The organism is Gordonibacter sp. RACS_AR49 (assembly GCF_030418435.1).
GTDB lineage: Bacteria > Actinomycetota > Coriobacteriia > Coriobacteriales > Eggerthellaceae > Gordonibacter > Gordonibacter urolithinfaciens.
This window is the reverse complement of sequence record NZ_JAIUDM010000001.1, coordinates 1-57,671: the sequence shown is the minus strand read 5'-3', so window position 1 is coordinate 57,671 and position 57,671 is coordinate 1. Positions and strand designations below refer to the sequence as shown.

Here is a 57,671-nt window from a genome sequence, read left to right as displayed (position 1 = left end):
CGCCAACCTCATGAAGGACGGCGACTGCTGGATCCTGGACGCCTCGCAGCTGCACCCGGATCGCTACGACAACCCGGAGTGGAAGCAGCCCGAGGTTGTTATCGTGTGGGGCAACGAGCCTCTCGCGTCCAACCCCGACGGCTTCGTCGGCCACTGGCTGATCGACCTCATGCGCATGGGCACGAAGTTCATCGTCATGGATCCGGCCCTCACGTGGCTCGCCTCGAAGGCCGACATCTGGATCCAGGTTCGCCCCGGCACCGACTGCGCGCTCGCCATGGGCATGCTGCGCGTCATCGTCGACGAGGACCTGTACGATCACGACTTCGTTGACAACTGGTGCTACGGTTTCGACGAGCTCGTCGAGCGCCTGCAGGACTACCCGACCGACAAGGTCGCGGAGATCTGCTGGATCCCCGAGCAGCAGATCTACGATGCTGCCCGCATGTTCGCTGCTGCCAAGCCCGGCGCCATCCAGTGGGGCCTCGCCATCGACATGCAGATCGCTGCCATGGAGGCTTCGTTCGCCATCTCCGACATCACGGCGCTGTGCGGCAACCTCGACGTCCCCGGCGGCAACGTGCTCGTGCGCTACGCCTACAACAGCTCCAAGAAGTACGGCTGCGGCCTCGAGTTCATCTCCCAGGAGATGCTTGACCGCCGTATCGGCACCGACCAGTCCCCGATCCACAAGGCCGGTTACACGCCGTTCATCCCGCCTGACCTCCTGCTCGAGGCCATGGAGACGGGCGTGCCGTATCCGCCTCAGATGATGTGGGTCCATGGCACGAACCCGATCGCCAACATGGGCGGCGACGCCCCGCGCATCTACCGCGCGTGGCAGAACGTGCCCTACACGGTCGTCGTCGACTACTACCTGACCCCGACCGCCGTCGCCTTCGCCGACCTGGTGCTCCCCGTGGCCATGTCCGTCGAGCGCGACTCCTTCCGCTCCTGGTGGCAGCCGCTGCGCACGATGACCGCCGCAGCCGGCCGTTACTACGAGTGCATGATGGACGAAGAGCTGGTGTTCTATCTGGGCAAGCGCTTCAACCCGGACTTCTTCAACCAGTTCGAGACCGTGCGCGACTTCCTGACGTGGATGATCCAGGACGACGGCAACGGCGTTCCCTACACGTTCGAGGACCTCACGCACACGGTGTACGACTACTGGGATTGGAACGAGACGTACCACAAGTACGAGAAGGGCCTGCTCCGCGAGGACGGTCAGCCCGGCTTCGTTACGGCTACCGGTATGTACGAGATCTCCTCTCCGCTGTTCGACGTGTGGGGCTTCGATCCTCTGCCGCACCACATGGAGCCGTTCGAGAGCCCGTACCGTACGCCCGAGCTGTACAAGGAGTACCCGTACATCTACACGTCCGGCCACCGTCACATCGGCCTGTTCCACTCCGAGCATCGCCAGCTGCCGACCATGCGCGAAGTGCACCCCACGGCTATCGCCGACATCTCGCCCGAGATCGCCGAGGAGATCGGCGTCAAGGAAGGCGACTGGGTGTGGTTCGAGAACCGTCGCGGCAAGTGCAAGCAGCAGGCGCACATCGCTCCGGGCCTCATGCCGAACCTCGTCCGTGCCCGCCACGGCTGGTGGTTCCCCGAGCAGGAGGCTGCAGAGCCGAACCTGTACGGCGTGTTCGACTGCAACGGCAACAACCTGACCACGATGGGCGTGTACGGCCCGACGCACTATGGCGCCCCGTACAAGAGCACGCTCTGCAAGTGCTACAAGGTGACGCCTGAAAATGATTGCTCGCCTAGCGAGATTGTGACCAAGGGAGGTGGCTTCGGTGGCTATGACTACACCCGGTTCGAAGGCGACTAACGGTCTGCTGATCGACTACGAATTCTGCACCAACTGCCATACGTGCGAAGTTGCTTGCAAGAAAGTGCATGATCTTCCGATCGGCCAGTACGGCATCAAGACGCTCGAGTACGGCCCCGTGAAGAACATCAACGGCAAGTGGGAGTGGACCTATCTTCCCCTGCCCACGGATCTGTGCGACCTCTGCGCCGACCGTGTGGCCGAGGGCAGGCTTCCGAGCTGCGTGCATCACTGCCAGGCTGGCATCATGTACTACGGCACGCTCGAGGAGCTGTCCGCTAAGTTGGCTGAGAAGCCCAATCAGGTGCTTTTCGCAAAGTAATGTTGGAACGAAGGAGGTAGAGCTATGGCTCGTCAGGAGAAAGGCGGATTCCGTCCGCCTCCGCTGGGGAAAATTCTGTGGAAGTGCACCGAGTGCGGTACCTTTAACGCGGCCGATGCCACGGCGTGCAAGAAGTGCGGCGCCGAGAAGGAGAAGGTTGCCGACAAGTCCATCGAGAGCGCTACGTTCAAGCCTATCGATGACTCCGAGCGCCTGAACCAGGACAAGAAGGCCGTCGAGAAGATTCTCGGCGAGGAGTAGTTAGTTCCAACGGCGAGGGGATCTCTTTCTTGAGATTGGGGTCCCCTCGTTCTTTCCATGGCCGCCAGGCAGGGTCGAAACGTTTTCATGGGGAAATGCTGAAAGAGCAAAAGAAGACGAAGCCTCGATCCGAGTCAACCATCCAAGGCTAGCGCATGAAAGCAGGAACGCCTTCTTTTGCGCGGGATCCGCACTGTCCGACGGCCGCCTATCAGATTCTCCGGCTTAAAACAGCTCATAAGGGCCGGGGAACGTTCCAAGGAGCGGATTATGAGTGCAGCTGCAAAGTCGCCAGGGAAGTTCACCATTTCCCAGGCGATCGACTCCCTCGGAGTCAGCAAGTTTACCATTTCCATTTTCTTCCTCGTTGGCATAGCGATGATGTTCGATGGTTACGACTACATGATCATCTCCTATACCAACACCCAGATCATGCAGGAGTTCTTCGGTCCTGCAGGCAACGACGCCCTCAAGGGCGCCCTGTCGTCCTGGTCGACGATCGGCATCGTGGTGGGCTCGTTCGCAGCCGGCCCGCTGTCCGACAAGTTCGGCCGCCGCAAGATCCTCACCATCGGCACGTTCATGTACGGCCTGCTCACCATCCCGTGCATCTTCGCCCCGAACTACGAGGTCTTCGCGGTCTTCCGCGTGCTCGCCGGCCTGTTCCTGGGCGTGTGCACGCCTATCGTCACCACGCTGTTCACGGAGTTCACCCCCACGAAGCAGCGTTCGTTCTTCATCACGTTCGGCATGGCGTGGATGATCGTCGGTTGGGTTATGGCCGCCCTCGTGGGCACGGTCATGGTCCAGGTTGCCACGTGGCACTGGTGCTACGCCATCGGCGCGCTGCCGGTGATCTACGCGTTCATCTTCGGCAAGTTCACCCCGGAATCGGCCCACTGGTGCGCCGTGCACGGCAAGCTTGACGGCGCGGTGAAGACGCTCGAGCGCATCGAGAAGCGCGCGGGCAAGGAGATCCCCTACGAGCTCAAGCCCGAGAACCTTCTCGTGCCGCCGGTTTCCGCCAAGTCGAGCCCGGCCGAGGTGTGGAAGGGCAAGTACCTGAAGACCACCATCGCGCTGGTTATCATCTACTTCGCCGGCAACTTCAGCATCTACGGCGTGAACGCCTGGCTGCCGGCCCTGATGCTCGAGGCTACGGGCGGCGCCGTTACCGCGTCGTACATGCTGGCCATGGCGCAGAACGCCGCATCCGTTGTGGCAAACTGCACGACCGGCTTCGTCTCCGAGGCCATGGGCCGCAAGCGCAACCTCATCTTCGGCTACGGCCTGTCGGTGGTTGCCTGCCTTATCGTCTCCCAGGTGGTCAAGCTGCCCGCCGAGACGAGCTTCTGGCCGTACCTGATCGCGTTCGTGTTCATGGGCTTCGCCCTGAACTACGCCATCACCGCTGCCCAGCCGATGATGTCCGAGTCCTATCCCACCGAGTTCCGCAACTCCGGTGTTGCGACGATCGTCGCGCTCGGCAAATCCGCCGGCATCCTGTCGCCCATCATCCTGGGCGGCCTGAAGGCTGCGGGTTGGGCGTTCTCTCCGCTGATCGCCCTGCTGGCCGCCCCCATGGCGTTCGGCTTCTTGGCTGGCTTCCTGCTTCCCAAGGGCGCCAAGGGCATGAACATCGACGACATCGCCGATGAGGCTGCCGACGCAAAGGCGTAAGCACTGCTTTACCGCCCCATCCTGAAAAGATGCGAGCGGATTGACGTTCGACCGGCCGACGGGGTTCCTGGAAAGGGGCCTCGTCGGTCGGGTTTGCCAAGGCGGTTCGCGGGTCGCCGCGTCCCCTTAGCGTTGCTGGTCGCGCGCAGGATGCAACCGACCGCGGCGAACCGCCCTGGCAAACCCGACTGACGCACCGGTGCCGGGTAGCTGAATCGATACAAGGGGGTTCGCGATGAGCGCTATCATCTGTCCGTTCTGCGGCAAGGAATCTGCTTCCGAGGACCATTGCACGAAGTGCCGCACGCGCTTCACCAAGGAGATCCGCGCTGCCGCATTCACGGTGGACAACGACCCGCGCAGCGACCGGATAGGCCCCGTGTCCACGAAGACCGCCAAGATATTCTGCTGGATCGTGCTGGGGCTTTTGCTGGCGGCCTTCGTGCTGGCCACCGAGCTCACCGGCAACGGCGTTACCGGTCACTGAGGGCGCGGTGGGGATGGGTCGTCTCGGCGGTCGAGCAGGCGCCCCGCGTTGCGTTTGATCGAAGAGGCGCCCTGGCCAACCTTCCGCGCTTTCAAAACCAGGCGGCGGAGCATCCGGGGGAGTATTGCCTCCGCATCGTCATGCGTTCGCCTGCTCTCTCGAGGCCTTGCGCGAGAGGCGGGAGCTCGGGGGATCCGCGCCGGGGCCGTATCCAAAAGCTCTTCTTAGCCGTATCTCACGGGTTGAAGGGGCTGTATCAAAAGTCCCAGAATGCGATCCCGGCTGGCAGCAAGGGCAGAGCCCTTGCCCTACGCTCGTCCCGGGAGAGACGACGAGGCGAAACTTTTGATACAGCCCCTTTACTTCAACCTGGGGGACGTTCCCCGCTGGCAGCAAGGGCCCTGCCCTTGCTGCCAGCGGGACGGCTCCAAGGCGGGGCTCGAGCTCAAGGCTTTCGAATCGCCGCCATGCGCGCGCTTCGCCGGCTTTATCCCCGCTTTGCCTGCTCGTAGTCCTTGATGTCCTGTTTCGTGATGCCCACGCTCGCTTGGATGCCCCTGATCTCGTTGCCGGAGCGGGTGAAGTCCACGCTCGAGGTGCCGCCCAAGATGGCCAGGCCGATGCCGGCCATCATCATTGCGGCTCCCACGGCCATGTTGCCTACTTCCAGGATGCCGCTCGTCTCCAAGCCCAGCTTCACCGTGACGAGCACGACGATGGCCGCGAGGGCGGCGGCGCACTTGATGAGGTCCTTGCGACGGTTCGCCTTGAGACGTTCGATGTCCTGGTACGCCTTCGCCTTGCGCTGGCTCATGTTTCTGCCCATAACGTGTCCTTTCCCCTGATTAGGATCGCGTGATCCCCGTCGGGGCGGCCTCTGGCGCCAGAGGCCGCCCCGACGGGGAATCGGCAAGCCTGCGGAGGCAGCAAGCCCGCCGATTCCCGCATGGGCGCTCGCTTACGAGGCGGCGGCAGCCGTCTCGGGCGCCTCGACGTCGGCGGAGCTGCCGGAGGCCTTCGCCTTGCGGCCTTCCAGCATCTTCATGTCGCTGTTCCACTTCTTGGAGAACGGCAGCACGTCGGCTGCGGCCACGAGGGACAGCACGCCCATGACCATGAACACGGCCAGGCGGTTGTCGCCGCCCACGGCGCCCTGCACCACGATGTTCAGGATGGAGCCGAACACGATGGCGAAGTTCGCCAGCGACAGGTTGAGCGGGTACTTCTTGGCGCCGTAGCGCTGGCGGGCGAACGCCGAGGCCACCACGGGCACGCCGCCGTAGCAGAAGCCGCAGCAAAACGCGCCGACCACGTAGAGCGCCGAGATGCCGGTGGTGAGCGCGCCGATGATGCAGGCGCAGGCGGCCACGGCGATGAGGCCGTCCACCAGCATGGTGATCTTCACGTTCGTCTTGTCGTAGATGAGGCCGATGACCACGCGCGCCAGGCCGTTGCAGGTGGATACCAGGCCCACGAGCAGCGTGGCGAAGCCGGCGTCGAGGCCCACGAGCTGGGCATCGGAGGCGCAGTTGCCGATGGTGGCCAGGCCGATGGCGATGACGATGATGGCCCAGACCCAGTACACGTAGAACGTGGAGGACTTGAGCGGCGTGTCCTGCTCGCCCGGGTCGTAGCCGGACGCGGTCGCCTTCTCGGGGGCCATGAGGGCCACGATGTTAGCCGGCGGGCGGCGCAGCGTGCAGGCCAGCACGACCACCACGAGCGCGGTGATCACGCCGATGGCGGCGAACACGGTGCCCAGGCCGAACGTCGGCGCCAGGTTCACCGACAGGGTGCCCAGGATGAGCGAGCCCAGGCCGAAGCCCATCATGAGCACGCCCGACGAGAAGCCCACCTTGTCGGGGAACCACACGTTGGTGGTGGCGATGACGGAGTTGTAGCCCACGCCCACGCCCAGGCCGCCCAGCACGCCGTAGCACAGGTACACCACGGTGATGCTGCCGTTGCCGAACAGGCCCGTGCCGGCGAAGCCGCAGAAGAACAGCGCTGCGGCCACGAACAGCGTGTTGCGCACGCCGATCTTGGCCTCGATCTGCGATCCGATGACGGCGCCGACGCAGAACGTGATCATCATGATGTTGAACGTGAGCCCCACGGCGGCCTTCTCGAGGCCGAACGTGGTGCAGATGGGGGCGGCGAACATGGAGAATGCGTAGATCAGCCCCAGGAACAGCAAGGTGAGCGTGGACAAGGCCAGGTAGAGCATGCGCTTGCTCTTGATCTGGCCGACAGTAAGGTCAGGCATGGATCCCCTCTCTTTCAATGGTTACACGCGCGCACGGACAGCGCGGGCATGCCGTGCGACATCATCCATTGTGCCGTGCGCGCGCGGGCTCGCGTATAGTCGTCCGTACTAGATGCCCTCGTTTTCATACTCCTCACGGTAGGGGCGTTCCTCATGCCGGTGGTAGGTTGCATCGCGAGCGAAACGGTCTGCGCGCGTTTGCGCGCAGCTTCCGCGCGGAGGCGTCGGCACCTCCGCCGGGAAACGTCAGGGAGGCGATGAGCGTGGCCGACATACGCACGAACCGCTACGCTATCCTCGTTTGCGGCATCCTGACCATGCTCATGTTCGGCACGATCTACGCCTGGTCCATCTTCATTCCGCCGCTCGAGGCCGAGTTCGGCTGGACGCGCAGCCAGACGTCGCTCGTGTTCTCCGTCGCCATGATCGGGCTGTCGTTCGGCATGCTGTCCATCGGGCCGCTCTCGAAGGTGCTCTCGCTGCGCGCGTGCTTCGTCGCCTCCACGTCGCTGATCGTGCTGGGCTTGTTCTCGTGCCAGTTCATCACCGAGCTCTGGCAGCTCTACGTGTTCTACGGCGTGTGCTGCGGGCTGGGTTCGGGCATGAGCTACACGGTGTGGACCACGAACACGCTCGCGTGGTTCGGCGACAAGGTGGGGTTCGCCTCGGGCGTGCTGGTCATGGGCTTCGGCATGGGCGCGCTCGTGCTGGGCTCGCTGGCCTCGGCGCTCATCTACTCGTCGCTGGGTTGGCGCCTGGCGTTCGTGGTCATTGCTGCCCTGGCGCTGGTGGAGGCGCTCGTGGCCATCAACTTCATCCAGGAGCCGCCGCCGCGCATCGCGGCGCTCAAGCCGAAGCGCGACGCGGTGGGCGTGAGCCTGCCCGGCTCCAAGACGGTGCGCGAGCCGTCGTTCTGGCTTTTCTGCATCTGGCGCAGCGTGGTCATGGGGGCGGGCGGCGCCGTTATCGCCGAGGCGTCCGTCATGATGACGGGCATCGGGTCGTCCATCGCGTTCGCCACGGCGGCCGTGGGGGCGCTCGGGCTGGGCAACGGGTTCGGACGGCCGCTGGGCGGCATCCTGTACGACCGTATCGGGCAGAACCGCACGCTGGTGGTGCTGCCGGCGCTGGCGCTGGCCGTGTCGGTGGGCATGGCGGCGGCCTACTGGTTCGAGGCGCCGTGGCTGTTCGCGCCGTTCCTGCTCGTCGAGGGGCTGCTGTACGGCATGTACGCGGCCATCAACACGTCGTACATGCGCACGACGTTCGGGCAGCGCGACCTGGCCATGAACACCGGCATCAGCGCCGTGGTGCTCGCGCCGTTCAACCTGGTGTTCCCGCTGGTTGCCGCGGCGCTGTTCGAGTGGACCGGCGGCTACGAGGCGTTCTTCGTCATCGTGCCCGCCTTCGCGCTGCTGTCGCTGGCGTGCGGCGCGCTGTGCAAGCCGGCGAACGCGCGGCTGCAGGCGAGGTACGGGGCTGCGGGGGAGACGGCGGGTACGGGGATTGCAGGGGAGCTGCAGGATGCCGCAGGGCAGACGACGGGGAGGAGCGCCGATGGCGTGGGGCAAAGGGCAGATCGTGAAGCAGGCGTTGCGCACCGCGCCTGAGGACTACGCCGCGTTCGAGGCCGTGAACCTGGCTGGGCGAGACGGCGTGCGCGTGCTGGATGTGGGGTGCTTCGATGGCTTCAACACCTACCTCAAGTTCGCGCCCTACGCAGGCGTGGCGCGTGTCGTGGGCGTGGACCCGCTGCCCGAGGCCGTGGCCGAGGCGGCAGCGCGCACGGCCGGCGACGCGCGGTTCTCGTTCGCATGCTCGACATTCGAGGACTACGAGCCCGAGGCGGGCGAGCGCTTCGACCTGGTGTACTTTTCCCACGTGCTGCAGCACCTGCCCGACCCGCAGGCCGCGCTCGCCAAAGCGTGCCGGCTGCTCGTGCCCGGCGGCTTCGTAGTGGTGAAGACCACGGACGACGCCGCGAAGCTGTCCTACCCCGACCCGGAGCAGGTTATGCGCCGGCTGTTCGACCTTTACGAGCGGCACGTGCTGCCGAACACCCTGCACACCGCCTGCACGGACCGTTGCAACGGGGAGAAGTGCTACACGCTTATGAGGCGCGCGGGCCTGGGCAACGTGGCGGTGCGCCAGTTCGCGGCCGACACGTGCGGCAAGACGCTCGAGGAGCGCCATGCCCTGTTCGAGCGCTGCGTGTACTTCCGCCGCAACGTTCCCGCGTGCGTCGACGAGGGAACCGCCGCCGAGATCCACGCCCTCGTGGAGGCGTGGGGCACGCTGTTCGACCAGGACGACTACTACTTCGTCACCCAGTCGTTCGTGGCCATAGGGCAGAAGCCGCAGGAAGGCGCCTCGCCATGGAAGTACGCCGGCCCCGTTTTCGAGTCGGCGCCCGAGGCGTTCCGCAAGCCGCAAGAGGTCCAAACGGAAGCGCGTCCGCGCGGCGGCGCACCGCTTGCTCCCGCGGATGCTCCCGCCGTTGCCATCCGTCCGCTCGCCGAACGGGACCTCGGCGCCGTCATGGCCATCGAGGTAGCCTCGTTCCGCGATCCGTGGACGCCGCTCGCGTTCGCGCTCGACCTGCGCCACAACCCGTGCGCGCACTACACGGCGGCTTTCACCGAGGACGGGCTGGCGGGATACCTGGGATGGTGGGGCGCCCCCGACGGCGCCGCCATCGTGCGCGTGGCCGTGGATCCCGCGCGGCGCAAGGCGGGCGTCGGGCGTGCCCTCGTGGAGCAGGCGGTGCGGGACGCCCGTGCCGGCGGCCACGGCGTCCTCACGCTGGAAGTGCGCGCGGGCAATGCCCAAGCGCGCGGTTTCTACACGCGCTTGGGCTTCCAGGAGGCGGCGGTGCGGTCGGCCTACTACGAGGATCCTCCCGACGATGCCGTGATCATGGCGCTCCCGCTGGGGTGAGCGCCGAGCGCGCGTTTATTGGCCGGCCTCTTCGGTGATGGTGTCCGACATGCCCACGGCCCATAGCATGTACGCGTTCATGATGCGCGGCGACTTGTCGGCCAGGGTCTCCGAGTCGGCGCCGCTGGCCGCCTCGCTTGCGCTTCGCAGGTGCTGCGGTCGGTAGGGCGGCCGCGGGGCGTAGTGCGCGCGCTTCGCCACGAGCAAGGCGGGGAACGTCACGCCGGCGTTGTTGTACATGGTGGCGGCGTTGTTGTACAGGCGCTCGCACGTGGGCAGGAGGCGATCGGCCCCCTGCAGCTGCTCGATCGCCTCGTGGGCGCAGTCGAGCGCGACGACGCGCCGCATGTCAGCTGCGGCGGAGAAGGAGCGCCATGCCCGGGCGAGCGCGCTGTCGGCCTCGGTAGCGGCCTCGGGCCCGTCCGCCTCCCGGCAGGCGGCCAGGGCTTGGCGGATGCCGGCGGTGGGCGCGTCGGCAAGCTCGCCGGCTGCGTCCAGGGCATCGAGCAGGCGCAGGGAGGCATCCAGGCGCACGGCTCGCTGCTCCTGCACCCGGCGCCAGGCGTCGCCGGCCTCCTGGTCGAGCCTTTGCAGGTTGCGGTAGAGCAGGAACATGATGGTGGCGAACCCGGTGGCGAGTACGACGAACGGCACGAGAATCGGCATGATGGACATGATGGCCCCCTTCGGAGTCGGCTAACGCCGCCATTATACGAAGGGGGCCGGGGGAAACCCTACCACTTCTGGTATGGTTCTGGAGTATGAAGTGGCACCATGGCGCCCGAGCCGGGACGCTGGCCGGCTCGGTGGTCGCCTAGAGTCCGGCGCGCGTGCGCACCTCGTCGATGCTGCGGCCGCACTTCGACAGGTCGCGGCCTGCCGAGCCTGCGAAGATGGCCAGGACGAACGCCGAGATCCACATCGCGCCGTTCACCACCATGTTTCCCGCCTCGATGACGCCGGCGTTCTCGAGCATCGGCTTCCCCAGCAAGATGAGCATCATGACGGCAAGGGCTGCCAGTATCTTTATGAGGTCGAGGCGCCGCCGTGCCTTGAGTCGCTCGATCTCGGCACGCGCCTTCTCGATGCGTCCGTTGCCCTTCTTGCCCATGCGGGCCTCCTTCTCCCTCGAACCGGCCGCACCGTGCGGCCGGGGCCGATGCCTTTTGCGCGCCTTAGCCTATCGAGCGGTCCACGGCCTCCTCGGCCACGGCCATGGGCACCGCCCCGGCCGATGCGACGACGGGCGTGCCGGCTGTGCCCGGCAAGATGTCGTCGAGCTCGTCCATGAGATGCTGCGCCTTCATGCGGTGCACCTCATGGATGGGCGTGCGGCCGAACTTCGCGTTGTAGATGAGGAACGTTGCCAAGCCGGTGAAGAACAGGCCCGCAACCGCCAGGAAGAACGATCCCAGATGCAGGAGCCCCTCGCCGAATTCGCCCATCGCAAACGACACGCCCACATTGTACATGTTGTAGCCGCCCACGGGGATCATGACGCTGAAGCCCTGCCCGGCGAAGTTGGCGAGCGCGCCCGACACGCCGAGCGGCGCGAGGATGGCTCCGCAGAACCATGCCGTGAGCAGGATCCACACGGGCTTGCACTTCGGCGTGATGCCCTTCACCACCAGGTACACCACCTGGAACAGCGCGCACAGCCCGCCGCCCACCAGGAAAGCCAGCGGGAACACCATCGCGGTCGTGTTCTTCTCCACGGCTACCATCGGCTCCACGCCCATCGTGCCGCAGACGAAGCCGAGCAGGATGCTCAACGCGGCCGCCACGGCATTGAACCAGATAACCAACCACAAACCCTGCCACACCGCCTTGCCTGCGGTGGCGTTCTGCTTCGTCCAGGGCCCTACCATCTTCATGCCCACGGCCATGGCGAAGCCGGAGAACGGCAGCAGCGCGCCGAACGTGCCCCATTCCTCGACCAGCTGGTAGTTGGCGAAGCCTCCCAGTATGCAGCCGATGATGCCCATGCTGATGAGCGTCGATCCGCCGATGAAGAACTGCATGGGCGTGCCGGTGAGCACGTTGGTCCACACGGTGACGAGCGCCTGGGCGACGAGTGCGAGCACACCGCCGATCAGAAAACTGTAAATCACGGTCTTGTAGGCTTTCATCGAAGCAATCCCCCCTGTAGGTTCCGATAACGTGACGTGCGCGAAAGCGCGAGACGCCGCCATTGTACCGGCGCGTGGAGGGAAGGCATCGACCCATGCGTACTAGCCCCCTGTTGATTTTCGTCCACACGAGGGGATGAATCGTGCTGCACGATTGGGGAAAACCCCAGATGGGAATGCTGATGAGGAGGGGGTGGCGAAGACGGTGGAAAGCAGGAGAGCCGGAAACGCGGCACGTTTCCGGCTCCTGTGTTTCAGACCTCTTCCAGTATAAGATGATATCTACTATTAGGCAATACCCGCAGAGATGATTTTTTCACTGACCGAAAATTCCCGTCGTTCCGCGGATTTGCCCCTGCTCTCTCCGTTCCCGCGCTCCAGCGAGAAGATGACGAGGGGAAGGGGCTGGCAGGTGCTTCGGAAAGAAGCAAATGCCAAGGCAAAGCATTTGCCCGTTGAGCAAAGACGGCTGGCCGATGCCGCCGGCAGACGGGCGAGCGCGTACGTTTCCGTGCGGTGCGCGGGGGGCGAGCGCCGCCCGCGCACCGTGCGACGGAAGCTGCGCGACGGGAAGGATGCGCGCCAAGGCGGGGGAGCTGGGGGCGCGGCGCTACTCGCCGCGCCCGAACAAGGTGCGGGGGATGGCGGTGCGGATGGCGGCGCGCGCCTCGGCGGCCTTCTCGGACGCCCAGAGCAGGCCGGGCCTCACGGCAGCCGTGTATACGACCTTCACGAAGGGGCCTACGGCCAGCAGGTTCACGGAGAACGCCAGCAGGTAGGACAGGGGCAGGTTCTCGGCATAGGCGAGCCAGGTGAAGCCGGCCGGGCCGTTCGAGATGAGCACGCCGAAGAACGTCATGAACGTCACCATGACCGAAACGTTCACCAGCGTCATGGCGACCGTGCGCTTGAAGCCCGCGAGGCCGGCCGGTACGACGGCGCGAGCCAGGCGTCCGACGAGGGGGTTCGCCACGACCGTGCGCACGAAGAGCGCGGCTACGAACGTGAGCGGGTACTCGTAGAGCACCTCCGAGAACGCGGCCGGCGACCGGTCGGACGCATGGATCAGCCAGTTGAGCGTCACCATGCACGTGACCATGCAGAACACCATGAGCACCTGGAACGCAAGCTTGTCCTTTCCGCCGGCGGGTACGGGGAGGGCGCCGCGGAGGGCGCGGGTGTAGGCGTTGTCGGGCAAAGGGCGTACGGCATGCAGAGACATAGGGTCCTTTCGGTCGTGGTGCGTATTCTCTTGTCGTTTCTTTCATGCGTCGTGCAGGGCCGCGGCGGGCGGCGCAGGCATCTGGCGCGAGCGCGGCGGAGAGCATCCCGCCGGCGCAAGACGACCGGCAGCGAGCGCCGGGCGGCGAGGCTGCATCGAAGGTGTCGTCGATGATGAAAAAACGGGCAGCGCATGAAGCGCATACGAATCCGAACTCATCGGATGCATCCAGTATACGGCAACGTCCCCTCGCTGCACCGGTACGTAAGTTCATCGCCATTAACTCTTCACCGCATCAGGCGCTCTGCACCGTCCACCGTGCACGACCGGCCGCTCGCGGCGCAGGACGGCGAGGGCGGCTCCTTTCTCGCAGGGCGGGTTGGTCCCGGCCGGGCTGGTATCGAGGAAACCATCGACGCTCGGCCGGCAAGGCCGCTTGAAAGGAGCCTCCCTTGCGGTTCGTCCGCGTTTTCGTCCAGCAAGCTAGCCAAGCTGTGATAATAGTGATAATCTAGTATAAGACATAATCTATCATTACCGAGCCAGTCAGCGTGCTCGAGCGACGCACGCGGGAAGGGAAGAAGGCCATGGATACCTACTACCACCCGGAAGACCTCGACAAGTTCTCGACGATGGGCGAGGAGGCCCCCGAGCTCTGGGACCTCTACATGGCCTACTACGGCAAGGTGTTCGCCGAGGGCGCGCTCACGGCGCGCGAGAAGGCGCTCATCGCGCTGGCGGTTGCCGGCGCCGTGCAGTGCCCGTACTGCATCGACTCCTACACGCAGTCGTGCCTGGAGAAGGGCGTGACCGAGGAGCAGATGACCGAGGCCTTCCACGTGGCCAACGCCATCCGCGGCGGCGCCGCGCTCGTGCACGGCGTGCAGATGAAGAACGTGGTCAAGCAGCTGGAAATGTAGCCATGCCGGGAACCAGCGAACAGGCCCAGGCCGTCATGGACTCGTTCCCGCCGTTCTACGAGCGGACGGACGAGGCCACGCGCCGCACGCACGAACGGCTCGACGTGCTGCAGGTGAACGTGGGCCGTCTGTGCAACCTGGCGTGCCGGCACTGCCATATGGACGCCGGCCCCGCGCGCACCGAGGTCATGGCGCGCGAGACGCTGCAGCAGTGCTTGGACGTGGCCGCGGGCCGCGGCTTCAAGACGCTCGACGTGACCGGTGGCGCCCCCGAGATGAATCCCGACTTCGAATGGCTCATCCGCGAGGGGGCGGCCCGCGGCCTGGACATCATCGTGCGCTCGAACCTCGTGGTGATGCTCGACGAGCCCTACCGGCACCTGCCCGAAATGTTCGCCGAGCTGGGCGTCACCGTGTTCGCCTCGCTGCCCCACTACACGGCGAAGCCGGTGGAGAAGCAGCGCGGCGCGAATACGTTCGACGGCGTCATAGCCATGCTGCAGAAGCTGAACGCGCTCGGCTACGGCGCGTCCGAGGGTGCGGGCGGGGAAGGGCTGGTGCTGAACCTCGTGTTCAACCCGAGCGGCGCGTTCCTGCCCCCCGACCAGGAGGCGCTGGAGCGCGAGTACCGCGCGAAGCTGGCGGAGGACTACGGCATCGTGTTCGACCACGTGTTCGCCATCGCGAACAACCCGCTCGGGCGTTTCGGGAACCTGCTGCACAAGACGGGGAACCTGGAGCGCTACATGGGCAAGCTCGTGGGCGCGTTCAACCCCGATACCGTGCCGGCCATGATGTGCCGCAGCCAGCTCTCCGTGGGCTGGGACGGCGCGCTGTACGACTGCGACTTCAACCAGGCGGCCGGCCTGCCCTGCAGAAACGGCCTGACCATCGCCGACTTGGCGGCCGACCCGACGCTGCCGCTGCAGCGCAACATCGCGTTCGGCAACCACTGCTACGCCTGCTGCGCCGGCGCCGGCAGCAGTTGAGGCGGCTCCACGGCGTAGTTTGCGCCGTAAGGGTTCCGTCGTTGTGCGAACGACGGAACGAGCCGACGCTGCGGCCGGCCGTGGCGCCCGGACTTCGCGCGATGCCGGAGACTCGCGTACCGAAGTACGCCTCGCCTCCGCCATCCCCCGAATTCCGACGCCACGGCCGGCCTCGCTGACCCACTGCGCCAACCAGCGCGCTTTTCCTAGATCCCGATCGTCAGGCCGTCTGCGGCGGGCTTCACGCGGCCGCCGTACTGTTGCAGGTACTCCTCCAGCTCGACGAGCGTGACGGGCTCGTCGTAGTGCATGGCCAGGTGCGTGAGGTAGAGCGTCCCCGCGTCCAATTCCAGGCCCTCCTCGATGCACTCCTGCACGCTGTGGTGCGCGTCGGGCGACCAGTTCCGCTTCCAGAACGTGGCGTCCATGGCCATGACGTCCACGCCGCGCACGCGCTCGGCCGTCTCGGGCGGGAGCTTCCCGGTGTCCGACGCGTAGAACAGGCGCGTCTCGGGCGTCTCTATGAGGTAGCCGTACGTGCCCGGTGCATGCGTCACGGGCAGCGCCGTGTAGCGCACGCCGTCGAGCTCCAGCTCGTCGAAGGGGGCGAGCTCGCGCATGTCCAGGCAGTACGTCATGTAGTGGAACTCGATGCCCGCCCCCTCGAGGGCCGCGGCGCTGCCATAGGTGGGCAGTGCGGCCTTGCGCACGAGCTGCACCAGGTACTCCAGCTCGCCGAGGCCCCCCAGGTGGTCGAAGTGCGCGTGCGTGTACAAGAGCTCGTCCACGTGGCGCACGTCCTCGCGCAGCAGCTGGTGGCGCAGGTCGGGGGGCGTGTCGATGAGCACGTTCCTGCCGGGCGAGCCGTCGGCGTTCGTGCCGCGCACCAGGGCGCCGCAGTCGCCGCGCCGCGCGCGCGGGTCGCGGCGCGCCTCGTTGCAGGCGGGGCAGTCGCAGAAGAAGGCCGGCACGCCGCATCCGGCGGCCGTCCCCATGAACGTGAACGTGTGCTTTCCGTGCTCCATCGCGGTCTCCTCGGTGGTCGATGCCGTGTCTTTTCTCCCATGATAGCGCTTTTCGCAGGAGCGGGTTGCGAAACTCCCGACCGAAGAAGTCATCGTCTTTCGGCCCGATCGTGCTACTATAGTCACCATTCGATCCGAGGCGGGGCGTCCGAGAGGGGCCCGCATCCTCGGTAGGCGGTTTCCGACGGGGGGAAGAGGCTGTCATGCGGCAAGGCTTACCGGCAGATCATCGACATGTCCGGGGCGCTCGCGTACCGGATGGGGCGGAGGCGGCTTCGTGAACGTCGACCAGAGGCCCGATCTCGGCCTGCAGCAGCACCTGCACCTCACCACCGAGCTCAAGCAGGGCATCGCCATCCTGCGCATGTCGGCGCAGGAGCTCTCCGAGTACGCGCGGAAGTGCGTGGAGGAGAACCCGTTCTTCGACGATGACGACTGGGTCGAGCCGCGCCACCCCCTCGCGCCCGAGCGGTACTCCCAGGACGTGAGCGCCGATGCGCTCTTCGAGAAGCGCGGCCACGGCAGCCCGGAGACGTTCGATGCCGAGCGCAGCGACCTGTCCCAGCGCTCGTTCTCGTTCGACCGCTTCCTGGCCGAGGGCGACACGCTCGACGAGCACCTGCTGGAGCAGCTGCGCCTGCAGGCCGACGGCCCGCGCGCGAAGGCCATCGGGGAGTATCTCATCGGCAACATCGACGGCAACGGCTACCTGCGCATCGCCGTGGACCAGGCGGCGGCCTCCCTCGGCGTTCCCGAGCAGGAGGTGTCCCAGGTCCTCGCGCTCGTCCAGCAGTTCGAGCCCACGGGCGTGGGCGCGCGCAACTTGGCCGAGTGCCTGCTGCTGCAGCTGCGGAAGAGCGGCAAGCTCACCCCGCTGCTCGAGCGGCTCATCAAGAGCCACCTCGTTGAGTTCGAGACGCGCACCCCCGCCGCCATCGCACGCGACATGGGCATCTCGCTCGCGCAGCTGGGCAAGGCGCTCGACGTCATCCGCTCGTGCAACCCGCGTCCTGCGAGCCAGTTCGGCCGCCCGTCGCGCCCTATCTGGCCCGAGGTGGTGGTCACGTCGTGCGACGATGGGACGTACGAGGTCAGCCTCCAGGATTTCTATCTGCCGCACCTGAAGATCAACCCCACGTACCGGGCCATGGCGTCGCACGTGAAGGAGCACGAGACCGAGACGTACCTGAGCGAAAAGCTCAAGGAGGCAGAGAGCCTCATCGACGGCATCAATTTCCGCCATGCCACGCTCTACAAGGTGGCATGCTGCATGGTGCAGATGCAGGTGGAGTTCTTCGAGAAGGGCTACGACTGCCTGCGCCCCCTCACCATGGCCCAGGTGGCCGAGGCCACGGGCGTGTCCGAGTCGACGGTGAGCCGCATTTCGAACGGCAACTACATGCAGACGCCGCGCGGAGTGTTCGAGCTGCGGTTCTTCTTCCATTCTTCGGCCTACCAGGGTGCCGACCGCGTGGTGTCGTCCGTCAGCGTGAAACACCGCATAGGCGAGCTCGTGGATCGCGAGGACCCGTCGAACCCGTTAAGCGACCAGGCCATCTCCGAGGCGCTTGAGCGCGAGGGCGTGTCCGTGTCCCGTCGCACGGTGAACAAGTACCGCGAGGAGCTGGGCATCCCGGCCCGAGCCGCACGCCGCCGCAGCTAACGCGGCGAAAGGGGCAGCGCCGCGAGCCAAGCCCCTGCCCGGCTCCCGTCCGGCGCGATGGCCGTCTTATTTCTAAACAAATTCTCATGCGTTCTCATATTGTGACGTCTGCGCCCCCTGCGCTTTCGAGGGCCCTGCGCGCCTGCAACTCCGTGACCTGCCCGTTTTTCCCGCGAGAAAGTGGCACGGTTCTTGCATCGATGATTACGAGGCGTCTTTGGTTTGGGCTGAAAAGGGATCGGCCAAGTGAACGGGTGTGCAGCTTATCGGGGGGAAAGGTCGACGAGCTGTCATCCCTGCATCCGTTCGAATCCAAACGCGTTTCCGAGACCGGTTTCGTAAGTAAACGGGGACTGTCGGAATAAGGAGGAGTTGGATTGACTAAAAAGCAAAAGACTGCGGCGGCATGGACCGTCGTCATCATCGCCTTTTTCGGAGGCTTTGCTCTTGCCAACGTCCAAAACAAGGTACCGCCCTGCATTGACGTCGTGATGATGTACTTCAACATCGGCGAGACGGATGCCGGCTGGCTGACGTCGGTGTTCACCATCATGGGCATGATCACGGCCATCCCGGCTGCGGCGCTCATGCGCAAGATGGGCCCGAAGAAGATCGGCGTGATCTCGCTCGCCTGCGCCGCCGTGGGCGGCGTCATCGGCGCGTTCGCAACCGATCTGTGGGTGCTCATGGCCACCCGCGTGCTCGAGGGCGTGGGCGTGGGCATGATCGCGGTTGTCGGACCTGCGGTCATATCCATGTGGTTCCCCGCCGAGAAGCGCGGTCTTCCCATGGGTCTCTGGGGCTCGTGGATGATGTGCTCCCAGACGCTTCTGTTCTTCATCGCCGGCGGCCTGACCGTGTCGTTCGGATGGCAGGGCGTATGGTGGTTCTGCGTGGCGTTCTGCGTGGTCGTGCTCGTCCTGTACATGTGGAAGGTCGACGCGCCCCCCGAGGGCACGCCGAACTACGCCGAGGGCGAGGACGAGGAGGAGTTCAAGTTCGGCGACGGCTTCAAGTCTTCGGGCACGTGGATCCTCACCATCGCCGGCACCATCTTCACGTTCTGCTGCTTCGGCTTCGCCACGTACATCTCGCTCTACTGGGCGCAGACGTTCTTCGGCGGCGACATGAACCAGTCCAACTGGTGGGTTTCCATCATGTACGCCATCGAGATCCCGGTGGTCATCTTCATCGGCTGGCTGCTGAACCACATCAAGCTCAAGAACCGCCGCTACGTTGGTGTTCTGGGCTTCTTGCTGTACACGTTCATCCTGTTCTTCTGCTTCCGGATGGAGGAGCCCGGCCTGCTGCTGCCCTTCATCCTCATCTATCCGTTCCTCGAGGGCGCCATTCCGACCGTGTACTGGACGCTGTGTCCCTCGACCGCCAAGAGCCCGGAGTATTCGGGCACGGCTATCGGCATCCTCAACGTGGGCCTGAACATCGGCACGCTGCTCGGCCCTCCGGTGACCGGCTTCTTCATCGAGAATTACGGATGGGGAGTTGCCACGATCCCGCTGGCAGTCGCCTCGGTGCTGGGTGCGATTGCGTTCTTCTTCGTGAAGACGCATGACCACGACTCCGACAAGGCCACGGCTCGCGCTGCGGAAATCGATAGCGACCTGACCCAAGCGGCTGTGTAGGCAAGACCGAGCAGCCGTGTAACTGAAGGAGAGTAGTTTAATGAAGACGAAACGAGCCTGGATCGTCGCGTTCGCGACCATCTTCGCCGGCATCTCGCTGGCGCTCGTGCAGAACAAAGTGGCACCCTGCATGACCACCCTCATGGGTGCGTTCAATATCGATATGGCGACAGCCGGTTGGCTGAGCTCCCTGTTCTCGCTGGTGGGTATCGTCATGGCCATCCCGGCCTCCATCGTGCTGAACAAGCTCGGGCCGAAGAAGGGCGGCATCGTGGCCCTGGCATGCGCCATATTGGGCTCGCTCATCGGTGTGTTCACCGACAGCGTTCCCGTGCTCATGGCGAGCCGTATCGTGGAGGGCGTGGGCGTGGGCCTGATGTCGGTCATCGGGCCGTCGCTCATCGCCATGTGGTTCCCCGAGGCGAAGCGCGGCCTGCCCATGAGCATCTGGGCCGCGTACCAGATGGGCGCCCAGGCTGTCATGTTCTTCTTGGGCGCCGTGCTCACCACCAGCTTCGGCTGGCAGGGCGTATGGTGGTTCGGGCTTGTTGCGTGCGTCGTCGCGTTCGTGCTCTACGTCCTCTGCGTGAAGAGCCCTCGTCCCGAGGACAGCTACGCGGATGTGGAGAGCGAGGACGTGTCCATCGTCGAGGGCATGAAGTCGCCTTCGGCCTGGGTGCTCTCGCTGGCGACGATGCTGTTCTGCATCGGCTGCTTCGGCTTTGTCAACTGGATCGCCACGTGCTGGGCCCAAACGTTCTCTTGGGACGAGGGCCAGGCCAACATGTGGGTGGGGTACTTCTCCATCTTCGGCGTGATCGCCGCCGTGGTCATCGGCGCGCTGCTGAACCATGTCAAGAACCGCAAGCTGTTCGGCGTGGCGGCGCTCGTCGCCTACGGCGTGGCTTCGCTGGTGGGCATGTTCATGGACAACCCGTCGTTTCTCATCGGGTTCGTGATCGTTTACGGCTTCGTGGACGCGGGCTTCCCGTGCGTGCTGTGGACGATGGCCGCCCAGACGGTGAAGAAGCCCGAGCTTGCGGGCGTGGCGCTGGGCGTGGTGTCCATCGGCTTCAACGTGGGCATCCTTTTAGGGCCGCCGATCATCGGCGCCGTGGTGGAGGCCGCCGGCTGGCATGCCGGCGCCATCGCCATCTGCGGAGCCTGCGTCCTGGGCGCCGTGGCGCTGCTGTTCACGAAGCTCTACAGCGCGGACGACGTTCCGGTCCAGGAGGTGCCGGAGGCCGAGCCCACAGCCGCCTAGAGGCTGGCCCGGACGCCCTCGGGCGTCCGGGCCCTTCCCGGAAAGGGAGGGCGCCGGCGATCCCGGCGCCGCGTGAAACGATGCGGACGCTTCCGACGAGGCGTCCGCATTTGTTTTTCCCAGGGGGACGGGGCGTCGGCCCATGGTGCTTCCCCCACCCGATTCCCGGCATTGCGTCCGCCTGGGTTTGCGACGCCACCGTCCGGAGAACTTCCGCCGCCGGTTGGGATGCGCGGTCGCCGGACGCCGTGATTCTCAAAAGTAACCCGAATGGCGGGCGAATCTCAATATGCGAGCGTCCTTCGCCGTCCGACACCCGCATTCGAGGAGCAAATTGAGAAACCGGTTGGCGCGCCGGCGCGTCCATGGACGGCGAATTATTTCGCTCAAAATTTTTTCACGCTTATGAACTGGGTATATATCAATTTACCCACCGGGTTTCAACGGATTGGCACGGACCATGCAACTACTTATTACGTAAGGCGCGAGCGGCAAGAGGGTTAGGCCGACCGCCCTTCGATCTACGTTGTAAGGCCATGCGAGAGCATGGCATAGGTTTGTCGGAGAGGAGGACATGCAAATGGCAGAGGAGAAGAAGAGGCTGGATCTGGACAAGGAGTTCCAGGAGAAGCGCATCAAGGAGCACCTGGCCGACCCGAACAAGAACAAGGAAGCCTGGCAGCAGAAGGCGCAGGATGCTTCGGGTCGCGATTGGACGAAGCCTCGTCGTCCGACGTTGAAAGACGGGGAAGTCTAAGTACTGCCCGAAAGAGGAGAATCGGAGAGAGAGGGATAGCAAGTATGCTTACCAACGAACTCGAAGGCGTCAACAAAGACGTCTACAAAACAGATTGGCAGTGGCAGGAAGGCGAGTACACGGTCACGCGTACGAACATGTGGACCGCCCCCGGCTGCCACAACGGCTGCTCTGTTCTGTACTACACCAAGGACGGCAAGGTCGAGAAGATCGAAGGCGACCCGCTGAGCCCCTACAACCAGGGCCGTCTTTGCATGCGCTGCCTGGACGTCGTCGAGACGTTCTATCATCCTGACCGCCTGAAGTACCCCCTGAAGCGCGTCGGCGAGCGCGGCGAGAACAAGTGGGAGCGCATCACGTGGGACGAGGCGTACGACGACATCGCCGAGCACGTGCGCGCCATCTGGGAAGAGTACGGCCCCGAGTCCATCGTGTCCATGCAGGGCACCGGCCGTAACATCTGCTGGCAGACCCCGTACCTGAGCTACGCCGCCTTCGGCAGCCCGAACTTCGTGCTCGGCTTCCTGTCCGGCGACGCCTGCTACCTGCCCCGTACGACCATCGGCCACTGCTTCATGGGCGACTTCTTCGTGGCCGACTGCTCGCAGCACCTCGAGAAGCGCTTCGCCGATCCGGAGTACGTGTTCCCGGACTACATGCTCATCTGCGGCAACAACGCTCTGATCTCCAACGGCGACGGCTTCTTCGGCCACTGGATCGTCGACGTCATGAAGGAAGGCGGCACGAAGCTCATCGTGCTCGACCCCTCCTGCACGTGGCTGGCCTCCAAGGCCGAGCACTGGCTGCAGGTGCGTCCCGGCACCGACGCCGCGGTCGTCATCTCCATGCTGGGCGTCATCATCGAAGAGGATCTCTACGATCACGACTTCGTTGAGAACTGGTGCTACGGCTTCGACGAGCTGGCCGAGCGCTGCAAGGACTACCCGCCCGAGAAGGCCGCCGAGATCGCCGGCATCGACGCCGACGACATCCGCGCCGCCGCCCGTGCGTACGCTTCCGGCAACCCCTCCACGATCCAGTGGGGCCTCAAGGTCGACCAGACCGTCTGCGGCATCCCGCTGGCCCAGGCTCTGCTCTCCCTGGGTGCCATCTGCGGTGACATCGACGTGCCCGGCGGCATGATGATCCCGCGCTGCGCCTACGACATTCCCGACTCCTATGGCTGCGGCATGTGGAACCTCTCCGACGAGATGCTCGGCAAGATGCTCGGCGTGGACACCTCCCCGCTGCACGCCCTCGGCTTCGACCCGACGGCCAACGGCGACACGGTCCTCCTGGCCATCGAGACCGGCGAGCCGTACCCGATCCGCATGCTGTTCATCCAGTCCACGAACCCGATCGCCAACATGGCCGCCGACGCCCCGCGCGTGTACAACGCCATGCGCTCGGTGGACTACAACGTCGTGGTGGACGTGTTCATGACCCCGACGGCGGTTGCCTGCGCCGACATCGTGCTGCCCTGCGGCATGAGCTGCGAGCGTAACTCCGCCCGCGTGTGGTGGTGGCCGCTGCGCTCCATCGTCAAGGTCGCCGACTACTACGAGGCCAAGTCCGACGAGCAGATCATCCTCGAGCTGGGCAAGCGCCTCAATCCCCGGCTGTTCCCGTGGGAGACGGACGTCGAGCTCATGACGTGGTGGATCCAGTCCGGCAACCGCTTCCATGCCGGTTGGCCGCACAAGACCGACCAGACGTTCCTCGACCTCACCGAGAAGGTCATCGACTGGCCGGACGACTGGGCGTACCGCAAGCACGAGCTCGGTTGGCTGCGCGACGACGGCCAGCCCGGCTTCAACACGAACACGGGCAAGTGCGAGCTGTACAACACCCTGTTCGACGCGTGGGGCTTCGATCCGCTGCCGTACTACGAGGAGCCGCCTGAGTCCCCGATCTCCACGCCGGAGCTGTTCGAGGAGTATCCGTACGTCCTCACGACCGGTGCCCGCACGTGGGAGTACTTCCACTCGGAGGAGCGCCAGGTTCCGCGTCTGCGCGAGTCGCATCCCGATCCGCTGACCGATCTGCATCCCGACACCGCCGCGAAGATCGGCGTGTGCGAGGGCGACTGGATCTGGGTCGAGAACATGCGCGGCAAGTGCAAGCAGCGCGTGCGCATCAACGCGTCCCTCAAGCCCGACACCGTGCGCTCCGAGCACGGCTGGTGGTTCCCCGAGACCGACGGCGCCGAGCCCAACCTGTTCGGCGTGTTCGACTCGAACATCAACAACCTGACGGTTCAGGGTGTGACGGGCCCGACGCTCTACGGCGCCCCGTACGCGAACCAAATCTGCAAGATCTACCCGGTCACGAAGGAGAACGACTGCTCGCCCAGCGAGATCGTGACCCGCAAGGGAGGTTTCTAAGATGGCTGAGAAGTATGGACTTCTGATCGACTACACGTGGTGCACCGGCTGCCACTCCTGCGAGATGGCCTGCAAGGTGGAGCACGGTTGGCAGGCTGGCGAGGCGAACGGCATCCAGCTGTTCGAGGACGGCCCGCGCCTGATGCCCAACGGCAAGTACGAGTACAACTACCTGCCCGTCATGACGTCGCTCTGCGACCTGTGCGCCGACCGTACGGCCATGGGCAAGCTCCCGACCTGCGTGCATCACTGCCAGTCGGCTTGCATGAAGTACGGCACGGTGGACGAGCTGGCCGAGAAGGCCAAGGAAATGCCCCGTACCTGGATCTACGTACCTGAGCAGTAAAGCCTCGTCTTCTCTGCTGGTGCCCCGGCTAAACGCCGGGGCACCAGCCCCGAGAGGGCGTCACGTAAGGAGAAAACTATGTGTTACAGACCGGCCAATACCGTTACCATTGTGAAGTGCCTCGAGTGCGGCGCGTTCAACAAGCCCACGAACGAGACCTGCCAGAAGTGCGGCGCGGACCTGAACGAGTCCCGCAAGGCCGCTGACGAGGCCGCGGCCCCTTCTCCGGGCGCTCCCAAGGAGATCTCCCTCAAGCCGCAGGGCCTCGACGGTGCCCCCAAGGCCCCGGGCGCTCCTGCAGCCCCAAAAGCGCCGGGTGCCCCGAAGCCGCCGGCGAACTAACCATGCCATGTCCGGCGGCATACAGCGCGTGTTTTAGGATGAGGCGAAGCGCCCATGCCTAACTGTAGAACATGCAGCCCCTGGTGTCGTCGTTGCCATAAGAAGGCGGATTACAAGTTTCCCGTCGAGTGCCCCGAGTGCGGGTGGTACAACCCCTACGAGCGGGACACGTGCAAGAAGTGCGGTGCGCCGGTCGCCCATGACGAGGAGAAGGCGGTCACGCACCTGAACGCCGAGGTGAAGAAGGCCTGCTTCTTCTGCTCGCCGTTCGAGCGGCCGCTGTGCAACGAGTGCGTGGAGACGGGGCGTACGAAGATATGCCCGGAGTGCGGCAGCTACGTGTTGGGGACACGGACTGCCTGCAAGAAGTGCGGGCATGTTTTCTAGGGCGTGCTGCGGGGCGACAGCCCGCGCGGTTGCCCTGAGCGCAGCCTGAGAGCGAGGGGGGCGAGGGCATGGCGGCTGCAAACCGTGCCTGTTATTGATCGGGCTGGAGAAGGTGCTTAACGCTCATCTCCAGCCCGATTGGTTTTTCCGGGCCTGCGCTCCGGCTCGGGGCAGGGCCGCGGTTCGGCGCAGGAGGGCTACTGGCTCTCCTTGAGCTTGCGGTACAGCGTGGCCTTGCTGATATCGAGGATGGCGGCCGCGGCGGCGATGTTGCCGTCGGCCTGCATGATGGCCTCGTTGATGGCGATGCCCTCGAGCTCTTTGAGGGAGAGGGTGGGCAGCGTCCCGCTCGTCGCGGCAGGGGCCTCGGCCCCGGGGGCGGCGGCCTGCTCGTCCGGCACCTTGATAGCTGAAGACGATTCGTTTTGCGAAGGGGCTGCGGCGTCGTCCGCCGGTGCGGCCGCCCCGGCTTCCTCGCTGCTGCGCAGGTCGCTGGCCTGGGCGATGTAGCTGGGGAAGTCGTCGATGTAGATAACGCCGTTCTCGCAGGTGTAGTAGGCGGAGTAGATGGCATGCTTCAGCTGGCGCACGTTTCCCGGCCAGGCGTAGGTGCTCACGAACTGCGACGCCTCGTTGGAAAGCGACACCTTGCCGTTGCCCGTCTTCGTGTGGCACTCGTTGAGGAAGTAGCGTGCGAAGTAGAGCGCGTCCCCCACGCGGTCGCGCAGCGGGGGCAGGTCGACGGTGAGCACGGAGATGCGGTAGAGCAGGTCCTCGCGGAACTGGTGCTGGCTCACCAGCTTCGGCAGGTTCTGGTTCGTGGCGGCCACCAGGCGGAAGTCGATCTGCTTGTACGACTTGCCGCCAACGCGGATGATGCGCTTGTTCTCCAGCACGCGCAGAAGCGTGGCCTGCAGTTCCAACGGCATGTCGCCGATCTCGTCGAGGAAGAGCGTCCCGCCGTCGGCCAGCTCGATCTTGCCGGGCTTGCCGCCGCGCTCGGCGCCCGTGAAGCTGCCGCTCTCGTAGCCGAAGAGCTCGCTTTCGATGAGGCGGGGCGGGATGGCGGCGCAGTTGATGGACATGAAGGGTCCCTCGGGGCACGCCTGGTTGTGGATGGCCTGGGCGAACAGCTCCTTGCCGGTGCCGCTCTCGCCCGCCAGAAGGATGTTCTCGCGCGATCGGGCGAAGCGGGAGGCGAGCTTCTTCGCCTTTGCTATCTGGTAGCTCCTGCCCAGGATGTCCTTGAACGTGATGTCGGCTGCATCTCCCAGCTTGCCTCGCGAGGCGCCGAGCGTGGCGCGCTTGGCCTCCTTGAGCGCGATGATGTAGCCCTCGAAGTCGTGGTCGCCGCCGTAGATGCGCGAGATCTTGGCCTCGAGGGGCATGCCGTCCACGTCGAAGGTCGAGTGGCCGCCCTGCTCGATGACCTCCTCGAACGTACGGCTGTCGTTGATGAGGGCGTTCACGTTCGTGCCGAGCAGCTCCTCGGGGGACGTCTTGAAGATGCGGGCGGCTTCCGGGGTGGCCAGCGAGATGGTGTCCTCGGCATCGCAGATGAGGATACCGTCCTTCACGGTGTTCATGAGGTTCTGCGAGATGGTCTCGTAGCGCTGGGCCTCCAGCGACGCCTTGCTGTAGCGCGACTCGGTCTCGGCAAGCTGGGCGTCGTAGCCGCTGATGCGCAGCTGGTCGCTCAGGGTGATGGCGAGCGATGACACGAGGCTCATGGCATGGATGAGGATCTTCTTGTTCGCCGTGGACAGCAGCTCGTCGGACGTGGGCTGCGTGAGCGCAAGGGCGCCCACGCTGGCACCGAACTGGTCGATGATGGGCGCCGCGCAGGCGATGAGGCCGTGCAGCGCGAAGCAGTAGTGCTCGGGGCCGATGAGCACGAACGGCTTCTTGTGGCGCATGCACAGCGTGTGCGCGTTCGTGCCCATGTTGCTCTCGTTGCACTGGTAGTTCGGGCCCGCGAAGCGGTGCAGCCACAGGTTGCCGATCTGCACGAGGGGCGTGCCGTTCACGTCGAGCAGCTCGAACATGTAGTCGTTCTGCAGGTTCAGCGACTCGATGTTCCTGATGAGCGACTTCGCGGCAGCCACGATCTCGGCGTTCTCCGCGAGCGTTTCCTCGTATGCCTGCTCGGTGATGTACTCGCCGAGGTCGGGCTGGTCGGGACTCAAGCCGAAATTGCGCGAGTTGATCCACGACTCCGCGATCTCGGGCCGCACGCAACCTGCCTGGCGGGGGTCGCCCCCGTTGTTGAGGAAGTCGAGCTTCGCATCGAAGATGCGATCCCAAAACGAATCGTCTTCGTGCATGGACTTGATGAGCTGAAGATCGCTGGCGTAGTCAAGTTCCTTGGTGCCTGCAACGTCGTCCATGGCGCCCCCCTTGCGCTTACGGGTTAAGTGCATAACGACATTATAGGATTAAAAGGTGAAGCAAGTTACGCAAGAAGATCATTTTGAGAAAAGCTCTGGAAACCGGGGCATCTCCTCGCATGCCGCGCCCGAGGGCTTCAACGGCCGGAAGCCGTGGGGGCTCGATGCGAAGGGGGCCGACATGGGGGACGATCCGTGGGCGTTCGACCACGGCATTCGGCGCTCGCCTGCCGAGGGGCGGGATTTCGAGGGTGCCGCCGTCCGCCGCTCCCCGGCCGAGGAGCTGGTCTCGAAAGGATACTTCCTGCCCTACGCCAAGCGCACGTGCGGTGGCGAGGAGCTGCGCTGCGGCGAGTACCGCTACCGCCTGCGCGAGGACGGCACGGCGCGCCTCGTGTCCTACGAGGGCTCGGCGGAGCAGGTGGACATCCCGGCCGAGGTGGACGGCGCCCGCGTGGCCTCGCTGGCCACGAACCTGTTCCGCGGCCACGCCGAGCTGCGGCGCGTCTCGATGCCCGACACGGTGGAGTTCGCGGGCAACCACGTGTTCGACGGCTGCGTCAACCTGCGCAGCGTGCGGCTGTCGGCGGCGCTGGACCAGGTCGACCCCACCATGTTCCTGCAGTGCGGGGCGCTCGCGGAGGTGGAGCTCCCCATGCCCCTGGTGCGGCTGGAGGGAAACTCGTTCTCGGACGCGCCGGTGGCCCACGTGGCGTTCGGGCCGCTCGTCGAGGCGCTCGACGCGAAGCCCCTCGGGCTGCCGCACCTGGAGCACGTGACCGTCGATCCCGCCAACGAGGCCTTCTCCACCGACGGCCGGGCGCTGCTGTCGAGGGACGGGCGGCACCTGTACCGCCTGGTGGTTCCCTGCCGCTCCTACGAGGTGCCCGCCGGGTGCACGGACGTGGACGAGCGGGCGTTCGACTCGCTGGACGACCTCCAGGAGGTGGCGCTGCCGGAGGGCGTTCGTCGTTTGGGCCGCATGGCGTTCGCGAAGACGGGGCTTTCCGCGGTGCGCCTGCCCGCCTCGGTGGAGGCGGTGGGCGAGAAGGCCTTTTACCATTGCGCGCGGCTCGTGCAGGCGCACCTGCCGGCCGGGTGCCGGAAGATCGGCGCCGAGGCGTTCGCGTTCACCGCCCTTGCGCGCGCGGAGCTGCCGGCGGGGCTCGAGCAGCTGGGCTTCCGCGCGTTCGACCACACGCCCGCGCAGGCGCGCATCGGCGAGGGGGCCCTGGGCGTGTCGCCGGCCAACCGCTGCCTCGACCTGGACGCCGAGGGCGGCCTGTACCGCCATGACGTGTTCCTGGAGCTGATAGGGCAGGTGGAGTCCTATCGGGTGCGTCCCGGCACCCATGCGGTGGCCGACGAGGCGTTCAAACGCCATGCGCACGTGCGCGCCGTGGAGCTGCCCGAGGGCGTGTTCTCGGTGGGGCGCGAGGCGTTCCGGGGGAACCGGCAGCTCGTGCGCGTCGATTTGCCCGAGAGCCTCGAGCGCATCGGCGAGCGCGCGTTTTTGGACACGTCGCTCTCCACGCTGCGCCTCTCGGAGAACGTGCGGTCCATCGGCGAGGACGCCCTGCTTGTGCAGGGCGACAACCAGCTCATGCCGCGCCGGCCCCTCCAGTCGATCTCGCTCGATGCGGCCAACCCCGTGTACTACCTGGAGAACGGGCTTCTGTGCCAGCGCGACGGCAGCAAGATGGGCGGCGACACGTGCCTTCTGTACGTGGGGCCCGACGACGTGGTGCGCATACCCCGCCAGGTGACGCACGTTGCGAGCCTGGCCTTCTGCGGCGCTTCCGGCGTGGCCGAGCTGCACCTGCACGGGCACCTGCACAGCATCTGCAACGGGGCGTTCTCCACGGCTCGCTCCATCCCGCTCGTCCACGTGGAGTTCCCCGAGCCCGTCGACGGTTACGAGGCGGGCGAGTTCCGGGTGCCCGAGCTCTCCTCGCGCTACCGTTCGCCGTCGTATTTGTTCGGCGCCGGGCCGGGGGGAACCGCCTTCGACTTCGAGTACTACGACTCGTGGGTGACGCACGCGGCGACCATGCGGGAGTTCGCGCCGGCGGCCCTGTACCGCCTGCAGCATCCTATGTGCCTTTCGGACCATACGCGCGGGCTGTACGAGAACATCTTCCAGCGCAAGGCGCGGCAGGCGTGCCGCTACTTCGCCGACCAGGGCGACCTGGACGCGATCACGTGGCTGGCGGGGCGGGGGCTTTTGGACGACGGGGCCATAGAAGCGGAACTGGGCACTGCGACGCGCGAGGGGAGGACGCAAGCCACCGCCTGCCTGCTCGAGCTGCAGCATCGTCTGATGCCGGCCGCGGGCGTGGACTTCAGCTTGTAAACGCCTATGAAAGACTTGACGCCCATAGCAGAGGGGGACGTGGTCCTCAAAGAACGGGAGCGCCTGGGGGGCCAGGCTGCCGCGGCGCCCAAGGTGGGCCTGACCACCGAGGCGCGCCAGGCCGAGAAGCGCGAGCGCTACGAGCGGTGCCTGCCCGTGGCGGGCGACATATTGGAGGACGCCCGCACGTCGTTGGCCGTGCGGTTCCGCTTCCTCGACCGGGCGCTGTGGCGCATGCCGCTCGTGCCGAGCTTCGACGTGTACGGCATAGCGAGCGACGGCGTCAAGCTGTACTACGACCCCGAATACGTGGTGGCCCGCTTCAGGCTCTCGCCGAACGAGGTGGTGCGCGACGTCATCCACTGCCTGTTCCACTGCATATTCCGCCATCCGTTCATGCTGTACTCGGTGCTGCGCCAGCCGTGGGACGTGGCCTGCGACATCGCCATCGAGGCGCTGCTGCTGGAGCTGGTGGGCGAGGCTTTCCCCAGCAACTTCGACCGGCGTGCCCGCGAATCGCTCAAGGTCATCCGCGCGCAGGTGGGCGGCGTGGTGACGGCCGAGCGGCTCTACCACTTCTTCTCGGAGGAGGGAAGCCAGATCGACCTGCGCTCGCTGGCGCCGATGTTCTTCCGCGACACGCACGGGCTGTGGTACAACGACGGGGTCGAGGGCTCGGCCCGCGGCTCGATGAGCGCGGCGCGGCAGCAGTCGGAGGACCGCGAGGGCGGCGAGCTGCCCACGTCGGAGGGGAGCGAGTCGCTCGACGACACGCGCGGCGCCTCCGAGATGCCCTCGCCGGGCGGGGGCGACGACGACCGGGATCGGGAGCCGGCCGAGGACGGCGAGCGCGACGAGCCGGCCGACGAGGGCGGCCCCGACGACGCGTCGGCTGCGGCCGACGAGGAGCGCGCCCGCGACGAGGAGCTTGCCGAGGCGTGGGAAGACGTGAGCCGGCACATCCAGATAGAGCTGGAGGCGCATATGCTGCGCCAGGGCGAGGGCGCGGGCAGCTTCGCCACGGCGCTCGCGGCCGTGAACCGCGAGAAGCACGACTACGCGGAGTTCCTCAAGCGCTTCGCCACGCTGCACGAGCGCATGCGCGTGAACCCCGACGAGTTCGACTACATATACTATACCTACGGGCTGGACCGGTACGGCAACATGCCGCTCATCGAGCCGCTGGAGTACCGGGAGGCGCGGGCGGTGCACGACTTCGCCATCGCCATCGACACGTCCGAGTCGGTGTCGGGCGATCTGGTGCAGGCGTTCATGCGCAAGACGTACAACATACTGAAACAGGCCGAGAGCTTCACCGATCGCGTGAACATCCACGTCATCCAGTGCGATGCGCGCGTGCAGGAGGACACGAAGATCACCTCGCTCGACGAGCTCGACCTGTACCTGGAGGACCTGGAGCTCAAGGGCTTCGGCGGCACGGACTTCCGCCCGGTGTTCGACTACGTGAACCTGCTGGTGGAAAAGGGGGAGTTCGCCGACTTGCGCGGGCTCGTGTACTTCACGGACGGGCAGGGCACGTTCCCGCGCCGGCAGCCGGCCTACGACGCCGTGTTCGTGTTCCTGGACGATGGCTATTCCGACCCGGCGGTGCCCCCCTGGGCGCTCAAGGTCATTCTGGACGAGAGGGGATTGACGTGACGGACGAGGCGCGCGCGACGCGCGGCGACAGGCGGCAACAGGCGGACCCAAGGAGTGCAACATGAACATTGCGGAAGCAAAGCAGCAGGTGAAAGATACGATCGAGGCGTACCTCGCGGTGGACGACCAGGGGCGGCCCCTTCTGGACACCGCGCGCCAGCGCCCCGTGTTCTTGGTGGGTGCGCCCGGCATCGGCAAGACGGCCATCATGGCGCAGATCGCGCAGGAGCTGGGCATCGGCCTGGTGTCCTACTCCATGACGCACCACACGCGCCAGAGCGCGCTCGGGCTGCCGTTCATCGTGCATGAGGAATTCGAGGGCCTGGAGTACGAGGCTTCCGAGTACACCATGAGCGAGATCATCGCCTCGGTGTACGCCTACATGAAGAAGAGCGGGGTGAGGCGCGGCATCCTGTTCCTCGACGAGATCAACTGCGTGTCCGAGACGCTCTACCCCTCCATGCTGCAGTTTCTGCAGTTCAAGACGTTCGGACGCCATGCGGTGCCCGAGGGGTGGATCATCGCCTGCGCCGGCAACCCGCCGGAGTACAACAAGTCGGTGCACGAGTTCGACGTGGTCACGCTCGACCGTGTGAAGAAGATCAGCGTGGAGCCCGACTTCGGAGCGTGGAAGGCCTACGCCGTGTCCAAGGGCACGCACCCGGCCATCCTCACGTTCCTGGAGATCAAGAAGAACCGCTTCTACTCCATCGAGGCGTCGCTCGACGGCAAGTCGTTCGTCACCGCGCGCGGCTGGGACGACCTGTCGGACATGATGGGCGTGTTCGAGCGGCTGGGCAAGGCGGTGGACTACGACCTGGTCGTGCAGTACGTGCAGAACGAGGCGATAGCGCGCGAGTTCGCGGCGTACTACGACCTGTTCAACAAGTACCGCGACGACTACCGCATCGACGAGATCCTTGCCGGGGGCGACGTTGCCGGTATAATCGAGCGGGCGGCCGGGGCGGAGTTCGACGAGCGCCTGTCGCTCGTGGGGCTCCTGCTGGATGCCGTGTGCGGCGACATGGCCGACATCGTGGCCGAGACCGACGTGCTCGTGGCGCTGCGCGACGACCTGCGGGGCCTGAAGCCCGCCGCGGAGGAGGGGGGCGACGTGCGCGGCCTTCTGGACGAGCTGGAGCGGACCCGGACCTCGCAGCTGGAGCTGGGCGTGGCGGCGGGCAACCTGTCGAAGGGCCGCCGCGCGACGGCGGAGGCCGAGCTGGACGGGATCGCGGCGTTGCGCCAGGCGGTCGACGGCGCCGCGCCCCAGGACGCCTTCGCGCTCGCGTCGCAGGCATTCGCCGCCCGGGCGGCGGCGCTGCAGGCGCGCGCAGCCGACGTGGAGCAGCGGCTCGCCCGCGCGTTCGCCTTCGTGGAGGCGGCGTTCGGGGATGCGCAGGAGATGGTGGTGTTCACGACCGAGCTCACGTCGCGCACCAGCTCGGCGCGCTACATCGCCCAGTACGGCAGCGAGTCCTACTTCGCGCACAACCAGGACATGATCCTGTCGGACCGCCAGCGCGAGCTGCGCCGGCGCGTGGAAGACCTCGACGTGTAGATGCAAGCCAAGGAAAGCAAGCAACCTAAAGGAGAAGAGAACATGAAGAAGTACACGCTCACCTCGTATGATCCGGTCGAGCTCGATCTGCCGAAGCCCCAGGTGCCCGCGAGTCTCGTGGACGCCCAGATCGAGAAGCTGCTCGAGCCCCTGGCCGAGTACCACGAGATAGCCGAGGAGCGCGGCGTGGCCATGGGCGACCACGTGGTGGTGACCACGGTGGACGCGCGCTTGGACGGCAACCCCGCCTCCAACTTCGTGCTGGAGCACTCGCTGTACCACGTGGGCGGCGGCGAGATGCCCCGCACGTTCGACGAGGAGCTCGTGGGCATGGCGCCCGGCGAGACGAAGGACGCCGAGGCGAAGATCAAGCTGCCGCTGGCGAAGGACGGCGACGCCTCCCGCCTTACCATGCAGGTGACGGTGGAGAAGATCCTGAGCTGCCGCACGCCGGAGCTTACCGACGCGTTCGTGGCCGAGCACTTCGAGCCCGCCACGACGGTGGCCGAGTTCCGCGAGGGCGTGGCCAAGCAGTTCGGCCTGCCCGACATGGCCAAGAACGACGCGCAGTTCCCCGACCTCGTGCTGGACGAGCTGGCGAAGCGCCTGGTGGAGGACCCCGACCCGGCCGACCTGCTGCCGGGCCAGCCCCTGGATGCGCTGCGCATCACCTGCGCCATCGACGCTTTGGCCGACCATTTGGACATCGAGCTCTCAGACGCCGACATCACGGCGCAGATGCCGGGCAACGACGCCGAGCAGCGCGAGAAGATCCGCCAGCAGCTGGAGGACCAGGGGCTGGGCGACGAGGCCCGCGTGTTCGCGCGCCGCGAGGCCGCGCTCTCGTGGCTGGTGAACAACTCGCGCGTGTCGTACAAGTAGCGGCTCGGGATGGACGGAGGCGAGGGCATGGATGCGGGCAGGCCCATCGACGCGGAGGCGCTGAGGGCGTACTACGAGCAGCTTCCCAACGAGTACGGGTTCGCGAGCCAGTGCAAGATGACGCTTCTGGGCGATCTCAAAGGGAAGCGCGTGTTGGACATCGACTGCCGCCGGGGCAAGGGCGTCATCAAGCTGTCGGACTACGTGGGCGCCCGCGGGCGCGTGGTGGGGGTGGATCCCACGCCCGAGTGGATCGAGATCGCCCGCTCCTACCAGGACGATGCGTGGCGCCGCAACGGGCTGCCCGAGAACAACATGGAGTACCTCGTTGCCTACCCGGAGGACCTCGCCGCGGCGGGGCTCGCTGACGGCACGTTCGACCTGGTGTTCGCCAACAGCAGCGTCAACGTGGACTTCTGCCCCGAGGCGGTGTTCCGCGAGGCGTTCCGCGTGCTGCGCCCCGGCGGGGTGCTGGTGTACGACGGCGTGGTGGCGGCCGGGGAACGCGACGCGGGCACGGTGGCCCGCGCACGCGAGCTCGGCAACGCCGTGCAGGCCGCGCCCGCCCGCGACGAGCTCGAGGCCATGATGGCGCGCATCGGGTTCGAGCGGCCCGAGTACTACGAGGAGTCGGACGTTTCCCCCGAGACGGGCTACGTGGGCGGCTTCGAGGTGCCGACGGCCGAGACGGACGAGGACGTGCGCTTCGTGAAGACCACGGCGCGCATCTACAAGCCGCGCCGCTAGGCGCAGGCGGGGGCGCGGGCGCTCGGGGCGCCCGCGCACAGGGAAGGGCGGGGCTGTATCGAAGACCCGCCTGGCTATGGGTTGAGAACAGGACAAGGGCTCTGCCCTTGCCGCCGGTTGGGACAGCCTCCCAGGCGGCGGCAGGCGCAGGGTGCCTGCCCTGCGGAACAACCTTATGGCGAAACATGGTTTCGGGGGCTTTTGGACAGCCCCTCTAAGGAGGAGCAATGCAGTACGAGGAACTGAAAGCGCAGATAGAGGCGGTGCCTGCGGCGCAGGCGAAGGACTACCGGGAGCTTTTGGCCTTGGCCAGCATCGCGGGTGGCGTGTGGCCCCGGCTCAAGGGGCACCTGGAGGCGGCGGAGGACTGCCGCGGTTTCTTCCAGGCGATCTACGACGACGATGCCTGCCGGTTCGAGAACGCCTGGGCGTACTGGGCGAAGATGAACAAGGAGCCCTGGGCCGACCGCTTCGAGGCCGAGAAGGCCGTGCGCGGCGTGCGCCTGGAGAACAAGGGCATCTTCATCGAGGGCAACGGCAACGAGCTGCTCGTGCCGCTGCAGGGCCGCGGGCACGCGGCCAACGTCTACCTGTTCGCCGAGAACAGCTTCAACGAGCACGCGGCCGAGTTCTACGGCGCCATCAACGGCTCGTTCACGTGCGTGGGGATGGAGCTGGAGGGCGCCTTCGACATCTACCGCGCGCACCGCGCCCTCATCTTCGAGCGCTGGGACGTCGACAAGCTGCGCAGGCGTGCCAACGGCAAGGGCCAGGTCCGCACCGGCTGCGACTGCTCGGCCACCTGGTAGGGGATTCGCCTCGGTGCCGTCCCCGCGGTCGGCGCCGCCATCTGCGAGGACGGGCTCGCGGTCGCGAGCGGTGGGTCCGAACCCATGAGAGCCGACGGAGGGGCGGACGCGAGTCCGTCCCTCCGTTCGGTTTCTAGCGGGCTTCCACTGGCTTCGCCGCCGCTTTTGGCCGAGGCTTTGTCGTCCCCTTCTTCGGCCGTCCCGCCTTGGGCTTCTCGCGCAGGCGAGCGTCTATGCTGTCTTTCGTGATGAAGGTGTCGCGGCCCTTGCGAAAGCCTTGAAGCAGACAGGCCTTGCGCATCTGGGACACGCGTGCCCGTGACACCCCTAAGATCTTTGCCGCCTCGGAAGCCGGTACGGCGGGAATACCGTCGAGGCTCGCCTCCACGGCTACGAGCAGAACGCGGCCGTTTTTGCGTGCAGGTTCGTGGCCGAGCGTCGCCTCGGGGATATCCCTGCTGTCCATAAGGCGGTATTCGATCTCCGTCCTGAGCCAGTCGGCGGCCATTTCCGAAGCCTCGGCCACGTCGGCTCCTTGGGTTGCGCCTTCGAAGTCGAAGGGCCGGGCGATGATCCATCCATCTTGCCCGGTAAAAAGCTCGAACTCGTATACATACAACATAGGCGGGTCCTCTCGTTCTCGAACTGGGTCAGCGCCGCTTCTCGATACCTGCTTGCTTTCTGATATCTCGGGCTGTGTCCTCGTCTATCTCCCGATGCCGGGGGATAGACGTCTGGAAGCCTGGCTTCTTAAAAGTCTCGTGGTTCGTGCCGCCGGTACTTCTCAACCCTTGGGCTTCGACCTCCTTGACAAGGTCGCGTCTCTTGACCATGCTCGTCCTTCCTAAAAATTATAAACTATAATTAATAATTAATCAAGTGCGAAAGGGGAGGGAGGCGGGCGTTGCCACGTATCGGTTCCGCGGGGTCGCAGGCGTCCCCAGCGCCCGTCGGCATGCGCCGGGCGCGTCTATGGGCGTTGACGGCGCAGGGCGAACGCGGCGGCGAGCGTGGCGCTGATCACGGCGGCGAGTGCGATGCAGCGGGGCGCGCGGGCGAGGGCATCGCCCGTCTCGGCGAGCGGGGCCGGGGGTTCTTCTTCGGCGGGCTCGTCGCCTGCTGGCGGCTCCTCGGGGGCGCTGACCAGCTCGTTCACCACCTCGTAGCAGTAGGTGCGGGCGTTGCCCTTGACGGCGACGACGAAGGGCTCGGCGGTGCGGTAGCCCGGCGGGGTGGTGGCGGGGTCCTCGCGGACCTCGTAGAGGCCGTAGGGCAGCGCTCCGTCGAGGCCGGCGGGGCGGAGCCCCTCGGTGGAGGCCCGGCCGTCCTCGCCGGTGACAAGGCGGGCCGCCACCTCGCCTGTGGAGAGGCGCACGATGTCGAACGCCACGCCGCCCAGCGGGACCTTGGGCGTCGTGCCGCCCCCGTCTGCCGAAGCGCCGCCTGCGCCGCCTTCGCCCGTGCTGTCCGCAGCGCCGCCTCCGTCCTTGCCTGCGCCGAGCTTGAGCAGCGCCACGTCGCCGCGTGCCACCTGATCGGCCACGGTGGGGACGCGGTATACGGCCACGCCTGGCTCGTCGGGGGAGGGCTCGACCGCGCGCACGAGGGCGGGCGGGTCGGGCAGCAGGTAGCCGCGGGGCGCCTGCACCTCGCGCACGACCACGGTGCCGAGCGGCAGGCCGGACCCGCCGCTTCCGTTGCCAGGCAGGTCGCCCGTGCCCACGCTCGCGCGTCCCTGCTCGTCGGTGACGACGTCCCAGGTGCGCGCGGGCTGCGCGCCCGCCGCGGCGATCTCGCCAAGCGAGGCGTAGCGTCCCGCGTAGTGCTCGACCGTGAACGTCGCGCCGGCGAGGCTCGCGTCGCCAAGCGGCAGGGGGACGCCCGTCTCGCGGTCCGCCTTCTGCACGAGGATGTCGACGGGTGCGACCAAGGGCGCATCCGCGACGCGCACGGCCGGCACGGTGCCGGTGCGGCAGTCCTCCTGAGCGAGGTCGACCGGGTAGACGCCCGGGTCGGGCAAGTAGCCCTCCGGCGCCGTCTTCTCGCGCACCCAGTAGCGCCCCGGCGCGAGGACGCATTCCGACCGGGCGCGCCCCGCGGCGTCGGTGGTCAGCGCGAGCGCCTGGCTCGTGCACGCCTCGTCGGCGTACACGCCGTACACCGCGCCGGCCAGCCGGTAGCACGCGTTGTTGTCCGTGACGTCGGGGGCGGCGGAGCGCTTGAGCACCTCCATGGCCCCGAAGGGGCGTATCTTGAACCCGCCGACGTTCTGCGCGCCGTAGGGCGAGTAATGGTTCTCGTACATGCCGGCGCCCCGGCAGTTCACGGTGATCTGGAAGCCGCCGTCACCCGCAGGCTCGCCGGAGAACGGGTAGGTACCCGGAAGCGGCGTGCCGTAGACGGAGCCCGAGATGCAGTAACCGGTGGCCGAGATTCCGTACTGGGGGAACGTCACCTCGAACACGTTGCCGCCGTCCGGCCCGTCGATATGCGCGTTCGTGCAGGCCACGTAACAGGTGCCCGAGATGCCCTCAAGGGCCTCGGCCGACCGGGGAGCTGCCAGCGCGAGCGCGAGCACGCACGCGGCGAGCATCGCCGCGCATGCCGCGGTGCGCACGCGGCGAGGACTGCGAGGGCCGCCGGGCCCTGGTCCTGCGGGCCCCGCTTCCGCAAGGGCCTTCGCCGCGCCGGCCGCAACGGGCTTGCGGCGCACGCAGCCGGAAGGCGAGAGGGGGCGCCGACGGGGCGCTGCCTCGACAGCACCGTTTTCCCTGCGAATGTGCGGCTGCGTGTGCGACGGATCCACGTCGGCCCCCTTCCTCGTCGGTCGCGCCGGGTCTGTCCCGACGCCTCCATCCTAGCGCCGCGACCTTGCACGCCGACCGTAATTCGACCGTCCGCGAGTCGCGCAGGCCTTGCGCGTTTCCGACGTGGGCGCCGTCCGAACCTTGCATGTTTCCGCCGTGCGAGCCGTTCGGTCCTTGCCCGCATCCAGCACCGATCCAGCTCGTTTTCGCTGGAAGCCCCCCAGGCGGCTTCCAGGCGCCGCTGCCGCGCATCCTGCCGGTGCCCGCTCCCGCCCCTTTTGCGTGTTATTCGCCGCAAAAACACGCCGCTAGGGTGGCACATGCTATCCCGCATAGCTATAATCAAATAGCCGATTCTATCTACTACTGGTTGGCATCGAACAACGGTTCAGGCCGCAAGGAGTTCGATGACGGCCATCAGTCGATAGAAGCGGTCGGAGGAGCTGTCAACGTCATTTCGCGCAGGGGGTGCGAACGTTTCACGCCAAGGCTCGCTCAGGGGGTGGCGAACCGCCGAACGGCGGAATGCCCAGACGAGCGGTCGGGGTGAAAATCGCGGTCCGATCAATTAATACTATCGGGCTTACCCGCTCGCGGAATTTAGAACTTCCGGTGTGATGTGGATGGAACGGGCGTTTTATACACTGGCGTGCATGATCCGCGCGAGTGAGAGCGTTCGGGCCAAGCGGAGCTTCCGCGCATAATCATGCGAACGGCACGACAGGGTTCAACGGTAAGGTAAACGGACGAGAAGAAGAGGGGAAGGTAGATGGAGATTTCCAAGACGTCGACCGGTCTCAAGGGCCTTGTGAGCCCGGATACCGTGTCGACCGAGGTCGACATCCATCAAGACGGCGTCACGATGGTCAAGTCGCTCTGCTATTTCTGCCATGCTAACTGCGGCGTGCTCGCCTACGTTAAGGATGGCGACGTAATCAAGATCGAAGGCGATCCCGATTACTCGAACCATGGCGGACTGTGCTGCCGCGGCACGAGCGCGCTGCTGCACGTCAACCACCCCGCCCGCATCAACCACGCGTTGAAGCGCGTGGGCGCCAAGGGCGAGGGCAAGTGGGAGAAGATCCCGTACGACCAGGCGATCCAGGAGGTTGCCGACAGGCTCAACCAGATCAAGGAGGAGAGCGGCGCCGAGGCCGTGGCCTCCGCCGGCGGCACGACGCGCACGGACGACTGGGCGCGCCGCCGCTTCCTGAACCAGTTCGGCACGCCGAACGGCTTCCACAACGCCCTTCTGTGCTGGATCCCCACGTTCATGGCCGAGACCTGCGTGGCCGGCTGGTCGCCGTTCGAGACGGACCTCGCCGGCGCCAAGTGCCTCATCCTCTGGGGCATGAACCCCGGCGCCTCCACGTTGGGCGGCATGGACGGCTACACCGACCTGCAGAAGAACGGCCTGAAGATCGTGGTCGTGGACCCGCGCTACTCCGAGACGGCCTCCAAGGCCGACCTGTGGCTGCCGCTGCGTCCCGGCTCCGACGCCGCGCTCGCGCTGGCCATGCTGCACACCATCATCTACGAGGGCCTGGTCAACTGGGAGTTCGTGGGCGAGTGGTGCGACGGCTTCGAGGAGCTGCAGGAGCATGTGGCCGAGTACACGCCCGAGTGGGCGGCGCCCATCACGTGGCTCGATGCCGAGCAGATCCGCCAGGCTGCGCGCCTGTACGCCATGAACACCCCCGGCTGCATCCAGTGGGGCTGCACGTGGGACCAGATCGGCCGTGCCTCCACCACCGGCAGCCACGCCATCGCCCTCATGCGCGCCGTCTGCGGCAACCTGGACGTCCCCGGCGGCGACGGCATGCCGGGCCCCGCGCTCAACTACCTCACCGACGAGGAGATGGAGCTCAACGAGTGCCTGCCCGAGGAGCAGAAGGCCAAGCAGATCGGCTCCGACAAGTTCAAGCTGACCTCCTGGCCCGGCTACCAGCTGATCTCGGACAACGCGAAGCGCACGTGGGGCAAGACGCTGCCCACCGAGTGGTTCTGCGAGGCCCACGGCCCGAGCGTGTTCAAGGCCATCATCACGGGCGACCCCTACCAGGTGCGCGCGCTCATCGTGAACGCCACGAACCCCATCAACTCCTACGGCGACGCCAAGATGACGCTGCAGGCGCTCAAGCAGTGCGAGTTCCTCGTGGTCGTGGACTACTGGATGACCCCGACGGCCCTGTTCGCTGACTACGTGTTCCCGGCAGCCGGCGCGCTGGAGCGTCCCACCATCGTCACGCACTACGGCGCCACCGACTCCATCATGGGCGGCCGCCGCGCCATCCAGCCGAAGTACGACCGCCACACGGACATGACGTTCTGGCGCAAGCTGGGCCTGGCCTGCGGCCAAGATCCCGCGAACTGGCCGTGGGAGACCGAGGAAGAGGCGTACTTCCACATCCTGGAGCCCCTGGGCCTGGGCGGCGTGGAGAGCTACAACGACTTCGTCGACTACTACCGCATGTACTATCCGCCGCTGCACCAGAACAAGTTCAAGGCCAACGGCTTCTGGACCCCCTCGGGCAAGGTCGAGTGCAACTCCACCATCCTGCGCGAGCTGGGCTACCCCGGCATGCCCACCTACATCGGCTGCATCGAGAACGAGATCGACACGCCGGAGATTGCGGAAGAGTACCCGATCGTGCTCACCACGGGCGGCGGCTTCATGCCGTACCACCATTCCGAGCACTTCCAGATGCAGGGCATCCGCTACCTGTATCCCGACCCGTACTTCTCCATCAACCCGGAGCTGGCTGAGAAGCTGAACATCGCCTACGGCGACTGGTGCTGGATCGAGACGCGCCGCGGCCGCATCAAGATGCGCGCCAACGTGGAGCCCGAGGTGCATCCCAACGTGGTGTTCGCGCCGCGCGGCTGGTGGTTCCCCGAGCGCGACGGCTCGGCCGACCTGGACAACCCGTTCGGCTGCCTTGAGTCCAACGTCAACGTGCTGACCTCGGTCGATGACGAGCACTGCGACCCCATGGGCGGCTCGTGGGCCAACCGCGGCCTCATGTGCAAGGTGTACAAGTGCGGCGAGTACGACAAGGAGTACAAGAAGGAGGACACCCAGTTCTCCATCCCGGGCTCCTCGCCCGAGCCGGGCGTGACCGTCATGCCGAGCGACCAGAAGCTCGCCCGCGAGCCCATCCCGTTCGAGAAGCCGCAGCCGGCCGAGGCCGTGCCCGAGGGCTACGAGTGGGTGTGGCAGAGCAACACGCTGTACCAGAAGGGCACGAATTTCCGCCTGGACGAGTCGGGCTGGCTCATCAACCCGCGCACGAAGGGCTACCACGACGCCCACACCGGCTGGCGCTACGATGCCGCCAACGAGTGCCTCGTGGACGACGCCACCGGCAAGATGTACACCATGGACCGCGAGGAGATCGTGTTCGCGGCGGGCGTGCGCTGCTATCCCGGCCAGGCCGCCCCTTACGAGGTGCCCGAGAACCTGACCTGGAACCAGGAGAAGGGCTACGCCACGCTGGGCGACCTCCCCTACGTGTACGACCCGAACAGCGGCTGGATGCTGGACCCCGACAACGGCGCCTTCCACGACGCCAACTACGGCTGGCTCTACGACGCCGCCACCGGCCATCTGGTCGACGAAGCCACGGGCAAGCATTACGACATGTCGTATGCGCCCGTCGAAGAATAGCCGCCGAGTAGGAAGAAAGGATAGATAAATGACTCGTTACGTCATGGTCATCGACCAGCGTCGCTGCATCGGCTGTCACTCCTGCACGGTTGCTTGTCGTACGTGGAACAAGCTTCCCCTTGACATCGTCTACAACCCCGTGGTCACCGAGGGCGCCCAGGGCACGTGGCCGAACGTCCACAAGTCCTGGCAGCCGCTTTTGTGCATGCACTGCGAGAACCCCGAGTGCGTTCCCTGCTGCCCGTCCGGCGCGAGCCAGCAGGACGAGGACGGCACCGTGTGGGTGGACCCCAAGAAGTGCCTGTCCTGCAAGGTGTGCGTGAACGCCTGCCCGTACGGCATGCGCGACGCCTCGCACCTGGAGGACCGCATGCACCGCTACGTGCGCAAGTGCACGTTCTGCCGCGACAAGCGCCAGCTGGACCCCTCTGCCCAGCCGTACTGCGTGCTGACCTGCCATCAGAAGGCCCGTATCTTCGGCGATCTCGATGATCCGAACAGCGAGGTCTCCAAGCTCATCGGCTCTGTGAAGACCGAGCGCCTCTTCGAGGAGTTCGGCACCGAGCCGCAGATCTACTACATTCCTGATTTGGGAGGTAAGGCATAATGAAACATCATTATTGGGAACCGCCTATCGCCCTGTACCTTTTCCTGGGCGGTCTGGCGGGCGGCATCCTGTTCCTGGCCGCCATCTTCAACAGCTTCGTGGTCCCCGGCTACGCCGAGGTGTTCGCGCTGCCCGTGCTCGTTTCGCTGGTGTGCGTGGCCATCGGCTGCGTGTTCCTGGTCGTCGACCTGGGGCAGCCGGGCGTGTTCTGGCGCGTGTGGACCACGTCGAAGTCCATCATCAAGTGGGGCGCCACGTTCCTCGTGATCGCCGCGGTGTTCGCGCTGCTGTTCCTGCTGGCGTTCATCGGCGACGCCTGGCCGATCTTCGCGGGCCTGTCCGACCTGCTGAAGCCCGCTGCGGACTTCTTCCTGATCGTGGCCGGCTTCTTCGGCCTGTGCATCATGATGTACACCGGCATCATGCTGTCCACCTTGAAGGCGCATGCGTTCTGGGCCACCCCGGCGCTGCCCGTGCTGTTCACCATCTCGGCCATCTCCACGGGCTGCGCGGCCATCGTGCTTTCCATCGGCGGCTGGCCGGCGGCTATGACGCTGGAGAGCCTGGTCGTGTCCGAGATCGTGCTGGAGATCCTGCACGTGGTGGACATCGTGCTGGTCGTTGCCGAGCTCATCGTGCTGCTGACCATGGTGCTGTCCTTCGCGGGTGCCGGCAACGAGACCGCCAAGGCGGCGGCGCGCCGCTGGGTGAAGGGCTCCTACGCGGGCCTGTTCTGGGTCGGCATGGTGGGCCTGGGCCTCGTGGTGCCGCTGGTCATGTACATCGGCGGCGGGCACTCCGCCGCGGCCACGCTCGTGGCCCCCATCCTGGTGCTGTGCGGCGGCTGCCTGCTGCGCTTCATGGTGGTCAACACCGATGACCGTGCCGAGATCCCGGGCGAGAACCGTTACTACAACCGCCTTGCCAAGAACGACGCGGAGTTCATCACCAAGTGGACGTACGGCGATAACCAGTTCTAAGACGGCCGCAAGGCCGCGAGCGCGCCGGCTTCGCGCCGCGCGTGCGCTGACGGGGGGCCCGGCTTATCGGTCGGGCCCCCGCCTGCGGTTTTAACCGAGTATCCAGGGGGTAACATGGAAGACTACGTATTCGATGACGTGCTGGCGGGAAGCACCGTAGCGTGCGCTTTCCCCGGCCTTGGCACGCGGGTGGCGGCGGCCGACGGCCCGCTGCGCGCCCGCGCCCTGTTCTTCCCCGGATGCTCGCTTATCAACTATGCGCTGCCATTGGTGAAGGCGGTCTACGACCTGTTGGCCGGGGCCGGGCGCGTCGAGGGCATCTCGCTTCTGTGCTGCGGGAAGATACTGAGCTTCGAGCCGGACGGGAAGGCCGTGCGCGCAGCGTTCGAGGACCAGCTGTGCGAGCACGTGGCCGCGGCGGGCGTCGAGCGCATCGTGGCCGCCTGCCCGAACTGCGTCGCCGCGCTGCGCGGCGCCCTTGCCGAGGACGAGCGCACGGCCGGCGTGGAAGTGGTGCCGCTGCCGCTCGAGCTGGACGCGCTGGGCTACCGGGTAGATGCCCGAGTGGCGGAGCGCCTGCTGGCCGAAGAGCTGGAGGCGGGTGCGGACTTCTACGAGGCGTGCGCCGAGGGCGCCCGCCCGCCGCTGCGGTTCAGCGTGCACGACTCCTGCCCCGACCGGGCCACGGGCGAGTTCGCCGACGGCCTGCGGGCGCTCATGCCCGCCGAGCTGACGGTGGAGCCCGCGCATGCGCGCCGGAGCTCCCAGTGCTGCGGCTCGCTCGTGCGGGCGGCCGGCCATGCGGACAAGGCGCTCGCGCAGTCGCAGGCGCGCGGGGCCGAGGCCGTCGAAGCCGGCGGCTCCGCCATCGTGGCGGCCTGCGTGAGCTGCTCGTTCCTGCTCTCGGTTTCGCAGTGGCGCGTGCCGGTGTTCCACTATCTGGAGCTGCTGTTCGACTGGCGCATCGACTGGCGTGCCGCCGACGCCTACATGAAGCTGCGCTTCCTGTTCGACGAGCCGGCGGCGGACGGCGGCGAGGCGCGCCCGTTCAAGGGGCTTGCCTCCGAGGCCGGCGACGATGGGGAGGAGGCGCGATGACGGCCGAGGTCAAACCCACGAACTGCCACTACTGCGGCTACTGCTGCGCGTTTCTGGCCACCGTGGAGGACGGGCGCGTGACGGACCTCGTGCCCGACCCGTCGCGCTACCCTTACGACGAGCGCATCCTGGCGGGCTGCCGCCGCTGGCGCATGAACCTAGACGCGTTGGACGGCGCCGACCGCGTGAACCATCCGCTTCGCCGCGTCGGGGAGCGCGGCGGCAACGAGTGGGAGCGCGTGGGCTGGGGCGAAGCGCTCGACGATATCGCGGCGCGCCTGCAGGCGCTTGCCGACGAGCACGGCCCGGAGACGCTTGCGAGCGCCATCGGCGGCCCGCATGCGTCGTTCTGGCCGCTGCACCGCTTCATGAACCTGTTCGGCAGCCCTAACAACATGGGCATCGGGCAGATTTGCTGGAACCCGCGCATCTGGATGGATGCGCTCACGTTCGGTTGGACCGTGGAGGCCGACATCGTGCCGGGGGTGACGGAGTGCCTGTTCATCTGGGGCACGAACCCGGCACAGTCCGACAACTCGGCGTTCTGGCGGTCCATCCTGGCGTTCGCGCGCTCGGATGCGCCGCTCGTGGTCGTCGACCCGCGGCGCACGCAGGCGGCGGCCGTGGCGGATCTCTGGCTGCCCGTGCGGCCGGGCACCGACTGCACGCTGGCGCTGGGCCTTCTGCACGTGATCATCGAGGAGGGCCTGGCGGACCGCGCGTTCGTGGATGCCTGGTGCCACGGGTTCGACGAGCTGGCCGCGCACGTGCGGCCCTACACGCCCGCGCACGTGGCCGCGGTGTGCGGCCTGCCGGAGGACGACATCGTGCGGGCGGCGCGCCTGTTCGGGCGGGCGGGCGCCGCGGCGCTCGTGTCGGGCCGCGGGGTTGACCAGGTGGGCGCGAACGTGGCGCCCACGCACCGCGCCATCTGCTGTTTGCGCGCCGTGACGGGAAACGTGGACAAGCCCGGTTCGTGCGTGCTGGCCGAGGGACCGGACTTCGTGTCGGAGATGGAGCTGGAGATGTCCGACGCGCTTGCGCCCGAGAGGCGCGCGCGCTGCCTGAACACGCCCTTCACGCCGCTGCAGTGCTACGAAGGCTACGACCGCGCCCGCAAGCTCACCGAGAAGCTGGGCCGCACGCTGCCGGAGCGCTACCTGACCTCCGCGCTGCCGCACCTCGTGCTGCGCGCCATGGAGGAGGGCGAGCCGTACCCGGTGCGCGCGCTCATCGTGAACGCCACGAACCCGCTGCTCACCTATGCCGACACGCACCGCGTGTTCGATGCGCTCATGGGCCTGGACTTGCTGGTGGTGCTGGACTACTATATGACGCCCACGGCCATGATCGCCGACTACGTGCTGCCGGCGGCCGGTGCCATCGAGCGCCCCGTGCTGCAGGTGCACGGCGGCGTGGCGAACATGGGCTACGGCGGCCCCGCCGCCGTGGAGCCGTACTACGAGCGAAGGTGCGACTACGACGTGTTCCGCGGCCTTGGCCTGCGCCTGGGCCAGGTTGACGCGTGGCCGGAGGAGACGCTGGCCGACGCGTTCGCGGCGCAGCTCGCGCGCGCGGGCATGGATTGGGACGCGTTCTGCCAGCTGGGCATCTACTGGCAGCCGCCGGCGTACGCCAAGCACGAGCTGCCGGGCCCCGACGGCAAGCCGCAGGGCTTCGCCACCACCACGGGCAAGATAGAGCTGGCGAGCGAGTTCTTGCCGACGCTCGGCGGGCCGCGCCTGCCCGAACCGGCCGCGTCGGCGGAGCCCCTGTGCTCGCCGGAGCTCGTGGAGGACGCCGAGCGCGCGGGCGGCGCGCACCTGCCGATGATCACCGGCTCGCGCAAGCAGCCCTACAACGCGTCGATGTACTTCAACAACCCGGCCTTCCGCCAGAAGTCGCCGCACCCGGTGGCGGAGGTGAGCGAGGCCACGGCCGGGCGGCTGGGCCTGGAACCGGGCGACCGCGTGGAGATCGCCACCGACAAGGGCTCGGCACGCTTTATACTGGAGACCGCGCCCCTGCGCGACGACTTGGTGAACGTGGACTACGGCTGGTGGCATCCCGAGTGGGAGCCGGGCGGCCCCGACCTCGGCGGCATGTGGGAGTCGAACGTGAACTGCCTCACGTCGTGCGAGCCGGGCGAGCCGCTGATCGGCACGTGGTCGTACAACGCCATCGACTGCGTCATCCGGCGGGTTGACGAGCCTTTGAGCTGGGAATGAACCTGCGGGACGGGCGGAGCGGAAGAGGGGGCCATGCAGCACTCCTCGCACACTTCGCGAAAGCTCGTCGCACTGCATGCCCCCCTCTTCCGCTCCGCCCTCGCGGTTGCTGCGAAGGGCGGTGGGCCGGGGGCGGGACGCAGTCGCGTGATCGGTTGAGGTTGGAGGGGGTGCAACCTGCGGGGCCTTCCGTGGTGCGGGGAGGGGCGACGAAGAAGAACTGCCGTGCGCGAGCGCACGAACGAGAGACAACGGATAAGAACGACGAGAAGGAGAATGTTCCTATGGCCGAGAAGAAGCAAGCGCTGCTGCTGTTCAGCAAGCCCCCGGTGCCGGGAATGGTGAAGACGCGCCTGACGACCGAGCACGACGGTTTCCTGAGCCCGGCGCAGGCGGCCGAGTTCTTCAAGCGCAGCCTGTACGACGTGAGCGAGCTCGCCATGCACGCGCTCATGGAGCTGCAGATGGAGAACGACGCGGCTGTGGCGGCCGATCCGAGCGTCGACAAGATCACCTACGACTTCTTCGTGTCCACGACGCCGGCCGAGAACGTGGAGCTGATGAAGGAGACCTACGATGCCATCGGCCCGTGGCCCATGGAGATCCACTACATGACGGACAAGGGCGCCACGTTCGACGACCACTTCGACTACGCGTTCAAGGAGATCTTCGCACGGGGCTACGAGCATATCGTGTCCGTGGGCGGCGACATCCCCACCATGCCGAAGTCGCACATCGTGGCTGCGTTCCAATGGCTCGACTACTTCCAGAGCATCGGCAAGCCCGGCTTCGTGCAGGCGCCGTGCCAGGAATGCGGCACGTCGCTCGTGGGCTTCAGCCACAACACGCCGATGGACCATCAGGGCGTCTACTACAACCTGGACGGCCGCCCGGCGCTCGACGGCTACATGGAGAAGCTGGAGGAGCGCGACGTGCCCTCCGCGTTCCTGTCTCCGGTGGCCGACATCGACGAGAAGACCGACCTCGCGCACGCCATCTCGTGCATGCGCGCCATCAAGCAGGCGGCCGTGTTCCAGACCGACCTGTTCGTGCCCCAGCGCGTGCTGGACTGGGTCGACTACATGGGCATCCAGGTGATCACCCCGCCGAACGACGAGCACGACCCGCGCCAGTACATCGACCAGGAATAGGAGGTTCCGTCGGCCTGTCGGCCGACGGAACAAGTCGATGCTGCGGTCGGCTGCGGCACCCGATCTTCGCACGAACACGTGAGACTCGCGTACCGCAGTACGCTTCGCCTCCGCGATCCTGCGAATCTCGGGCGCCGCAGCCACCCTCGCTGACTTTTACAGACCGTCGAGATCGACGATGATGAGGAAGAAGACGTGATGAGCGAGTACGAATCGAGAGACAACGAGCGCACGCCGCTGCACAAGACCACGGCGCTCTGCCCGGACTGCCTCGCCGAGCTGCCGGCCGACGTGTACGCCGATGCCGAGGGAGTCGTGTGGATGGAGCGCACCTGCCCCGACCACGGGAGGCTGGCCACGCGCATGTGGCCCGACGCCGCGCACTACGAGTGGCTGCGCTCGCTCGCGTTTCCCAAGACGGCGCCGCAGAACACCCTTCCGGCCACGGCGCCATGCCCTCGCGGCTGCGGCACGTGCAGCCGGCACCAGCGGCGCGGGACGCTGCTGGAGATCGAGGTCACGCGCAACTGCAACCTGCATTGCCCCGTGTGCTTCATGAGCGCCGAGACGGGTGAGGGTGACCCCACGCTTGAGGAAATTTCGGATATGTACGACGTCATCGCGAATGCGGTGGGCACCGACGGCGCCGTGCAGATCACGGGCGGCGAGCCCACGTGCCGCAAGGACTTGCCCGAGATCATCCGCATGGGCCGCGAGAAGGGCTTCTGGGGCATCGAGGTCAACACGAACGGCCTGGTCATAGCCGCGCGCGACGGGTATCTGGAAGAGCTCGTGTGGGCGGGGCTCACCGGCGTGTACCTGTCGTTCGACGGCCTCACGGGCGAGGTGTACGAGGGCACGTGCGGGCGCGACATTCTGGACGTGAAGATGCGCGTCATCGAGCGGTGCCGCGAGGTGGGCATCCAGGTGGTGCTGTCCGTGGCCGTGGTGGCGGGCCTGAACGACGGGCAGCTGGGCGACCTCTTGCGCTTCTGCCTGGACAACGCCGACGTGGTGGCAGGCTTGGCCCTGCAGCCAGCGTTCACGTCGGGCCGCTTCGACGCCGAGCGCGCCCTGCCCATGAGCTCGGGCGACGTGATCTTCCAGCTGGCCGAGCAGTCAGACGGGCTCATCGAGCCGCGCGACGTGTGGCCGCTCGGGTGCTCGAACCCGCTGTGCGACACGGGCGTGTTCTTCGTGAAGGGCGAGCCTCCCGCGGGCGTGCCGGCGCATCCGTCCGGGTTCTACCCGGCCACGCGCGCCATGACGATGGAGGAGTACCACGCGGGGTACTCGCCCGACAGCCCGCAGGGCTCGGTGTTCCTGGACATCCTGGACAAGAAGGGCGTCGAGGTGGCGAGCGGGCTCTCCGTGGTCATCATGAACTACATGGACGCGGTGTCCATGGACACGCAGCGCCTGCGCGAGTGCTCCATGATGGTGACGGTGCCCGACGGGCGCGCCATCCCGTTCTGCTCGTACCATCTGACCGATTCCGCCGGGCGGCGCGTGTACCCGCCGTGGTGCAAGGAGGAGCTGCGCTGATGGCCGACTACCGAATTGTGAACGACCCGAACCGGTGCGTGAAGTGCGGGCTGTGCATCGCGTTCTGCCCGTGCGAGGTGCTGGAGGCCGACGAGGAGGGGCATCCCTTCGCGGCGCGCATCGAGGACTGCGTGGGATGCACCACGTGCGCTGGCAACTGCCCGCAGCGGGCGCTCTCCGTGGAGGCCACGGGCGACGCGGTGTACGATCCCTTTGCCGACGAGCCGCGGGCCGAGCCCATCTCGCGCGAGCTGCGCGAGCAGTACGCGGAATGGCAGCGCGTGATCATGGAGAAGCTGGGCCTGCGCTGGCAGCCGGTCGCCGTGAGCCTGATCGACAAGGACGAGCCGCTGCCCGACGTGCCCCTGCCGCCCGAGAACCAGCGGTTCTGCCAGGCCATGATGGCCGCGCGCCGCGGTGCGAGCATCCTCATGCCGCCGCATCGGCACTCGTGCCCGGACGGCACGTCCATCTTCGGCATGACCGGCGTGCCCGAGAAGCTGGCCACCGGCGAGATATACGTGCTGTTCCACAAGGTGGTGAACGCCGAGGCCGCCGCCCGGATGGTGGCCGAGCGCCCCACGCTGCCGCCGAAGAGCCGCCGCGCCACCTACGTGGCGCCGCTGGCGAAGACGGTGCGCAAGCCCGAGGTGGTGGTGGTGACGGGCACGCCCGAGCAGATGATGTGGCTGTGCATGTCCATGAGCTACTACTCGGGCCACCGCTTCGACTTCCACGCGAGCGGGTTCAACTCCATGTGCGTGGAGGCGGTGCTGTACCCCCTGACGGAGCAGGAGCCCAACATCACGTTCGGCTGCTACGGCTGCCGTGCGGCCACCGACGTGGCCGAGGACATGATGTTCATGGGCCTGCCCGTGGACAAGCTGCCCATCGTGGCGCAGGGCCTGACGGAGCTGGCGAAGAAGGCCATCCCGGATTCGCGCATGAAGATCTACGTTCCGCCTATCATGTAGGGAAGGAACTCCTATGACGAACGAGCTGTTCACCATCCGCGATGCGCGGCCGGACGACAAGGCCGTGCTCGACGGCTACGCCAACCTGGAGGGCATGGACGCCATCCCCTCCATCGAGGGCGTGCGCGTGGCCGTGAACGAGGACGACGAGGTGGTAGGGTTCCTTCGCATCGCGCTCGCCGAGGACGGCACGGCGTTCGTGAACCCCGTCATCACCCACGAGACCTGGCGCGGCTTCGGCGTGGGCCGCGCGCTCATGGAAGAGGCTCTTGCGCGCCACGGCGAGCTGCGCCTCGTGTCGCGCGGCGGGAGCCTGCCGTTCTACGAGGCCCTCGGCTACGAGCGCATAGGCTGGGACCTCATCGAGATGTCCCTCGTGGACGACTGCGACCACTGCGAGATGCGCGACGAATGCGGCCCGGTGCCGGTGCGGAAGGTGCTCTAGGCGGGAGGCGGACAACAAGCTTCCCGCCATTTGTCATGCCGAGAGCGCCGAGCTAAAAGTCACATACCTCGGAACCTCTGCCACTTTTCGACCCCCTGCCTGCCAATCTGTGTTTAACAGCGTGCACGCGCGAAGCCTTTTCCTTCTCGCCCCTTTGCAGTTTGTCCCCTTATGGAGAGATATGCGAAGGACAGGTTGTCACGATGGCCGTTGACCGACGCTCTCATAATTGAACCTGGCCGGAAAAAGTTCTACTATGGTCGAACGGCGGGCAATGTGCCCGTTTGCCGGGAAAGGGTCGGCGGCAGGAGTGCGTTCGAAGGGGACAGATGGGCACTTCGACTGAAAAGGAACTGCAAAAAGCCGTCGTTCGGGCAAAGCTGACGCAACCGGCGTTGCCGATCGGGTATGTGGGCAGGGCGGCGCTTCTCAAGAGGCTCGAGCTGCTCGCGCGGCAGAAACTGACGCTGGTCGCTGCGCCGACGGGCTATGGGAAAACCGGATTGATGGTTGAGTTCGCTCGGAAGAAGGCAGAAGAGGGGACCCTCGTCTCCTGGTTGACCGTCGACGAGGAGGATGCCGACTTCGCCCGCTTCTGTCGACATATCGTGGCGGCACTGGCAGGGCTGGGCGCCCAAGTGGCTGCAGAGATTGAACCCCTGGTAGACGAAGAACTCCTGGAGCGCGGTGCAGGGTTGGACGACGGCGTTCTCGTAGCCATGGGCAATGCGCTGTTCGAGGCGCTTCCTCCCGGTTTGCCCTGCTACCTGCTCATCGACGATTACGGCTGCGCCGACCAACAGGGTAGAGACGTGCAGCTGCTGCGTTTCTGCTCACTGACGCCGCCCGACTTCCATGTGGTGCTCGCCTCGTCCGCCTTTTCGTGGGTGCTGCAGACCGATGCCTATCGCTTGGGGTACGGCTGCCTCGGCGTAGAGGACCTGGCTCTGACCATAGACGAGGCGCGGCATCTGGCGAATGCCATGTGCGATGAGCCTCCCTCCGACGAGGCTCTGGGGAAGGCCTGCCGCTTCGTCGAGGGGTGGCCGCAGGGGCTTGTGCTGGCGGCGCGGTCGCTGTCGGGCGCGCGGAGCGCGGACGACGTGCGGCTGGACGGTTCCCTCCTGAACGTGCGGCGCTACTTCCAGGCACAGGTCACGCGCTTGGTGACCGGGGATCTGTTCTCGTTCATGCTGGAGATATCGGTGCTCGAGACGTTCAGCCGCCCCCTCTGCGAGGCGGTCTTCGGCTCCGGTTCGACGCAGGCCCTTCTCGACGAGCTGATACGGCGCAACCTCTTCGTCGTGCCCTGCGACGAAGAGGGAACGTGGTTCCGCTTCAACGCTCTGTTCGCCGACTGGCTGCGCAGCGAGCTCCTGCAGCTGCGGATCGAGGAGATCAGGCAGACATGCGCGCGGGCGAGCGAATGGTTCCACGATTACGGGATGCAGGACGAGGCGGCGAAGTACCTGTTGCTGGCGAGCGATTTCGACTACGTTGCGAACCTGACCGAGGCTACCTGCTCGCTCTCCCGCTCGGACAAGCGGACCCACTACCTTTTGTGGCTCTGTCGCATACCCTCGGCCGAGTTCGCCTCGTCGCCGCTTTTGTGCATGCTCTCGGCATGGTCGTGCATCACGAATGCACGCGTCGCCGATGCGCAGAACTGGATCGCCCGATTCGAGCGCAGCATGCAGGAGCCTGCGCATGCCGGCAGCCTCGATCCGAGCATCGTGGAGTTCTCGTCGAAGTGCCTCAAAATGAAGTGCGTTGCCATGGAGGGAGACGGCCAAGAGGCTCTCGCGCAATGCGATGAGCTGTTGAACAGCGGGTACGAGATCAAGCCATCGCTTATGAGCATGATCTACCAGTCGCTCGGCGAGGCATACGAGCGTATTGGCGACATGGCCCAGGCCCAGGAGATTTACCTGCAAGCCCAGGCAAGCGCAAGCGTGGACGCTACGATGCACCAGCTGCTGTTCAACTCGTTCAACTTCGCCGAGGTGCAGCACTGCTTCGGCGAGCTCGCCGAAGCCCGCGAGAGTTGCGAGAAGCTTCTGCGAACGTGCCCTTCCGATTTCGCGCTCTATGGTGCCATCTGCGCACTGCTGGCGCGCGTGCTGCTTGAGCGCAACGAGAAGGAGCGGGCTTCGGTTTTGGTGGAGCGCTCGCTCAAGCGGACCTCGCATTACCGGCACATCGACATGTACCTTGAGGCCAGGATGGCCCAGGCTGGCCTGCTCGCTGCGAGAGGAAGCCTTTCCGAGGCGTACGAGGTCATCGTCGAGGGCATCCTGCATGGCGAGCAGAAGGACGTCCCGCGAGCCGTGCTGCTGCACGCCTACTTCCAGCAGGCGGAGATAGCGGCACGTCGCCGGAACCTGCGCGACCTGCTTCTCATCGAGCGTAAGTTCGCCGCGCGGGTGCATGAGGGGGATGTGCATTGCCAGCTGCTGCTTGCCCTCGTGCGCGCACTTTCGGCTTGGGAGAAAGGCGACGGTCCGACCGTCCTCGAGACGCTCGAATCGGTCGAGGTGCATGCACGCAAGGGCCGCTACGTTTGCCTGCTAGTGAAAGCCCTTGTGGTGGAAACGGTCGTCTTGCGCGAGATGGGAGAGAGGTCGCGCGCCTGCGCCCAGCTGAACGAGCTCTTGACGCTAGCGTGCCGGCACGGTTTCATGCGCAGCCTCCTCGATGCAGGCGAGCCCCTGCGCGACCTTCTGCGCGACTACTCGACGACGCGCAAGGCGGGTGCATCCGTCCGATCCTACGTGAAGTCGCTTTTGGTGGAATTCGAGCGGGAATTGCCGGAGGCTCCGTCGGGCATAGACGGTCCGGGCGCGTTCGCCAATGACGGGCCCGACCCGCTCACCCCTCGAGAGCTGGAGATCCTCAAGCTCCTGAACATGGGCTTATCGCGCAAAGAGATTTCCGATGCGCTCTGCATCAGCGTCAATACCGCGAAGAAGCACCTTGCGAACATCTACAGCAAGCTGGGGGTGGGCACGCGCGAGGAGGCTTTGAGGGAATATGCGGCGAACCGCTCCGTTGGGAGTGGGGGATCGGGGCCTGCCTCGGTGGCAAGGGAATGAGCTCTGCTCACCCCCGCTTCTCACCCCCGCTCCTTACCCTCTCGTTCGGTCTTGAGAAGGTCATGACCCCTGCTTTCCCCCTGCGTATCCTCTTCAGGTAGAGAGGCCGCCTTAACCGGCGGCGCCGACCCAGAGGAAAGGATACGCCATGTGCTTCAGACCGCCAGCAGCCGTCGAAGGGCCGAAGAACTGCCCGAAATGCGGAGCGGAGGTGCCGGCCGGGGCGGCGAAGTGCCCGAGCTGCGGCGCCGCCTCGCAGGTGCCGGCCGTGCTCGCCCCCGGCGCCCCGGCTGCGCCCAAGGTCCCCGGCGCCCCGGGAGCCCCTACGCCGCCGCCCGTACCGGGCGCCTGAGCAAGGGAGCGCGGGCGGGCGCATCGAACCCCCTGAACGGAGCGCCCGCCCGCACCGCCTTACCCCGCCCCTTACCCCTGGCCGTTACCCCGCGCCTCACCCGTGCGATGCCGCGAGTTCGGGTCATGTAATCAGGCGGGGCCTTCAGTAGAGTGAGGCCATCGTAAGGGAAGGCTTCCGGAAGCGCTCTTCACGACGCCTCGCGTCAACCAGGTAGAGAAGAGAGAGGGGAGAGATCCATGTCCGAGAGCATGATCGGCGTGCCGAACAACCACGTCGACGAGAACGGCATCCGCTGGCGGCGCACCCGCTGCCACATGTGCCATATGAACTGCGGCATCTTCGCCGGGGTGGACACGGCGACCGGCCGGTTGGTGGAGCTTCGGCCCAACGACGACGAGGGCGCGGTGCTGTGCAACCGTCTGGGCGAGCGTGGCCAGCGCGCCATCAAGTTCCACTACCATCCCAAGCGTATCAACCACCCGCTCAAGCGCGTGGGCGAGCGCGGCGAGGACAAGTGGGAGCAGATATCCTATGACCAGGCCGTCAAGGAGATTTCCGAGAAGCTCCAAGAGCTCATCGACAAGCACGGCCCCGAGACGCTCGTGTCGTCAGAGGGCACGTACCGCTCCGACCACCTGTGGGCGCGCAGCCGCTTCACGAACCTGCTGGGCAACCCGGGCAACGTTGTTGACCCTGGCACCATCTGCTGGTGCTGGAACTACTCGCTGAACATGGCGATGGTGGGCTGGCCGGTGGAGTCGATGATGCCGGCTTCGCCCCAGCAATCGAACACGATCGTCAACTGGGGCAAGCGCTGCTCCGAGTCATACGCCCCCGAGGCGCCGCTGTGGCGCGTCATCAAGGGCCGCACGACGGTGAACGAGAACGGTCCTGCCCAGATGATCGTGGTCGACCCGGTGTGCATACCCGAGTCCGGCCAGGCCGACCAGTGGCTGCAGCCCTACCCGAACACCGACTGCATCATCTGCCTTGCGTGGATCAACTACATCGTGGAGCACAAGCTCTACAACGAGGATTTCCTGAAGAACTGGTCCAACGCCGTGTTCCTGTTCCGTACCGACACGAACAAGCTCCTGCGCGCGAGCGACGTGCTCGCAGACGGCAGGGAAGAGGATTTCGCGGTGTGGGACGCCAAGCGCGACGGCGTGCTGGCGTGGTGCTCGGATGAGAACCGCTACTGCACCGACGAAGGCGTCGAGGTGGATGCGCAGCTCAGCGGCACCTATCAAGTGAAGCTGGCCGACGGCAGCGAAGTTGCGTGCATCACGGTGTTCGATGCCATCGTGCAGCGCGTGGCCGAGTACACGCCCGAGCGGGCGTCGAAGGTCTCCGGCGTGCCCAAGCGCAAGATCGAGGAGGCGGCCAAGCTCTACGCCACGAACGGCCCCGCCTGCATCATCTGGGGCCTGGGCGGTGGCGACCAGCACGGCAACAACGCCGCGAGCTTCGGCATTGCCAAGACCATCCTGCGCATCATGACCGGCAACATCGATAACCCCGGCGGCGAGTTCGTGGGCCAGCCGGCCGACCCGAACTCCGTGGGCAAGGAGAAGGACTTCCCGGTGCGCGATGCCGAGATGGAGCTCTCCGAGCTGCAGGACCCCGAGAACCAGGCGAAGTACATCGGCAACGACCGCTTCCGCGTCATGGCGTGGCCCGGCTTCAAGAAAATCGACGCGTGCTACCGCAAGATGTTCGGCCTTCCGCGCCCCATGCTCCATCAGATGCTCTGCTCGCCCTCGCTCGTGCTCGATGCCATCATCGACCAGAAGCCGTACCCCATCACGGCTATGATCGCATGGTCTTCGAACCCGCTGGCATGGATGCCGAACACCAAAAAGGTCTACAAGGCCTTGAAGAGCCTGGAGCTTCTGGTGGTGTGCGAGTACTGGAAGACCCCGACGGCTGCGTTGGCGGACTATATCATGCCCGCGTGCGACTGGATGGAGCGCCCGATGTGCACGACGTCGGAGGACTCCATGGACTTCATCACCGTGGGCGACCGCGGCGTGGAGCCCTACGCCGAGCGCCGCATGGACTACGACTTCTTCCGCGCGCTCGGCTGTGCGATGGGCCAGCAGGAGCAGTGGCCCTGGGAGACCTACGAAGACGTCATCCAGTACCGTATCGACCGCTGCGGTCTCAAGTACGAGGATGTGGTGAACGCGGGCACGTACTTCCCGTACCCCACCGAGTACTACAAGTACGCAAGGCGCCTCGAGAACGGGCAGATCCAGGGCTTTGCCACGCCGTCGCGCAAGGCCGAGGTCTACGCGTCGGTGCTCGAGGAGCTGGGCTATGACCCGCTGCCGGTGTACCGCGAGCCGGAGTCGCCGCTCGGCAACCCCGAGATGGCGAAGGAGTACCCGCTGCGCCTGACCACGGCCGGCCGCATCAGCCCGCTGTACCACTCCGAGATGCGCACGCCGGGCCACGGCACCCGCACGGTGGCGCCGTATCCCATGACGTGGATGCACTTCAACGACGCGCGCGCCCTGCACATCAAGGAAGGCGACTGGATCTGGATCGAGACGCCCATGGGCCGTATTCGCCAGAAGGCGCACCTGGGCTGGGACATCCCCGAGGGCGTGGTGCAGGTGCCGCCCAGCTGGTGGTACCCCGAGCTGCCCGCGGAGGAGCCCTGGTCGCAGGGCGTGTTCGAGGCGGCCGCGAACGTGCTCATCGACGACGACCCGGACAAGGCCGACCAGATGACGGCCACGTGGAACTGCCGCGGCCTCTTGTGCAAGGTGTACCCCTGCATCGATCCGTCCGATGGCGCCGACGACAGCATCCCGGCCGCCCTCTACGACGGCACTCACGGAACCGTGTGGGACAAGGCCGCCGAGAACCTGGGCTTCTGGGAGCTGAAGAAGTAAGAGGGAAGGTTTCCCCGCCGCATTCCGGAGGGAGAAGGACGGAGGCAGATGCTCCCTCCTGGGGCGGGGGGTTTGGGGAAGCACAAGCGCGTTTCGAGGAGGGGCGCCGCGCCACTCCGCATGCTGGAAAGGGGGTCTCGTGGGAGCATATGCGCCGATGGGCTTCTACCGCAACAAGCCGCGCGTGAAGGTCGACGAGGATTACTGCCGAGGGTGCCTGAACTGCGTCTCGGCGTGCCCACAGGAGGGGAAGGTGCTCCGCGCGCGCAAGGTCGACGGGCATGCTCGTGCGAAGGCCGTGCATCCGGAGCTCTGCGTTGGCTGCGGGCGCTGCGTGAACGCATGTCCCACCCACTCCATCAGCATTTACTTTGTTTGACTGCTGAAGCGCCGTTAGGCGCGATAGTTGGAGGACTCGAAAGGGTTTCTTCATCAAATATTCCACTGTCCCTGTTAAGGAGGGGAAAGATGAGAGAGAAAGCTTCCTTTAAGGCCGGCGTCGTCGCGGTCGCCGTGCTGATCGTGGCCGCGACGTTCCTCGTCCCCAACCCGGAGGG

At 66.3% G+C, this 57,671-nt stretch carries 48 protein-coding genes (1 of these 48 running past the window's edge); 37 read left to right on the top strand and 11 right to left on the bottom strand.

The window, feature by feature from the left end:
* From LB310_RS00240 to LB310_RS00220, 5 genes are all read left to right on the top strand, one after another.
* Positions 1-1,843, top strand: partial view of a molybdopterin-dependent oxidoreductase gene (locus LB310_RS00240; RefSeq protein WP_087191889.1) — the 3' portion only. 524 nt of this gene lie to the left of the window's left edge; only the last 1,843 of its 2,367 coding nucleotides appear in the window; the start codon falls outside the window, past its left edge; it ends in the stop codon at positions 1,841-1,843.
* 64 nt (positions 1,844-1,907) lie between these two features.
* Entirely contained in the window at positions 1,908-2,165 is a 258-nt protein-coding gene (locus tag LB310_RS00235) for a 4Fe-4S dicluster domain-containing protein (RefSeq protein WP_334099493.1), read from the top strand.
* A gap of 24 nt (positions 2,166-2,189) precedes the next feature.
* Complete coding sequence (locus LB310_RS00230; RefSeq protein WP_015539702.1) at positions 2,190-2,426, top strand: RanBP2-type Zn finger domain-containing protein; 237 nt, start codon at positions 2,190-2,192, stop codon at positions 2,424-2,426.
* Between the two features lie 270 nt (positions 2,427-2,696).
* Positions 2,697-4,106: an MFS transporter gene (locus LB310_RS00225; RefSeq protein ID WP_123674480.1), complete on the top strand. Its 1,410-nt coding sequence runs from the start codon at positions 2,697-2,699 to the stop codon at positions 4,104-4,106.
* 235 nt (positions 4,107-4,341) lie between these two features.
* A complete protein-coding gene (locus tag LB310_RS00220; RefSeq protein WP_015539700.1) occupies positions 4,342-4,593 on the top strand; it encodes a hypothetical protein in 252 nt (83 codons plus the stop codon).
* 487 nt (positions 4,594-5,080) lie between these two features.
* Here the strand turns inward: LB310_RS00220 and LB310_RS00215 are convergent, their stop codons facing one another.
* Together LB310_RS00215 and LB310_RS00210 are read right to left on the bottom strand one after the other, a co-directional pair.
* On the bottom strand, positions 5,081-5,419 hold the full coding sequence (locus tag LB310_RS00215) for a hypothetical protein (RefSeq protein WP_087191891.1): 339 nt from the start codon (positions 5,417-5,419) through the stop codon (positions 5,081-5,083).
* Between the two features lie 132 nt (positions 5,420-5,551).
* Positions 5,552-6,859 (bottom strand): MFS transporter, encoded by a 1,308-nt coding sequence (locus tag LB310_RS00210; protein WP_301153936.1) that lies wholly within the window; start codon positions 6,857-6,859, stop codon positions 5,552-5,554.
* A 263-nt stretch (positions 6,860-7,122) separates the two neighbouring features.
* Here LB310_RS00210 and LB310_RS00205 point away from each other — a divergent pair, with 263 nt between their 5' ends.
* Together LB310_RS00205 and rimI are read left to right on the top strand one after the other, a co-directional pair.
* On the top strand, positions 7,123-8,469 hold the full coding sequence (locus tag LB310_RS00205) for a nitrate/nitrite transporter (RefSeq protein ID WP_161959778.1): 1,347 nt from the start codon (positions 7,123-7,125) through the stop codon (positions 8,467-8,469).
* On the top strand, positions 8,417-9,796 hold the full coding sequence (gene rimI / locus LB310_RS00200) for a ribosomal protein S18-alanine N-acetyltransferase (RefSeq protein ID WP_301153935.1): 1,380 nt from the start codon (positions 8,417-8,419) through the stop codon (positions 9,794-9,796). The genes LB310_RS00205 and rimI overlap by 53 nt, the downstream gene beginning before the upstream one ends.
* A gap of 15 nt (positions 9,797-9,811) precedes the next feature.
* Here the strand turns inward: rimI and LB310_RS00195 are convergent, their stop codons facing one another.
* The 4 genes from LB310_RS00195 to LB310_RS00180 form a co-directional block, all read right to left on the bottom strand.
* On the bottom strand, positions 9,812-10,471 hold the full coding sequence (locus LB310_RS00195; RefSeq protein ID WP_301153933.1) for a LemA family protein: 660 nt from the start codon (positions 10,469-10,471) through the stop codon (positions 9,812-9,814).
* Positions 10,472-10,610: 139 nt separating this feature from the next.
* Positions 10,611-10,907, bottom strand: coding sequence for a hypothetical protein (locus tag LB310_RS00190; RefSeq protein ID WP_087191896.1), 297 nt, complete (start codon positions 10,905-10,907; stop codon positions 10,611-10,613).
* A 64-nt stretch (positions 10,908-10,971) separates the two neighbouring features.
* Entirely contained in the window at positions 10,972-11,925 is a 954-nt protein-coding gene (locus LB310_RS00185) for a SpoVA/SpoVAEb family sporulation membrane protein (protein ID WP_162611552.1), read from the bottom strand.
* A 610-nt stretch (positions 11,926-12,535) separates the two neighbouring features.
* Positions 12,536-13,147: a hypothetical protein gene (locus tag LB310_RS00180; protein ID WP_123674485.1), complete on the bottom strand. Its 612-nt coding sequence runs from the start codon at positions 13,145-13,147 to the stop codon at positions 12,536-12,538.
* Positions 13,148-13,734: 587 nt separating this feature from the next.
* Here LB310_RS00180 and LB310_RS00175 point away from each other — a divergent pair.
* Both LB310_RS00175 and arsS read left to right on the top strand, forming a co-directional pair.
* Entirely contained in the window at positions 13,735-14,067 is a 333-nt protein-coding gene (locus LB310_RS00175) for an arsenosugar biosynthesis-associated peroxidase-like protein (protein ID WP_087191899.1), read from the top strand.
* A gap of 2 nt (positions 14,068-14,069) precedes the next feature.
* Positions 14,070-15,056: an arsenosugar biosynthesis radical SAM (seleno)protein ArsS gene (arsS, locus tag LB310_RS00170; protein WP_123674486.1), complete on the top strand. Its 987-nt coding sequence runs from the start codon at positions 14,070-14,072 to the stop codon at positions 15,054-15,056.
* 206 nt (positions 15,057-15,262) lie between these two features.
* Here arsS and LB310_RS00165 read toward each other — a convergent pair whose 3' ends face one another.
* Entirely contained in the window at positions 15,263-16,081 is an 819-nt protein-coding gene (locus LB310_RS00165; RefSeq protein WP_161959781.1) for an MBL fold metallo-hydrolase, read from the bottom strand.
* A 277-nt stretch (positions 16,082-16,358) separates the two neighbouring features.
* Between LB310_RS00165 and rpoN the strand changes: the two genes are divergently transcribed.
* From rpoN to LB310_RS00125, 8 genes are all read left to right on the top strand, one after another.
* Positions 16,359-17,744 carry an RNA polymerase factor sigma-54 gene (gene rpoN / locus LB310_RS00160; RefSeq protein WP_301153930.1) on the top strand — a complete coding sequence of 462 codons (1,386 nt, stop codon included), beginning with the start codon at positions 16,359-16,361 and terminating at the stop codon, positions 17,742-17,744.
* A 377-nt stretch (positions 17,745-18,121) separates the two neighbouring features.
* Positions 18,122-19,387 carry a CynX/NimT family MFS transporter gene (locus LB310_RS00155; protein WP_096227987.1) on the top strand — a complete coding sequence of 422 codons (1,266 nt, stop codon included), beginning with the start codon at positions 18,122-18,124 and terminating at the stop codon, positions 19,385-19,387.
* 40 nt (positions 19,388-19,427) lie between these two features.
* Complete coding sequence (locus tag LB310_RS00150) at positions 19,428-20,651, top strand: CynX/NimT family MFS transporter (protein WP_087191904.1); 1,224 nt, start codon at positions 19,428-19,430, stop codon at positions 20,649-20,651.
* 580 nt (positions 20,652-21,231) lie between these two features.
* Entirely contained in the window at positions 21,232-21,408 is a 177-nt protein-coding gene (locus LB310_RS00145; RefSeq protein WP_154270581.1) for a hypothetical protein, read from the top strand.
* A gap of 44 nt (positions 21,409-21,452) precedes the next feature.
* Positions 21,453-23,792: a molybdopterin-dependent oxidoreductase gene (locus tag LB310_RS00140; RefSeq protein ID WP_096227988.1), complete on the top strand. Its 2,340-nt coding sequence runs from the start codon at positions 21,453-21,455 to the stop codon at positions 23,790-23,792.
* Between the two features lies 1 nt (position 23,793).
* Positions 23,794-24,138 (top strand): oxidoreductase, encoded by a 345-nt coding sequence (locus tag LB310_RS00135; RefSeq protein ID WP_087191906.1) that lies wholly within the window; start codon positions 23,794-23,796, stop codon positions 24,136-24,138.
* A 78-nt stretch (positions 24,139-24,216) separates the two neighbouring features.
* Positions 24,217-24,480, top strand: coding sequence for a hypothetical protein (locus LB310_RS00130; RefSeq protein WP_087191907.1), 264 nt, complete (start codon positions 24,217-24,219; stop codon positions 24,478-24,480).
* A gap of 54 nt (positions 24,481-24,534) precedes the next feature.
* A complete protein-coding gene (locus LB310_RS00125) occupies positions 24,535-24,867 on the top strand; it encodes a hypothetical protein (protein ID WP_087191908.1) in 333 nt (110 codons plus the stop codon).
* A 197-nt stretch (positions 24,868-25,064) separates the two neighbouring features.
* Here the strand turns inward: LB310_RS00125 and LB310_RS00120 are convergent, their stop codons facing one another.
* Entirely contained in the window at positions 25,065-27,254 is a 2,190-nt protein-coding gene (locus LB310_RS00120) for a sigma-54-dependent Fis family transcriptional regulator (protein ID WP_161959460.1), read from the bottom strand.
* Positions 27,255-27,435: 181 nt separating this feature from the next.
* Here LB310_RS00120 and LB310_RS00115 point away from each other — a divergent pair, with 181 nt between their 5' ends.
* The 6 genes from LB310_RS00115 (at position 27,436) to LB310_RS00090 (ending at position 35,265) form a co-directional block, all read left to right on the top strand.
* The gene (locus LB310_RS00115; protein WP_301153926.1) at positions 27,436-29,607 is read left to right on the top strand and encodes a leucine-rich repeat domain-containing protein; all 2,172 of its coding nucleotides are present in this window, start codon (positions 27,436-27,438) and stop codon (positions 29,605-29,607) included.
* 39 nt (positions 29,608-29,646) lie between these two features.
* Positions 29,647-31,266: a VWA-like domain-containing protein gene (locus tag LB310_RS00110; protein ID WP_301153924.1), complete on the top strand. Its 1,620-nt coding sequence runs from the start codon at positions 29,647-29,649 to the stop codon at positions 31,264-31,266.
* A gap of 61 nt (positions 31,267-31,327) precedes the next feature.
* The gene (locus LB310_RS00105; protein WP_087191912.1) at positions 31,328-32,827 is read left to right on the top strand and encodes an ATP-binding protein; all 1,500 of its coding nucleotides are present in this window, start codon (positions 31,328-31,330) and stop codon (positions 32,825-32,827) included.
* Between the two features lie 42 nt (positions 32,828-32,869).
* Complete coding sequence (locus tag LB310_RS00100; protein WP_087191913.1) at positions 32,870-33,709, top strand: hypothetical protein; 840 nt, start codon at positions 32,870-32,872, stop codon at positions 33,707-33,709.
* A gap of 27 nt (positions 33,710-33,736) precedes the next feature.
* Positions 33,737-34,456, top strand: coding sequence for a methyltransferase domain-containing protein (locus LB310_RS00095; RefSeq protein ID WP_301153920.1), 720 nt, complete (start codon positions 33,737-33,739; stop codon positions 34,454-34,456).
* Positions 34,457-34,683: 227 nt separating this feature from the next.
* Entirely contained in the window at positions 34,684-35,265 is a 582-nt protein-coding gene (locus LB310_RS00090; protein ID WP_087191915.1) for a hypothetical protein, read from the top strand.
* Positions 35,266-35,398: 133 nt separating this feature from the next.
* Here LB310_RS00090 and LB310_RS00085 read toward each other — a convergent pair whose 3' ends face one another.
* The 3 genes from LB310_RS00085 to LB310_RS00075 all read right to left on the bottom strand — a co-directional run bounded on the left by LB310_RS00085 (position 35,399) and on the right by LB310_RS00075 (position 37,858).
* A complete protein-coding gene (locus LB310_RS00085; protein ID WP_301153919.1) occupies positions 35,399-35,887 on the bottom strand; it encodes a helix-turn-helix domain-containing protein in 489 nt (162 codons plus the stop codon).
* 28 nt (positions 35,888-35,915) lie between these two features.
* Entirely contained in the window at positions 35,916-36,098 is a 183-nt protein-coding gene (locus tag LB310_RS00080; protein ID WP_096227997.1) for a type II toxin-antitoxin system HicA family toxin, read from the bottom strand.
* Between the two features lie 137 nt (positions 36,099-36,235).
* Entirely contained in the window at positions 36,236-37,858 is a 1,623-nt protein-coding gene (locus tag LB310_RS00075; RefSeq protein WP_301153916.1) for a collagen binding domain-containing protein, read from the bottom strand.
* Positions 37,859-38,841: 983 nt separating this feature from the next.
* Between LB310_RS00075 and LB310_RS00070 the strand changes: the two genes are divergently transcribed.
* The 14 genes from LB310_RS00070 to LB310_RS00005 form a co-directional block, all read left to right on the top strand.
* On the top strand, positions 38,842-41,739 hold the full coding sequence (locus LB310_RS00070; protein ID WP_123674667.1) for a molybdopterin-dependent oxidoreductase: 2,898 nt from the start codon (positions 38,842-38,844) through the stop codon (positions 41,737-41,739).
* 28 nt (positions 41,740-41,767) lie between these two features.
* A complete protein-coding gene (locus LB310_RS00065; protein WP_041239379.1) occupies positions 41,768-42,346 on the top strand; it encodes a 4Fe-4S dicluster domain-containing protein in 579 nt (192 codons plus the stop codon).
* Positions 42,346-43,326 (top strand): NrfD/PsrC family molybdoenzyme membrane anchor subunit, encoded by a 981-nt coding sequence (nrfD, locus tag LB310_RS00060; RefSeq protein WP_278804802.1) that lies wholly within the window; start codon positions 42,346-42,348, stop codon positions 43,324-43,326. Before LB310_RS00065 ends, nrfD begins: the two co-directional genes overlap by 1 nt.
* Before the next feature lie 114 nt (positions 43,327-43,440).
* Positions 43,441-44,424: a heterodisulfide reductase-related iron-sulfur binding cluster gene (locus LB310_RS00055; protein WP_301153912.1), complete on the top strand. Its 984-nt coding sequence runs from the start codon at positions 43,441-43,443 to the stop codon at positions 44,422-44,424.
* Positions 44,421-46,652 (top strand): molybdopterin-dependent oxidoreductase, encoded by a 2,232-nt coding sequence (locus LB310_RS00050; protein WP_301153911.1) that lies wholly within the window; start codon positions 44,421-44,423, stop codon positions 46,650-46,652. Before LB310_RS00055 ends, LB310_RS00050 begins: the two co-directional genes overlap by 4 nt.
* 284 nt (positions 46,653-46,936) lie before the next feature.
* Positions 46,937-47,803, top strand: a complete 867-nt coding sequence (locus LB310_RS00045; protein WP_301153910.1) for a DUF2064 domain-containing protein — start codon at positions 46,937-46,939, stop codon at positions 47,801-47,803.
* Positions 47,804-48,001: 198 nt separating this feature from the next.
* The gene (locus LB310_RS00040; protein WP_301153909.1) at positions 48,002-49,348 is read left to right on the top strand and encodes a radical SAM protein; all 1,347 of its coding nucleotides are present in this window, start codon (positions 48,002-48,004) and stop codon (positions 49,346-49,348) included.
* Positions 49,348-50,322: a DUF169 domain-containing protein gene (locus LB310_RS00035; RefSeq protein ID WP_087191351.1), complete on the top strand. Its 975-nt coding sequence runs from the start codon at positions 49,348-49,350 to the stop codon at positions 50,320-50,322. The genes LB310_RS00040 and LB310_RS00035 overlap by 1 nt, the downstream gene beginning before the upstream one ends.
* A 13-nt stretch (positions 50,323-50,335) precedes the next feature.
* Positions 50,336-50,767, top strand: coding sequence for a GNAT family N-acetyltransferase (locus tag LB310_RS00030; protein ID WP_301153908.1), 432 nt, complete (start codon positions 50,336-50,338; stop codon positions 50,765-50,767).
* A gap of 506 nt (positions 50,768-51,273) precedes the next feature.
* A complete protein-coding gene (locus LB310_RS00025; RefSeq protein ID WP_301153906.1) occupies positions 51,274-53,859 on the top strand; it encodes a LuxR C-terminal-related transcriptional regulator in 2,586 nt (861 codons plus the stop codon).
* Positions 53,860-54,007: 148 nt separating this feature from the next.
* Positions 54,008-54,211: a zinc-ribbon domain-containing protein gene (locus LB310_RS00020; protein ID WP_301153905.1), complete on the top strand. Its 204-nt coding sequence runs from the start codon at positions 54,008-54,010 to the stop codon at positions 54,209-54,211.
* Positions 54,212-54,450: 239 nt separating this feature from the next.
* Positions 54,451-57,114 carry a molybdopterin-dependent oxidoreductase gene (locus tag LB310_RS00015; RefSeq protein ID WP_301153903.1) on the top strand — a complete coding sequence of 888 codons (2,664 nt, stop codon included), beginning with the start codon at positions 54,451-54,453 and terminating at the stop codon, positions 57,112-57,114.
* Between the two features lie 139 nt (positions 57,115-57,253).
* Positions 57,254-57,493, top strand: a complete 240-nt coding sequence (locus LB310_RS00010; RefSeq protein ID WP_301153901.1) for a 4Fe-4S binding protein — start codon at positions 57,254-57,256, stop codon at positions 57,491-57,493.
* The coding region (locus LB310_RS00005) for a hypothetical protein (RefSeq protein ID WP_301153899.1) at positions 57,490-57,671 on the top strand (182 nt) is incomplete at its 3' end. The genes LB310_RS00010 and LB310_RS00005, both read left to right, overlap by 4 nt.

Bases quoted from the DNA above. Each gene is read 5' to 3' on its own strand.
- LB310_RS00065 (WP_041239379.1), top strand. From the start codon at position 41,768: ATGACTCGTTACGTCATGGTCATCGACCAGCGTCGCTGCATCGGCTGT.
- LB310_RS00020 (WP_301153905.1), top strand. From the start codon at position 54,008: ATGTGCTTCAGACCGCCAGCAGCCGTCGAAGGGCCGAAGAACTGCCCG.
- LB310_RS00045 (WP_301153910.1), top strand. From the start codon at position 46,937: ATGGCCGAGAAGAAGCAAGCGCTGCTGCTGTTCAGCAAGCCCCCGGTG.
- LB310_RS00120 (WP_161959460.1), bottom strand. From the start codon at position 27,254: ATGGACGACGTTGCAGGCACCAAGGAACTTGACTACGCCAGCGATCTT.
- LB310_RS00080 (WP_096227997.1), bottom strand. From the start codon at position 36,098: ATGGTCAAGAGACGCGACCTTGTCAAGGAGGTCGAAGCCCAAGGGTTG.
- LB310_RS00115 (WP_301153926.1), top strand. From the start codon at position 27,436: ATGGGGGACGATCCGTGGGCGTTCGACCACGGCATTCGGCGCTCGCCT.
- LB310_RS00095 (WP_301153920.1), top strand. From the start codon at position 33,737: ATGGATGCGGGCAGGCCCATCGACGCGGAGGCGCTGAGGGCGTACTAC.
- LB310_RS00140 (WP_096227988.1), top strand. From the start codon at position 21,453: ATGCTTACCAACGAACTCGAAGGCGTCAACAAAGACGTCTACAAAACA.
- LB310_RS00125 (WP_087191908.1), top strand. From the start codon at position 24,535: ATGCCTAACTGTAGAACATGCAGCCCCTGGTGTCGTCGTTGCCATAAG.
- LB310_RS00185 (WP_162611552.1), bottom strand. From the start codon at position 11,925: ATGAAAGCCTACAAGACCGTGATTTACAGTTTTCTGATCGGCGGTGTG.
- LB310_RS00105 (WP_087191912.1), top strand. From the start codon at position 31,328: ATGAACATTGCGGAAGCAAAGCAGCAGGTGAAAGATACGATCGAGGCG.
- LB310_RS00225 (WP_123674480.1), top strand. From the start codon at position 2,697: ATGAGTGCAGCTGCAAAGTCGCCAGGGAAGTTCACCATTTCCCAGGCG.
- rimI (WP_301153935.1), top strand. From the start codon at position 8,417: ATGGCGTGGGGCAAAGGGCAGATCGTGAAGCAGGCGTTGCGCACCGCG.
- LB310_RS00130 (WP_087191907.1), top strand. From the start codon at position 24,217: ATGTGTTACAGACCGGCCAATACCGTTACCATTGTGAAGTGCCTCGAG.
- LB310_RS00220 (WP_015539700.1), top strand. From the start codon at position 4,342: ATGAGCGCTATCATCTGTCCGTTCTGCGGCAAGGAATCTGCTTCCGAG.
- LB310_RS00195 (WP_301153933.1), bottom strand. From the start codon at position 10,471: ATGTCCATCATGCCGATTCTCGTGCCGTTCGTCGTACTCGCCACCGGG.
- LB310_RS00075 (WP_301153916.1), bottom strand. From the start codon at position 37,858: ATGCTCGCCGCGTGCGTGCTCGCGCTCGCGCTGGCAGCTCCCCGGTCG.
- LB310_RS00175 (WP_087191899.1), top strand. From the start codon at position 13,735: ATGGATACCTACTACCACCCGGAAGACCTCGACAAGTTCTCGACGATG.
- LB310_RS00180 (WP_123674485.1), bottom strand. From the start codon at position 13,147: ATGTCTCTGCATGCCGTACGCCCTTTGCCCGACAACGCCTACACCCGC.
- nrfD (WP_278804802.1), top strand. From the start codon at position 42,346: ATGAAACATCATTATTGGGAACCGCCTATCGCCCTGTACCTTTTCCTG.
- LB310_RS00230 (WP_015539702.1), top strand. From the start codon at position 2,190: ATGGCTCGTCAGGAGAAAGGCGGATTCCGTCCGCCTCCGCTGGGGAAA.
- LB310_RS00050 (WP_301153911.1), top strand. From the start codon at position 44,421: ATGACGGCCGAGGTCAAACCCACGAACTGCCACTACTGCGGCTACTGC.
- LB310_RS00145 (WP_154270581.1), top strand. From the start codon at position 21,232: ATGGCAGAGGAGAAGAAGAGGCTGGATCTGGACAAGGAGTTCCAGGAG.
- LB310_RS00215 (WP_087191891.1), bottom strand. From the start codon at position 5,419: ATGGGCAGAAACATGAGCCAGCGCAAGGCGAAGGCGTACCAGGACATC.
- LB310_RS00150 (WP_087191904.1), top strand. From the start codon at position 19,428: ATGAAGACGAAACGAGCCTGGATCGTCGCGTTCGCGACCATCTTCGCC.
- LB310_RS00055 (WP_301153912.1), top strand. From the start codon at position 43,441: ATGGAAGACTACGTATTCGATGACGTGCTGGCGGGAAGCACCGTAGCG.
- LB310_RS00100 (WP_087191913.1), top strand. From the start codon at position 32,870: ATGAAGAAGTACACGCTCACCTCGTATGATCCGGTCGAGCTCGATCTG.
- LB310_RS00025 (WP_301153906.1), top strand. From the start codon at position 51,274: ATGGTTGAGTTCGCTCGGAAGAAGGCAGAAGAGGGGACCCTCGTCTCC.
- arsS (WP_123674486.1), top strand. From the start codon at position 14,070: ATGCCGGGAACCAGCGAACAGGCCCAGGCCGTCATGGACTCGTTCCCG.
- LB310_RS00070 (WP_123674667.1), top strand. From the start codon at position 38,842: ATGGAGATTTCCAAGACGTCGACCGGTCTCAAGGGCCTTGTGAGCCCG.
- LB310_RS00135 (WP_087191906.1), top strand. From the start codon at position 23,794: ATGGCTGAGAAGTATGGACTTCTGATCGACTACACGTGGTGCACCGGC.
- LB310_RS00035 (WP_087191351.1), top strand. From the start codon at position 49,348: ATGGCCGACTACCGAATTGTGAACGACCCGAACCGGTGCGTGAAGTGC.
- LB310_RS00030 (WP_301153908.1), top strand. From the start codon at position 50,336: ATGACGAACGAGCTGTTCACCATCCGCGATGCGCGGCCGGACGACAAG.
- LB310_RS00015 (WP_301153903.1), top strand. From the start codon at position 54,451: ATGTCCGAGAGCATGATCGGCGTGCCGAACAACCACGTCGACGAGAAC.
- LB310_RS00085 (WP_301153919.1), bottom strand. From the start codon at position 35,887: ATGTTGTATGTATACGAGTTCGAGCTTTTTACCGGGCAAGATGGATGG.
- LB310_RS00090 (WP_087191915.1), top strand. From the start codon at position 34,684: ATGCAGTACGAGGAACTGAAAGCGCAGATAGAGGCGGTGCCTGCGGCG.
- LB310_RS00165 (WP_161959781.1), bottom strand. From the start codon at position 16,081: ATGGAGCACGGAAAGCACACGTTCACGTTCATGGGGACGGCCGCCGGA.
- LB310_RS00190 (WP_087191896.1), bottom strand. From the start codon at position 10,907: ATGGGCAAGAAGGGCAACGGACGCATCGAGAAGGCGCGTGCCGAGATC.
- LB310_RS00210 (WP_301153936.1), bottom strand. From the start codon at position 6,859: ATGCCTGACCTTACTGTCGGCCAGATCAAGAGCAAGCGCATGCTCTAC.
- LB310_RS00040 (WP_301153909.1), top strand. From the start codon at position 48,002: ATGAGCGAGTACGAATCGAGAGACAACGAGCGCACGCCGCTGCACAAG.